We start from the raw sequence: 52125 nt of genomic DNA on the forward strand, positions 1-52125 counted from the left end.
ACCTGACCGGCGACTACCTGTGGCACGACAGCGCCAAGATCGGCGTCGGGAAATTCAGGCCGCTGCGTCCGCTGCCCAAGTCTTAACGTACTTTAAATTCCGTTTTCTGAGACGATCCCAGGCAGAGGCGGCAGAACAACAACACGCCGAACAGCGCAAGCGCACGGCCGAGGAAGTCCACCGCACGGCCGAACGCATGACCAAGGCCGAATCGGAGCGCGACCAAGCCCGCACAGCGGCGGCAGCGGCCCGCGAAGAAGCCGCCGGCCTGCGCGGCCAGCTGGAAGCCACCAAGACCCAAAACGAGGCCATGCTGAACGCCTTGAAGCCGGCCGCAGCACCAGCGGCGCTAGAGGAACCGACCAAGCCGGCACCGCCGCCGAAACGTGGCAAGAACTGACCAGGGCGCGCGCATTGGCGACAGCATAGGCGCCTAGCGCGCGTCGATCGGTCACCAACGTGGCGCCGGCACTGGCGACGGCCACGCCACCTGGCCAGCTGCGGTTTGTCACCAACGACCGACCCGGCCGCATACAGCCGTTGCGCCTGTGGATAACCCTGTGATAAGGAAAAGTTATCCACGCTGAATCTGTCTTGCGCGTAAGCTTTTGATTCTAAATTGAAAATGTTCCTTATCCACAGAATGGCACGCTGAATCTGTCTTGCCGGCCGCGCTGAATCTGTCTTGCGCTCGCGCTGAATCTGTCTTGCCGGTTGATTTTTTATTGCGTGCATGTGCTTGATTCTAACTGGAAATTTGCCATCGCGAAGCCCTGCCCCCTGTAGGTTTTTGCCGTTAGGTTTTTTTCCTTTAACTCTTACCCTAGTAGAAAAGCAACCCCGCGTTGTGGACAACGCAAAGGCACCGCTTGCCAGCGGCCAAGAACAAACCCGCCTACCCTCCGGGCTTCGCCCTCCGCCCCGCCGCTTCGCGCCGGCCTGCGGTGGACGAGCCACCGCAAATACTGGATGCCCTACGGGCATAGGGTTAAACAGCCGACGGAACCACCGTCACCAGCTGCGATAAGGTCACCGGCCTGCCCAGGACAAGAGCAACAGCACAACCATAGTTGGATGCCCTGCGGGCATAACCCCGGAAAACACCGAGGCCACAGCGGCTACCGAGAATGACCCGGCACCAGCTCGAACCCACCCTTCGGCCGGAAGCCGGCCGGCCCTGCCAACATCATACCCAAGCGACAGCACGACGCGACGGTTTCTCAAAAGCGTCTACAGGAAGGTGGTTTGCCCCTGCCCCGTTTCGTTCGCGGAAGCCACGGGAAGGCACCGCCAAGGCGATTGCGTCGATGAGTCGATACCACCGGCACCCTTCGCACCCGGCCGCCTCAAAACGCTTAGATTCGCGTTTGCTGTCTCATTGCTATGGTTTTGCGCTATCGGGTGTAAGGAATCCGCCTAGACGCTGGGCGTGGAAGGATTGTTGCGGCGTGATAATTATAAATTCATTGTTATATTTTGTTTTATTCGTGTTGATTATTTTGTTTTATAGGTGTTATACTTTGTTGTGGTCAGCGTTTTGGCCGCCCACCTCACCTCACAGGAGATACGCCATGCAAAAGAACATCTTTGTCGGAAACCTCGCCAAGTCGGCCACGCTGACCGGCGCCGGCGACCGCGCAGTAGCCAGGTTCACGCTGATCGCAAACGAGTACGCCGGAAAGGATCGCGAGAGCGGCGAGGTCCGCGAGCGCTCCGTCGCAATCCAGTTCACCGCGTTCAGGGCGAAGGCCGAGGCCATCGTCAAGAATGCCATGAAGGGCGATCAGCTGATTGTCGATTATCGGGTCGAGAACAACGACTACGAGAAAGACGGGGAAACGGTCTACGCCCACAACTTCATTGTCGAGGATTTCCAGTTCGGCGCCCCAGGTAAGGCCAAGCGGGAACAATTCTCACATGGGACGGGTAACTGATCTATGAGCCTTCCCGCCCAACGAATGGACGCTGCATTATTTGATTCGGTGGCAGTTAAGTGTAAATGGTCTGAACGTTCTTTGGGAGTCGCAAAATTGTTGATCGTTGAAGGTGTGCCGCTGTCGGAAGCGGCGGCGGCACACCAGATGTCACCGCAACAAGCGAACGTCATTCGCGGCCGATTTCTCGCCAAGGCCGATAAGCATCGTGTCGAGGAATTCATGGCACGCGAAAAACCAAAGCTGTCCAGCACTGCACTTGAACCGTTTTCAGCGGAAATTAAGACCCTACGAGAGAAGGGTTACACCATCGAACAAATCGTTGTTTTCCTCAAGGAAAACGGAATTTCCACCTCACCGACGACCGTGCGCAATTATTTAAGGAACATCACGACATGAAAACTCTAGTTCTCGCGAATCAAAAAGGCGGCGTCGGAAAATCGGCCATTGTAGTCCAGCTGGCCTACTACCTTCACCTGTTGCTCAATCTGCGGGTGCTGGTCATCGACTTGGATCACCAGCGGAACACGACCAATCCAATCCGCAACGGTAAGCTGGCGACCGTCTCGCAAATCCCGTCAAGCAGCATATTGTTGAAGAAAGTTAGCGGCGTGGAAGATGCGGCGTTCGTGCTTTTGGCCGGCGACAATACCGAGCTTTTGAAGATGGAGAAGCAAGCTGCCAACCATAATATTTTTGCCAGCAACCTTCAAGCCTTCTTGAAGTCGGTTGACGGCGATTTCGATGTCTGCCTGATCGACACGAACCCCAACCCGGACATTCGCCAACTGGCGGCGCTGGTCGTAAGCGATTTCGTGCTGTCGCCTATCCAGCTGAATCAAGAGGCCATCGACGGTATCGGCGACCTCTTGAATCATGAAAATATCGGCATCCGGAAAATTCAGGCGACCATCAATCCGACCTTACAGTTTATCGGCATCCTGCCAAACCTTGTCGAGCCGACGCCGTTCCAGCGCGACAATCTTCGGGAGTTGTCGGCGCATTTCGCCAAGCTGCTGATTCCCATGAACCCCGGCTTTGCCGCCATAAAGAAAACTACTGCCGTTCCAGAGTCCCAGGCCGCCGGCGTGCCAATCTGGAAATTGGGCAAAACCAGCGGGCGCGACGCATGGACGCAGATCAAGCCTGTATTCGAGAAAATCGCTACCACTATGGGAGTTATGTAATGGCACTTGACCTATCCGCCCTGGAAGAAAAACCCTCAACACAAGGCGCTGTATCGCCATCTGGCAAGCCGCTTGATCTTTTGATTTCCGATGTCGAGGAAGACCCGGAACAGCCCCGCAAGGAGTTCACCGAGGAAGCAATGCAGGACATGATCGCGAGCATCAAGGCGCGGGGAGTCAAGACGCCTGTGTCTGTGCGGCCGCATCCAACCAAGCCGGGCAAGTGGATGCTGAACTACGGCGCGCGCCGCTATCGCGGTTCAATCGGCGCCGGCAAGGAAACCATCCCGGCGTTCGTTGACGAGGCACACGACGACTACGACCAAGTAATCGAAAACATTCAACGCGACGACTTGAAGCCGATGGAGTTGGCATTGTTCATCAAGCGCAAGTTGGATGCCGGCGACAAGAAAGGCGTCATTGCAAAACGCCTGGGCAAGGATGCCGCCGCGATCACGCGCCACATGGCGCTGATTGACCCGCCCGCGTGCATCGAAGAAATCTACATCACCGGCAAATGCGTCTCGCCGCAAACACTATCCGACCTCCGCAATTTGCACGAAAAATATCCGGAGCAGGTGGAGGCATGGTGCGGCACTTCTGATGACATCACGCGAAACACCGTGTTGGTATTGGGCGATACGTTGAAGGGCAAGAAACCGCCGACGCCCTCCCCCGCTGCCGATGGCGAAAGTTCGGCCGGATTTGTTCATGAACAAATTTCCGGCGCGGCTTCCGGCGGCGACGCTGGCGACGGCGCACCCCCGGCCGGCGGCACCGCCAGCGAGGCAGGCAAGCCACCGAAGGAAAGACCAGCGGCGAGCGGCGCCGACAAAGGCAACGAGGCACCGGGCGAACCCGATCACGGCGAACTGACCAGCTGGCCGAAAGGGCGGGCCGTATCCGACCCGGAGCGCATGAACAAGCCGCTATTGCTGGTCGAGATCGACGGGCGCGCCGCAGCCGTTCTCTTGAATCGTCGGCCAAGCGCTGCCGGCCTGATTCGCGTGCGCTACGAGGATGGCGGCGGCGATGCAGAAGTAGAAGCCGGCCTGTGCAAAATCAACTTGCTTGTCGAGTCGGAGAAATAACATGCGCCGCGCTGTTAGAAACGGGATCGGTGGAATACTTGCCGTTGGTCTTGTACTTGCGTTCGTTGTCGGTAGACGGCGGGCGCAAGCAGCCGCGCCGGCCGAATCATGCACATTGACCTTTTCGGGAAATGCTCAATTGCGCGACGTGCCAGTAGCCCGGACGGAAACCCAACAGAGCAAAGGACTATCCGGCCTGGATGCGGTCGGCGCCGGCATGCTTTTCAGCTGGGACACACCGGCGCCGCGTGTCTTCTGGATGCACAACACCCGCGTTCCGCTGTCGATAGCGTTTCTCTCGTCGGACGGCCAAGTTTTCGCCATCGAGGATATGCAACCCAACACAGACACCTATCACTTGTCGGGCGGGCCGGCCCTGGATGCCCTGGAACTGTCCCAGGGCGAATTTGAACTCCACGGCATCGGAGTCGGGTCGAGATTGATCCGACGCGAATGCAAAGCGATTGCCACCTAGCCCTTGCGCGCGGGGTGACAGCACAAGCGGCCCGAAGGGCAAAATCTTTGCACAGCATCGAAGTCGGTGGTGGATTTTGAAGTAACTCTTCTTCACAGCGATACGGATCGGAGCGGGAGCGACTAGCATGCAAAGTTTTAGCGGGCAGTCCGTGGCCGGCCTTCCTACCGCTGCGCCTCACGTCCACCACAGACCCCACTCATGCAAAACCGCTTTTGATCTTGGCGGGAGCAGGCCGCCGATGCTATGCGTAACCGCTGGCCGCTTTTAAAGTTGGCGGCAGCAAGGCCGCCGAGGTAATTTTGTCACCGCTTGCCGTGCCGGTTTTTCGTCCCGTTCAAATTCACATGCGAAATCGCAAGCGCAGTGCGAATAGTCGCTTCCGAAATCACGTTTCTTGTCCCACGAGCTTTACAACGTTTGTTCATGAACAAAAGTGTGAGGGGGTGAGGACTATTGCAGGATAGGCTAATCGCCGGTATAAAGTGCGCACATAGCGCCCACTTGGTGCCCCCTCACCCCTTTTCATGAGGCTTTGGATTGTCATGGATAAACGCAGTCGTGCTATGAACATCCATCTAGGGGCGGACTTAAAAGACCGCTGGGCGGCCTACTGCTCGAACCTCGGGAAGACACCAGGGGCGGCGATAAAAGAGGCCATCGAACAGCAGCTGGAAAAGGCCGAACGTTTTCCGCCGGTAAAAACGTACCGCCAGACGCGGGAGGTGGCCGACGCCGAACCGAAAGTGCGGTTCGAGATACTACTGACGCAATCCGAAAAAGCGGCTGTACTCGAACGGTCGAATCTGGAACGATGTTCACAACGGCGCTGGATCGTTGACGCGATCCGGGCCGGGCTGACCAACGAGCCACAATTCGGCATGACTGAAATCGACGCCCTGGGGGAGTCGAACTACCAGCTGCTTTCCATCGGCCGCAACTTGAACCAGATTGCGCGCAAGCTTAACGAGGGGCACCGGGAGCCTGTCGCCGTTGAATTGATCGAGGGCTTGCGCACGATTATCGACAAGCACACCGATATCGTCAGCGCCGCGATCCGGGCCAGCCTGGAAAGGTGGAACATCGAATGACCAAGAAAATCATCGACGGTATCCTCAAGGATTGGGGCGAGCGCCTTTACTATTCGCCCGTCAAGGGGCAGAAGGGCAAGAACATACGCAGCGGCGGCGCCAGGAAGCCCGCCACGGCCGCGCCGAAGCCGAGCGCACCGGCGACAAGGGAAAAGGTTGCACGCACGGCCAAGAAGGTGCCCGAGGTCATGGTGAAGATTTCCGGCGGCGGCAAGAACATGCAGCACATCAAAGCCCACATGGATTACATATCGCGCAACGGTGAACTCGAAATCGAAGACGAAAATGGCGATGTCCATCTTGGCAAGGAAGCGGTACGGGACGTGCGCGACGCCTGGGCCAAAGGCAAAATAGGCATCCCCTACGAAGGGGAAAAGCGGAAAGAGGCGTTCAACATCATTCTGTCTATGCCGGCCGGCACGGACAGGCAGGCGGTCAAGGATGCCGCGCGCGCCTTCGCCATCGGCCAGTTCAGCAATCACCAATATCTTTTCGCGTCCCACGAGGACGAGAAGCATTCGCATGTTCATCTTGTGGTCAAGGCGGTCGATCACGACGGGATTCGCCTCAATCCACGCAAAGGGGATTTGCAGTATTGGCGCGAGCAGTTCGCGGAAAATCTACGGGATCACGGCATTGTGGCGAACGCCACGCCGCGCAAGGTCAGGGGGATCGTGCGCAAGCCCGAAAAACAGGCGGTGAAACATATCAATCGCGAATTCGAGGCCGGGAAGCGCAAGGCACCGGCGCGCGTCACCGAGGCTCAGCGGAACGAGGCGGCGCTAGAGGCGGCGACTGGCGTGAAGCGCGCGAACCCGGCCCAAGACAATATCAGCGCGAGTCGCAAGAAGTCGCAGAAGGCTTACGGGCAGATCGCGCGCGCCTTAGTGACTGGCGGCCCGGAAGACAAACAGCTTGCCCTGGACGTAACGCGGTTCGTGCAGCAAATGCCAGCTATCCGAACGCAGCATCAGGAGCTTGTCGAGAGCGAGCGCAAGCGCTTGGAGCGCGAGGCCGCGAAGCAGGTCACCCAGGAGCAGGGCAGGGCGGTTCCCGGCATCGACAAGACGCGCTGACAAGAAAAAAGCGCGGCGAGCCGCGCTTTCATATCGTGCTGGCGCCACTGTCAGCGCTGATTGGTGCCGGCGTTCCTGGCCGCATCCTCGGCCGCGATCCGCGCTTCGTATGCGGTCAACTCCGCGCTGTAGCTATCCGCATCAACCCAGCGCCCGCCGCGTTCCACGCTCCCCAGGTAGACGGGCGGTTTCAAATCGGTGTTGACGTTGCCGGCGTAATTCGAGCAATAGTCGGGCAAACGGTTCGACACGGTATAACCATTGCCATCGTCGGCGCCATCGCGCCACACCATCAAGGCCGAATTGAGCGCGGCCGTATCACAACGGCCGGCGCCGTTCGTGATCGCGTCCACAAGGCCACTCATGTTCTGATCCTGCGTCGCGGCCGGGCACATCTTCAAGAAATTCTTCCTGGCTTTCAGAGTGTCGGATGGTTTGCGCTTCGTGATGTTGAAATATCGCCGGATCGACGGCGCGCATTCGCTCGGCCGGCTGCCGGTGGACAAGCACAAAATCGCCTCGCAAGCGAGCTTGGTATCGCCGCTGTATTCGTTGTCGGCGGCGCCGGCCGACCAGCTGGCGCACGCGGCAATTAGTGCTATGGATGACGCGATAATCTTCTTCATGACAATTCCTTATAGGGGCGACGAGAAAAATTCGATGTCCACACGGCGGTTTTTGGCGCGGCCCCCAGGCGAAATGTTATCGCTGGTGTAGTCGCCCGCCGATACGTAATTCACTGAAATAATCCCTGCTGGGACACCGTGACCAACAAGAAATTCTTTTGCCGCCAAGGCCCGTTTCATGGCGACGAGCGTATCCGCATCGCTCGGCCGCTTGCCGTCCGTGCGTCCGCGAATTTCGATACGTGTCGCGCCGCGACGCAGCGCGAGTAGTTCGGCCGACTGATCGCGGGTGGCATCGAATTTCGTCACGTTGTACGGGAACAGCACGGACACGACACGCGAAACCGGCGCCGCCTGGACGGCCACCGGCACCGGCGCCGGCCGCTCGCGGGCTTTGTCGCGCGCCTCGGCGGCGACGGCTTGGCCGGCGAGGGCCGAGGCCGTCGCCGTCGTGTTTATAGCCTTGCGCTCGTCGCCGTCCACCGTGGGCGGTTTGGGAGGCGACGAGCAGGCGACGAGCGCCGCAAGGCTCGATAGAATGACCAATTTACGAATTTGTAACCTCCGTGATATGAAGTATTGGTAATCCAAGATTATATATCTTGGCTTCTTCCGCACAATCAATTTGGCGCTGAAATTGTCTTGCGATGTCAACGCCCGAACAACAGTCCGCCGGCGCCGCTGGCCGCTGGTGACAGATCGGCGCACCAGGTGCGCCGTATCTGTCACCAGCGGGAAGGGCAGGGCGGCCACGCGGGAAAGTCTCAATGGCGACGACCGGCGCCGGCGCGCGGCGCCTGGCCGTCACCAACACCTTTTTGGTGACACAGATCCGCGCTCGAGGCGGCCGCGGTGTCACCAAAGCTGACGCTGAAAACGAAAATCGCCTTAATAATCAAGGCGATTCTCGCTTTCCAAGACAGATTCAGCGCGACGAGAAAAGGGCGGAACAGCACGTCATTCCGCCCTGATCGGTTCATCGAGTGCGTTCGGCGTTGCGCTCGACCACTGGCCCGGTGCGCTCCGGTTGTGGTGCTTTCGTCGGCGCGTCCTTGTCGTACACGGCCACGGATGGCACCTTACCCACCTTGGCGCGCTCGACCAAGCGCGCATCGACCGCCGCTTTCAACGCCTGCCGTTGCGCCGGGTCTTTGACCTTCGCGTCAATGACTGCCGCCGCCACCGCTTCAACGACTTTGTGCTTGTCCGACTTCGTTACTTCCCAGGCGTTGCGATGCGTGTCGATTTCCTCCTTGCCGATGACCTTGCCCGCCTTGTCGCGCTTGTTCGCTTCCACGGTGACGGGCACATTCCCCTTGAATTCCAGATTCACGGCGTCGCCGAGCTTCGCCTTACTTTCTGCCATCGCACGCTTGAGGTCGATACCCCACACCGTTTTCTCGCCGGCCGGCGTCGCCAGCCTGACGAAGTAGCTCTGTTTTTCTTCCGGGTCGTGGTTGTACTTGGCCGATCCATGTTCAAGAACACGGCCGGCATACGCCCGCAAGGCGCTGTCGGGCGCGTGGGCCTCCGTCTCCTTGCCGGCCGCCCTGGCGGCCGGCTGGGCGCGTTCTGGTGCCTCCTGGCCCTGTTCACGCGGCTTGCGCTGGGCAGTCTCTTTTTTACGGTCAATATCTGCCATTACGTCCATGATGTCGCGGGTGCGAGGGTTGTCCCGATCACGCAAGGGCCGCTCAACAGGGGCGCGCTGCTGTCCCTGTTCGCGTGCATCGACAGTCTTCTCAACTTTGTTTTGCATTCCGCGTTCAAGACGCGCTTCGAGACTCTTCAAATCCTGTTCACTCGGCTTGAACCCCCGCACTTCGAGGCCGCGCAAACTCGCCTCCATCCACACTTCGCGCTGAAAATCTGGATGGCCGGATACCTTGAGCGTTTTCCATCCCTTCGCCTCTGCCATCGTCGCCATTGCTTTCGCAACGCGATCATCATTCGAGGCCGACACCATGCGTTCGCCCTTGTCCTTGAACGCGACCTTGCCGGGCTGATCCTTGAACAGGTATTTCGCGCCCGATACGCGAAATTGGTCATGCACCTGATCCAGCAATTCCATGCGCCGGTTCTTTTCGCGTTCCGTCAATTCGGCGGCGCCGGCCGGCGATGGGCTTGCGCCCAGGTCGTCGCGCGCGGCGGCCTCGCGCCGTTCCGCCGGTTTCTCCAAATCGACTTGCTTCGCTTCGACCGGCTTGCCGGCCCGCTCCGGATCGCGGGCCAGCTGCTCGCGCTCGAACCGCTCGCGGTCGTGCTGGCGGGCGAGCGCCGCGCGGGCCAGGGCATCGGGATCGAGCGACGCAAGCTCTTGTTCCCGCTCCGGTGCCTGCTCGACCACGTTACGTTCCTCGGGTCGATCCGGCTCTAACCGTTCCACTTCCACGGTCTTTTGCGCGTCGCGCATTTGCGCCCGCCGGCTGCTTTCCTCCGGGCTGATGCCGTTCTCGTTCACGAGGTCTTCACCGCGCAACGTTCCCTTGGCCGTGGTCTGTTCCGCGATGGCCTTCGCGTTCTTGCCGCCAACGGCGTCAATGAGCGCGTCAACGTCCAAATCCTTGAACCTCGCCACCGTTTTTACACCCATGTGAAACGACACATCGAAGCTCGCCTTGTCCCCTTCAACGAAACGCTCATAGCGGATCGAGGTCGCCGGCTTGTCGTCAATCTGGATGACGCCGTAGGCCGGGCCGCGCGCCGCCACGTCGATGACGGCCGGCGCTTCGCGCGCCTGATCGCGGTCGAGGAACGCCGGGGCGACGCGATCCTTGCCGGCGTGGTCTTCCCACGCCTTGGCCGCCTTCGCCAGATCGACCCGCGCCAGCGTCTCCAAATCGTCATGAAGACGATTATCGAGCTTGACGGCCCGCGTCGCCGGGTCTAACGCGGCCCGCTCCCAATCGGTGTTCTTGAGGCGTTCGGTCACCGATTTTTCAAGCGCTTGCATATACCCCGCCCGAAAATCCTTGTCCACGTCGTGCGAGTTCGGGAGAACCCTCACGTACCGCGTTTCGCCGTCCGGGTATTTGCCGTGAATTGCGGTGCCGGCCATGCCGCGCGCGAAATTCTGTTCCGAACTATGAACGACGTAGGGCCGCTTCGTGATATCGGCGGCGAAGAACGCCGCGCCGGCCTCCTTCGCGTCCGAGTATTGCTTTGCATCGGCGTCAACAACAATTTCAAAAGTGCTAGCCATGATTTCGCTCCTTATCGTTCGATGCCGTGGTCGGCTTGTTTCGCCTGTACCGGCGCGGGGTTCGATTGCGTCCGAGCGGTTTCCGGTTGCTTGTTGAACGCTTGTTCGGTCACGTTGCCGAGGTGCTTCATGAACGCCTCGCGCTGATTCGCGTTCTTGATGTTTTGCTTGGCGTATTCGGCCGCCTGCGCCAGGAACGCGTCGGGCTTCAATTCTTCCTTGGCCGGCGCCGGCGCCTCTTTCGGCTTGTCGGCGCCTTCGCGGTTCTTGTCCGAGTACGGATAGACCTTGGCCTTGTCGCCGGTATAGTGGATTTGCACATTGGTGTTGTTCAGCTGCCGCTTGCTGTCCAACATGCGCAATGTCGAGCCTTGCAAATCAAGCCCGTCCTTCGGATGAACGACCGCGTACAAACGGTCTTTGCCGACCGCCTGCACGAGGTACTTATCGTTGTTGAGAATGACCGGCCCGTAGTAGCTGCCGTTTTCCTTCGCCACGGACACGGATGCGCTGATTTCACGGCCCTGGCCGTCGCGCAGCCGGTTGCCCTCGGCGTCTTTCGGATTGAGTTTGTTGACGGCGTATTCCCGGATTTCCTTGGGAACGTCTTCGATCTTGCCAAGGAAAGCGCCGACGACCTTGTTACGGGCTGGGCTTTTCTTCACGTCAGCAGCCGGCGTACCGGCGGTGCGGTCATTCATGATAAGGCTCCTATAAACATCAAATATATGCGGCTCTCAACAAAGCCGCCCTTGGGCTACGCCCGCATTAATCGCCGCCGTGGCGCCGATCAAATTCAAAATGCCTTCCCTTGAGTCTTTTCCGGAGCAAGGGGCTTGTCAAGCACGCTTAGATCAAGTATTGGCGTATCTCCAATTGTTTCCGGATAGTCCGCCGGCTGTTCCATCGCATCGAGCGCGGCCAACATATCGGCTTCGTCATACATGCCGACCGCATCGTCGGCCGGCGCCGCCGCGTCCATCATGGCTGTCATTTCCTCGTCCGACAGTTGCGCCGTATTCGGCTCGTCGTCTTGCGGCGCCGGTGGCGTAACCGCCGGCGCCGGCTCGAAATACCCGTCATCGTCGTCGGCCGCGTGCGCGGCGATCACGGCGCGTTCCTCGTCGCTCGGGCCGTCGTCCGCCTCCTGATCCGGCGCGACGGCCGCCACGAGGCCGCCAGGGGCATCCACGTCGATTTTAAGAACGTTTTCAACGGTGATACTCACCGTCATGCGTTCCTCGCCGCCTTGGCCGTCGTCGTCGCCTTCGTCGGCGTCGTCCGCCGCCTCGGCATCGAGCGCCGCCAGTTCCTCATCGCTCGGCCGGTCGCCGGCGCCGTCGTCGTCGGTGTCGTCGTCGCCGGCGCTGCCGGCATCGAGCGCATCGAAAAAGTCGTTCACGAAGTTCTCGATTTGCTCCGGTTCCAAACCGGCGCCGGCCGGCACCTTGATTTTGGACGTATCGAGCGCGAGCGCGCGCAGGTCGATTCCCTTGGCGAGGTCGCCGACCGTCATCGCGCGGCTGCGCTGGTTGACGATGGCCTCGTGAATGTCGAAGTCGATGAACGGCACATAGCTGGAAAGCTCGCCGGCGCCCCATGTGGCCTCGAAGAACTCCTTCGAGGGAATGGCCTTGGCGGCGAAGCCAAGCTTGCGCAGCGCGCGCCGGATCGGCGTTTGATCGAGCGCGGCCAACGTGGGACAGACGGACTTGAACCGATCAATGAAGACGTGATCGGTGAAATACACGATCTTGTCGCACTTGATGGGCTTGGTATTCTCAAGGCTGATGATCTGCTTGCGCTGGCTCATTTCCTTGAGTTCCTGCGGCATCATCAAGGCCCGCTTTTGATCCGATTCCGACTCGCTATGCCCGCCGCCGTTCTTCCCGCCGCGCTGGCGACTCGTGCCCCTGGCCTTGAACGTGTAGGTGCCGAGCATTTCGGAATACTCGTTCGCGTCGCTTTGCTTGCGCGGCGTGTACAGGATTTGCAGCGCGTGATTGGTAATGAGCGTGCCGGCGCCTTCCTTGCCGTAGCCACGGCGCGGTTCGGCCTCGATCTGCGACGGCGACTGAATGATCGTCAACAACCGCATGCCGTAGCCGGCCATGTACGAGTTCGCCTTGTCGATGATGCCGATGCGCCCAGGAGCGGCGAATTCGTCCATCACCATTAAGCACTGGTATTTCAATTCAGGTTTGGCGAACAGCAGTTCGTCGGTGTTCAGTGTCACCAGCTGGGAGAAGAACACGTTCAGCAGCAACTCGGCCTCGGCGAGCTTGTTCGCCGGGATGCCGACGTACACCGTCATGCGCTGCTTGCGCACCTCGCGCAAGTCGAAATCGTTCGCCGATGTCGCGGCATCGACAATCGGGCTTGTCCACAGCGTCAGCGGCGTGTTGAAGGACGCCATGATGCTCGACAGCGTGTTATCCGATGTCATCATGAAGCGGTTCAGCGCATCGACACATTCCATTGTCAGCATCGGCTCGCCGACGCCATCCCATTTTTCCAGCGGAACCAAGCGGCGTTCCACGTCGAACTTGACATGCTTGCCGAGCGCCTTGAGCGATTCTTCGATTTGGTTGAGTTCCGCCTTGGCGGCGTTTTCGACCAACATGCAGGGAAGGTCATCGAGCAGGTTTTCCGCATCCTCTTCGCTGGCGTCGCAGATTTCCATGATGACGTTGAGGGCTTCGTCGCGATCCGCCTTTTCCCCGATTTCGGTCAAGCTGATATCGCCGTATTCGCGATAATTGCGCTCGTTGATGATGCCCTGCAAATAGGTCTTGATCGGCTTGCCCTTGCCCGACGACTGGCGAAGCAACTCGCCCATCGTTCGCGGCAACGCGGGCGTCTCGCACAGGTACAACGCCAGCCCCAGGAACAAGTTCCTGGCCGCGTCGTCAAAGAAAGCGTCCTTGCCGGCGCCAGGATAAAACGCGTAGCCTTGCGCCAGAATTTCCGTGACCCGCAAGCGCGGATTGTCGCTGATGTAGCCGAGGCAGTTGTAACGATGCGTCCGGCCGTCTTCGGCGAACGGGTTCCACAAGAAAACCTTTTGGCCGTGTTCCGACCGAAACAGGGACGTGATTTTGTAGTTTTCCAGTTTCACATCAAGCACGACGGCCGACTCGCGCCAATTCATCAGGTTCGGTATGACGATCCCGACCCCCTTGAAACTGCGAGTAGGGGCCGCCAGCAGGACGAACTGCATGCCGGCGAACAGGATGAAGGTGTTGCCCCACTTTCCGACGATGATGCCGGCCTGTCCGAACAAGCCGGCCTTTTCGACTTCGCCTTTCGTGGCGAAACGCGCGTCGCCGTGTAGCGACACGGTTTCACGCATGGCCCCGATGATCGCCATGAGCACGACGCCGTAGCACACGACGGCCGCCACAATGCCCGACACCTTGAGCCGCTTGGAGATTACGGGATTGTCTTGGTAGAAGTGCCAGAACGTCCACCACGTCGAGAAGTCCGTCTTGCCGAACGGATTCGCCTTGCTGAACAGGAAGAACAGGAACCCGGAGAGCCAGACCACGCCCACCGTGGCGACCGCGACCGCGATGATTCCCAACACCCATTTAAGCCACTTTGGCATTTCCATGACCGTTTCCTTTATCGGTTTGGTGACAACCCGGGCAACCAGGTTGTCGTTATTTGTCGCCAAGCTGCGCCGGATATGGTGACGGCCGCGCCACCTGGCCAGCTGCGGATTGTCGCCAGTGGCCGGCCTTTGGCGACAGCGCCGCGCGATCGATGCGTGCCGGCTGTCGCCAACACAGAAGAAAGGCGGCCACGCCCTACGCCGAACGCGCCCGGACAACAAGCCTGTCCGCCCACGCCCTCCGGGTTGCCTTCGGCAATTCTCTGTCGAGAAATCAGCCTACTTACTCCGTGGGGGCCGGTGCCCGCTTCTTCATCGGGTCGTACCATATTTTCGTGATGTGCCGGCCGGCGTCGCTGTGAATGTCGTTGTGGATATGTACGACGACATCAACGACGAGATACAGGAGGCGACGGATGACGGGGTAGGGCAGCATCCGGCCCTGCCGGTTTTGCAACACCATCAAGGCCAGCCGCTCGAACGTCAGATCGGGCGAACCGGCGTGGCAGCTGGTGATGCTGCCGCCGTGGCCCGAGGCAGCGACGTTGATGAAGTCGAACGTCTCGCCGCCCCGCAGCTCGGCGAGCAGGATGCGCGTCGGCTTCATGCGCAGGCAGCTTTTCAGCAGCGCGGCGGCCGTCACCGATGCGCTGTCTTCTTCCTTCGCCTCGCTCGGATAGAACAGGTGGACGTGATTCGGATGATTCGGCAAGAACAGTTCGGGCACGTCTTCAATCGTGATGATCCGCTGTTCGACCGGGATTTCTTGCATCAGCGCTTTCATGAACGTGGTCTTGCCCGACCCCGTTTCGCCGGCGACGACGATGACCTTTTCGAGTTGCACAGCCCGGCGCAGAAACTCCATGTACTGACCGTCGCTTTTCAGCTGAACGAGTTCTTTCTCGTCGCGGCTAAGATCGCCATCGAGCGGGCGTATGTGCTTGAAAAAGCCGTCGCTTACATAGTCGTCCAGCGTGCGCACCTTGAACGACGGTTTCCGGATCGTTATCGAATAGGTGCCATGCTCACAAGCGGGCGGCTGCACAACCTGCACCCGCTCGCCCCCTGGCAGGATCGCGGACAGGATCGGGCGAATATCCGATACGTCATTGCTGGCGAACTTGGCCGTCGCCACCGCCAGGGACTTGAGGTGCATATAGTCCAATGCCGGCACGTCGTGCCGCTCCCACTTAGTGCCGCGCTCGCACCACACTTCAAAAGGGCGGTTGACGCACACTTCGGTAATGGCCGGGTCTTCCAGCCACTGCTTCGCGAAGGTCAGAAGATGATTGACCGACGTTCCGCGATTGACCTCGCCGGTCAGGTAGTCATTGGGCTGCGACATCGTATACGCTCGAAAAGTCAAGATCGCGGGCGACGAAGATACCGACTTGCTCGCCTTGATTTTTATAAAGGGTTGGCGGAATGTTGATCGTGTTTTTCAGCGCTTCCGCCGCCATGTTTTGCGTTGCCTCGCCAGTGCTTCCGAAATTGACTTGGTTGCCACCCGAGCCACCACCACTGCCGCCGGTCAACCCGCGCGCCACGTCGTCAACGAGGCTTAGCATCAGAGCGCCCCCGAAGCGTTGCCAGAAATGGTTATCGACATAACCGGGAACGCCACCGCCGCCAAGCGGATCGGTGCCGGGCGAATCCAATCTGATCGTGACGCCGTTCGGCGTCTTGATGCGAGTCCACAGGATGAAAATACGGGCCATGCCCTGGCGCAAATTGGCTTGGTATTCGCCCGTTACGACGGAACCGCGCTCAACCAGTAACACCTTGCCATTGTCGCTATAAACATTCCTTGTCACGTCGCAAGCCGTCTTGCCGGGCACGGTCGAGTTCAGCTTGGTGCGCAAAGAACAGTCGATATAGGCGCCTTCGGCGAGCATGAAATTCCTGTTGCCGAGCATGCGCGCCATCCGAACCGGCGTGCTGGTGGACGAGAGCATGGCGCCGATAGTGCCCGGCGCCGGCGCCGCTGGCGCCGCCTCGCCAGGGGCCGCCTCCGCATCGGCGGCCGGCGCGCCATTGCGGCTATTCTTGCCGCCCGCCATCAATGACGAGCCAGCCTTATCAAGCACCTGGGGAGGCTTCACATTGGCCGTGCCGGCGCTGGCCGCGCCGCCCGGCAGCGCCGGCGCCGTGCCGGCCGGCGCGCCGCCCGGTGCCGGCACGACCGGTATCGCCGGCGTCGGCCCTGGCACCGCCGGCGCTTCGCCGGGCGGCGGTTCGGCGAACGTCCGGGCGGGAACAACGCTCGTGATTTGCATGTCCTTTTTCTGGCTGGTTTCCGCAAGCCGCGCTTGGTTCTTTTGGTACTTCCAATACGCGACGCCGCCGACCATCGCCAGGAACAGCAGGAACACCACGGCGATCAAACCGCGCTTGGCCGAGGACGGCCCGCCCTCGTTCACGCTCGGCATGCCGCGTTCGCCGTCCAGTTGATCCACTGTGGCGTTGCCGTTTTTGGTTTCATTGTTCATTTGCCTGCCTCCCCGAGGATGACGCGCTTCACGCCGGGAACCGTCGTGCCCTCGTTGGCCGGTATGCCATCGGGGTCAAAGCTGTCGTTGTAAATGCCGACCACCGCGTTACCGAGGCGCAGCACCGCCGCGCGCGAGACACGATGCAAAACCAGCACATCGGGCACCGCCGGGTCAATATGGCTGTCAACGATGCTCTCGGACTTGTCGGCCGCGACCAAGAACGCTGACGGGAAATCCCGGTTGTTAGGGAATTTCAGGTACGTGAAACGGCCGTCGTCGTAGGCCATCGTCGGCGCGATGCCTTCGGAATGCTCGCCGATCTGCATCGAGTAGTTCCAATTGCGCGGCGCCGGCTTCACATCGAGCTTGGCTTGCGCCGCTTGCTTGCCCGCGACCGCCTTGGCCTTGGCAGCCTCTTCGGCCGGATAGCGGTATTCGACCCGGTAGGCGATACGCTGCTGATTCGCGGCAGAGCGCCCGCTGTTCGAGCCGGGCAGCAATTGCAAGTCCAAGTCGTACATGCGCAAGTTCGTCTTGACCATCAGGTTCGTGTTCCACGTCCCGGCCGTGGGCGCCATCGACGGCTGGCCGCTCTCGCCCTTGATGGACTTCGCCTTAATGTAGAGAATGTTCGCGCTGTCGGAAAACTCCCATCCTTGCGTGAACCCGGACGCGACATCAATGACGACTTCGTTCGGGGCGAACACCACGCGCGTCCCGAGGCCGGCCACGGTGCGCACAACCACGACATCGCCGGCGTTATAATTGACGTACTGGATGCGGTTGTCGAATTTCGACCCTTGGGGTATGTCCGTCGCGTAGGCGGCGATGCCGCCGGCCGACAATGCAATGGCGAGGATTAGGCGTTTCATTGCGCACCTCCCGCCTTTTCCGGCGCCGGCACCATTTCGGGATCGACACGGTAGCTCAGCATTTGGAATCCGAATGGATTTATCAGTCGGGCGCTCTGCGCGATCTTGGACGGATTGCGATATTCATACGCGACCGTGGCAACCCATTTGGTAACCGTGCCCGGCGTGTCCTGATCGACCCGCTTCGTGGTCTTGATGAACCTGATCGTCGCGGTGTTTTTCGGCGTCGGCACCACACTGACGATATCGACCGTCGCCCGTACGGTCTGGCCGTACTGCTTGTCGAGCGCGTCTTTGCCGGTGAACAGCGCGGCATACGCCGCGCCGACGTTCGGCGACGACAGCAGGCCCACGGTGTTGTAATCGCGTTGCAGCGTGTACCAATCGTATGTCTCGCGGGCGCGCACATACTGGGCAAGCCAATACTTGTCCATCACTTCGTCGCTCGTCACCTTCTGATCGTGGAGCGTGGTCACGATATCGGGCACGCCGGTCGTGTTATCCACCCGGATAACATAGGGTATCGTCTCCTTGAGCGGGAGGATTACGACGAGCGCGACCCAGGACAGCAGCGCGACCACCGTAGCGACGATAGCCACCGTCCAGGCGCGCCGCTCTGACTTTTCGATGGACTGGATGCGCGACGCCTCCCAATCCATAGCCGCGCTCATGAGCGTGTCGCTTTTTGTCGCCGGCGTGGACGGCGGCGAATCCTTGGGCTGATTTTTTCCGAACATGGTTACTCCCCTTGAGCTTGATTGATGGATGAAGCAGCCACAGGCGACGCCGGCACTTGCTTGTTGATCGGTATGCGCGGCTTGCCTTCTAACGTCGGCAAGACGGCCTTGTTGCTAGCGCATCCTGCGAGCGCGGCGAACAGAAAAATCATGAGTGCGCGTGTCATATTTTGTGCCCTACAGTAAAGGTGAACGGTGCAATCCAAATTATACAACCGTAGCAACCAAAATACCCTATCTTGGTTTATGAAGGCTGAAAAAATGCCGCCCTGCCCTCGATGGGACAGGACGGCATCGAGAGCTTTATTCCTTGACCGAGCCGCCTTGTGCGCGGCCCCAATTTTTGCCCATGTTCTGCATGACATGCTGGCGGTAGGCGGGATTCCACATAGTGTTACCCGCCAGCATGTGACTGGAACGCCGGGCCGTGGTCATCATTCCCGATTGCATGTCGCGGCGCGTGGACATCGGATTGACCAGATTGCCGACGCCCTTCGCCGCGCTCAAGCCGCCGCTGACCGGCATGAGCAAGTGCCGAATGCCCATCGCTGCCATCGACACGCCGCCGGCCAAGCCCGAGGCCATGCCCCCGACCTGTAGGATTATCCAAATCAGAACGCCGGTAAGCGTGCCGATTTGCAGCGCCGCGAACATCGGATTGCTCGTACCGTCGCCCGAGAAATCGGCACCGTCGATAAACTTGGAATATGCCAGTATCGCGAAGGTCATCACTATCGCCATGATGACGATAGTAAGGATGTAATTCATGACCTGGGAAAACCAGCTGTCGAAGAAGCGCGCAGTCAGGGGGAAAAACAGCGAGAACACGAAGAACGGGCCGATGGCGAACATGACCGCCAGCGAGAACTTAGCCACGATGACGACGGCGCCGCCGATCATCATCACCAGTACCGTACCGGCGCCCACGATCAAACCGGCGATCACCCACCCCAAGGCCGAACCGATGCTCCACCCGGCTTCGTCCGCCTTTTGAAAACAAGTGCCGACGATCTTTAGACCGGCCCCAAGCGCCTTATCCAGCACCTCGTATATCGAGGCGGCCGGCGTGCCGGAAGTATTCATCGCGTCCGCCAAACCTGTCTCAAGCCCGGAAAAAGCGCCCATGACACCAGTGATATAGCCGTCCACGGTCAACGCGAAAGCCGCGATGACCATAATCTTGACGCACTGCTTGATGAACGTCCACATCGGGGATTCGACCGCCCCCGTCGCTATCGCGTAGCCTGTCAAGACGATATAGAGCGTCACCCCGGTCAGCGCGAGCATTTGAAGCTTGAACATGAGCGCCCGCGCCGCCGGCTCTACGAACGCATCCGTCGCGTTCGTGACCGTCGCGCCGATGAACTGAAATACCATTGCGTCATCCATAGCACACCGTCCTATTTTTTATTATTGCGAATATCCGCAGCTGTAACAGGAGCCATTGGTTTGATTCCGCCGGTAGCGCCCCAGGTCGTGGCCGAATCCGCGCGCGTCGCATTGACGCAATTGGGCGTCGCCGCCAACTCGCCGGGATTCGAGTTGCACTTGCTCAGCATGGCGACGCGCTCGACCTTGTTCGCCTTGTACCACTCAACGGTTTGCACCGGCTGCGCCGGCGCGCTCGCATCCTTGTTACACCCGGCCAGCATCGCGAACACGCCCGCCGAAACCAAAATGGCTACTGTTTTCATATCCGACTTCCTTCCTTAATGGTTGATGGCGGGCCGTTGTCCTGGCCCTTTTGGTGACAGAACTCCCGCCTGGCGGCGGCCGCGGTGTCACCATTACACGGCGTTTAACGGGCGAAGGTCAGCGGCGCCACCTTAATGCCCTTGTCCGCCGCCCAGGTGCGCGACTGAATCTCGCGCTGCCGCTGCGCCAGAACCTTGTCTTCGGCCGCCGCCACCATCGCGAACATTTGCAGCTTCGTTTGCTCGTTCTGGATATTGGCCTGTTCGGCGGCGATCCTGGCTTGCAGTTCGGCGATGGCCTTCGGGTCTTGCGTCGCGTTGATCTGCCCCATCAGCTGGTCGATCTGGTTAATGCGCCCCTTGGCCGCCGCATAGGCGTCGATGGCGAAGCCCTTATCCTGCGCCCCTTTCACCGCGCGCGCCTCGCACGCGGTGCGCTGGTCTGCCACAGTGATGTAGGCGCACCCATCGAAGATTTTGTTCGAGTTGTACACGGCCTTGCCGCTGCCGCTCAAGCCGGCGTAGCCGCCCGTCTTCACACTGTCGTAGACGCCTTGCCAATCCCCCGGCAAATAATCGCGCAAGGCAGGGTTGTTCATGATGTTGCCCAGGTTGCGCGTGCCCGTCATGGACTTGCGCTGCTGGTCCAGCTGGTCAATCTGGCTGGTCATCTGGTCGTACTGCCCTTTCCACCTCACCACGTCCTTGGCGAAGCTCGCAATCGTCATGGGCGAATCCGACACTTGGGTAGTGACAGTCACAGGAATTTGCGCGTAAGCCGCAGAGCAGAAAAGCGCGGACAATGCGGCGCCGAGAAGAATCCGTTTCATATTCACCTCACGAGATTGAGTTTTGAAGCCGCCACGCGCGCCTTACGGCGTTCGTGGAAGACGGGGAGCCATACGTCGGGATCATCCCCCACGTCGGCGATGATCTGTTCGACCAGTTCATTGTTATCAGGACTGCCCGACAGCACGGCCAATTCATCATCGAAGTCGGCCAGATCAAGGCGACCGATCATCGACTGATGGCCTTGCTTAATGAGGAACATGCGGCTTTCCTCGCCCATGCTCCTGATGATGTCGAACTCGGCAACGGACACCTTGAATCCTTCGGTGTACTCCGTGAAATCGGCCTTCGGATTCGGCAAATAAATCTCGGTGGCCACCTGCTGCACCAGCGATGCCGCGATCTTCGATTTCAGCAAACTACTCGGCATTTGCGTAGCGAACACGCCGAAGCCGTTTTGCTTCCTGATCGTCAACTGTTTGTTGCCGGCGAACTCGGCGAATGCCTCATCGTCAACCCACTTCCAGGCTTCATCCATCCAGTAGATGAAGCGGCGCCCGTCGATGACCGAATCCATGCGGTGAAGCAGGTACATCGAAATCGGCGTGCGCACGTCCGGGTTGTCGAGAAAATCCGTTCCGTCGAAACCGTAATTGGTGTGCGTGGTGAAGTCGATTTCGTCGTTCGGGCAATCCAGCACCCAGGCGAACGAACCTTGCTTGCCGTGGCCGTCGTCATAGCACCAGCGCGACAGGCGCTTGACGACGCTGTTCTCGCGGTCTTCCTTGTCCGTGCCCTCGGTCATATTCTGAATGACCGTCGAGAGCCGGCGCAGCTGGCGCGGCATGCGCATGACGGTGCGCACGGCGTCGCCGATGCGCAGTTCGTCCGTGATCGTCACGCGCTGATGCTCGCCAGATACCAGGGCGCGCACCAGCCGTTCGAGGAACAAGATATTGTCCTCGTTCGGTTCCATTTGGAAGGGATTAAACCCTGTCGGCCGGCCGTTCTTGATCGACAGGTATTTGCCGCCGATAGCTTTGATGCACAGCTTCGCGCCCTCGTCCTTGTCATAAAAAACGGTCGTGAACCCGAGCGGCGCGTTCGTCTTGAATTTCTGCGACTCGATCAACAAGGCATTGAGCATGACGGTCTTACCCACGCCGGCCTGCCCGATCATGCGGGTATTCCCCAACACTTTCTTGTCGTAGTTATCCTCGTCGCCCTTGGCGTAATGGAAATTGAAGTACAGCGGTTGCCCCGATGGCGTTTTGAACAGCGTGACGGCCTGACCCCAAGGATTGCCGTCACGCTTACCCGCCGTGAAATTATGAAAGCTCGACAGCCCGGCGAAATTCAAGCTCGTCAGGCCCGCTACGCGCGGCCTGTAGGCCCAATTGCAAGGCAGTTGGGCATAGAACGCCGCGTCCGTCGCGGTCGCCACCAGGGCGGCCAGGAAGCCGCGATCCTGAATGATCGTCATTGCCGACGTGGTATTGCGCCGCACCCTTTCGACCGATTCGCCAAAGATCATGAGCGAATAGTGATATTCGCCCATCGCGAACTCGCCTTGAATCAGCGCGTCGATGGCATCGGACATTTGCTGAATTTGCGTCGCGCTGCCGTCTTCGGTGTTGATTAACTGCGCGCGCTGCCGCTCCAAAAATTCTTTGCCCTTACTCTTCTGCATGAAGCTGAACGATTGAGTAATGACGAACTCGTAATCCTCGTACAGCAAGCCGTTCAGGATTCCCGGCTCGGTATGCGCCGTGTAATCCTTGAAGTCGATGCACTGCGCGTAACGGGTCTTCGTTGGCGAACGAATTTCAATGGTTTCGGTGCCGACGAATACCCAGGCGGTGCCCAGGTACTCATCGAGCGACGACATCGGGACGCGAACCTTTTGCCACTCGCCGGAAATGAGGAAATTCAGGAACGACAGGATTTCCGAACAGACGACGCCGTTCTCGTCCTCGAACGTCGCCAGTTCCTCAAGACCGTAGCGACGCATGCTGGACTCGACCTGATGGGCGATTTCGTCAAGCCGGCGGATCGAGGCGCGCTGGTCGTTCATTATCTCGGCGTGCGTGCGCCGACCCGACTTTGCGAACGCCCGCCCGAACCGCGTCGGCTGCGGACGATAAACCACCGTCAGATAAAGCTCGTTCGCCATCATCCGATAGCCGGCGAAGGAATCGAAATACTTCTTGTCAAAGTCGTGGCAAAACTTATTCTCGAACGTCGATTGCAATCTGTCCGTGGTCTGGCGCCGCACGTTGTGCGTCCACAGCGCCACGTTCGCCGAGGCTATCGACCGGAACATCGTATTCAGCTGATCCTTTCGCAACAGGATATCGTCGGAATCAACCGTCTCGAAACTGATGCCGGTCATTTTGTAGATGCGCATGAAATCGCCATCCTTCGTGACGACAGTGTTCGCCGAAACGTGGCTGCTATACGGCAGAAAGGGCGCTACTGCCCTTTCGCGGTTCGTTTGTTGAGCGTACTTGGCTTGAGCGGACATATCGCCTCACTTCCGTTTTTTGAACTGAATAGGGCTGTAGGTGGATGCCTTCCAAAAACGGCCGTTGTGGTTATAGTTGACGAAGCGAAAAAGCAGTTTCAGGCCCAAGAGCCTGAACTGCTGATCGTCGGATTTGGTTATGAGCCGCATCGTCAACACGATGGGCAGGAGGGCGAGGGCCACGAGAACCGTTGTCCATACCGCCAGGAGGATGACTACGAGGCCAACGCACATAAGCGGCACCAGCGGCACGCCGAACATCATCGCGGGCCGGGTGCAGCCCTTGAACAACGGATCGCGCGGATCACTCGGTTCTAAGGGGGATGACATGGCTTACGCCTCCTTTAGGCCAGGAGGTAGCGCGCCAACTCCGACGCGCCACCGATTAACAGCCCGCCACCCAGGATTTTGCCGACTTCGGCGAAATCAGCGCGTTTGAACAGGAATTGATAACCCGCCCACATGATGGCGATGGTAACGACGCCAATCGAAATTCCGCGCAAAACAAGTAGCACGTTGTCTACGAATGTATTTACCTTATCAAGCCCACCAGCGGCTTGCGCAAAAGCAGGCTCGGCAGCGATAAGCATCGCGACGGCCGTCAGAAACATGACGGTGAAATTGCGTGGCGAGACGGCGAGGGGTTTGGTTGTCGCGTGCATTTTAAGAACTCCGATCAGAGAAAAAAGGGAAAAGCGGGACGGCCGGCCCGCCGTGGCGTGATATTCCGTTACTTTGTATCTTTGACGAAACATCATAGAGAGATTATACACCTGTGCATGCCAATATATACCATTCTGGCGCATCTAATTATGCTTTCTTGGTTGGTCTGGCAACTACCCGCGTCGGCACACCGACAGCAACCCTCGTCGGAATTTTCCCGGTGCCAACTTTTGGCTTGCTCCCGCCCTTCGCATCCTTCGGAACAGGTTTGCCGCCCTTGTCGTCCATCACCGTCTTGCACCCATCCTTGAAGCCACTACAGCCCCAAAAATAGCCGAACTCGCCCTTGCGGCGGTACATCAACTTCCCACACTTCGGGCACGGCGCGGTCTTGATCGCGACCGGCTTGCCGCCCTCGTCGTCAAGGAAGGTCTTGCACTCCGTGCCGGTGCAGAACCAGCCGAAGCCGCCCTTCGGCTTGCCCGTTTCCTTGTCCTTCTTCTGATAGCGCCGCAGCGGCGCCGCCTTGCACGTCGGGCACTTGTGCACCGTAGGTTCGACCGGCTTGCCGTTCACGTCGTCCATGAAGTGCTTGCACTCGTCGTTCGAGCAGGCCCACAGATTCCCGGCACCCACCTTGCGCTTGAAACGGCGCATGGTGCCGTTATCGCATACCGTGCATGCGTACACCTTGCGCTCGGCCGGCTTGCCGCCCACGTCGTCCATGAAGTGCTTGCACTCCGCGTTCGTGCAGCACCAGAACGGGGTCTTGCCGCTTGGCGCATAGCGCCGCTGGCCGCTGTCGCACTTCGGACACGGGAAGCGTGGCTTCATCGTGCCGCCGGTGCCGACCGCTGCGATTTCGGCCTGTAGCTGTTCGTAGGCCGGCGCCACGACATCGAGATAGCTACGGCCGCCGCCGGCGATATGATCGAGTTCTTCTTCCATTCCGCGCGTGAACGGCACTTCGATGAATCCGAATTCGCCCTTCACCAACTCGTCGACCAGCTGGCACCCGATGTCAGTCGGTTGCAGGAACCGCTTCACCTCGGACAGATAACCCTTGTCCATGATGTTCTTCATGATCGGCGGGTATGTCCGGGGCCGGCCGATGCCCTCGTTTTCGAGCTTCTTGATAAGACTGGCCTTGGTGTAGCGCGCCGGCGGCTTCGTTTCCTTGCGCAGCAGCTTGCCGCTGTCGGCGCGCTTGCTGCTACCGATTTCGAGCATGGGCACCTTGCCGCCTGCCGGCTCGTCCGCGTCGCCCTCGTCGGCAATGGCATCGAGCGCCGTCAGGGCGCGCCAGCCGGCTTCGACCATCACGCGGCCATTGGCCTTGAACTCGAACGTCTCAGCGCCGTCTACGGCCGCCAGAGACACCGTGTTGACCTTGTAGGTGGCATCGGCCAGCTGCGACGCTATCGACCGTTGCCATATAAGCCGGTACAGCGCGCGCTGTGGATCGTCCTCGCCGGCGTCTTCGTCCTCAAGGTGCGTTGGGCGGATCGCCTCGTGCCCTTCCTGGGCGCTCGCTTTTTCCTTGAACCTGCGCGGTTCGTCGGGCAGCTTCCAGCCCTTCCCTATCGCGAAGGCCCGGATATCGCGCAGACCCTCATCGGAAAAATTGACGCTATCCGTGCCGATGTAGGTAATGGCGCCCTGCTCGAACAGCTTTTGCGCGAGTCTGGCGGTAACCTCCGGATCGAATTTCAGGCTCACGCTGGCCGCTTGCAGCAACAACGACGTCGAGAACGGCGCCGGCGGCGCTTCGCGCGCCGTCGTGTTCTGCGAGTCTGTCACCTTGAACTGGCGGCACTTGGCCGCGCGCGTCGCCAGCGCCTCGTCAAGCACATACGGCGCCTCGGCGGTGACGAAAGGCTTCGTGTTCCACTCCGCTTGCCACGCGTCGCCATCGAACGACACGACGGCGCCGAAATGGCTCGTCTTCTTGAATGCATTGATGCGCCGTTCGTTGTCAACGACCAGCCGCACGGCCGGACTTTGCACCCGGCCGGCCGACAAGGACATGCCCAGCGTCTCCGACAACAGCGGCGACACCAGATAGCCATACATGCGGTCGAGCGCGCGCCGCGCTTCCTGGGCATGCACAAGATCGTAGTCGATCTTGCGCGCCTTCCCCAGGGCGCCCCGGATAACGTCCTTCGTGATCGAGTCGAAAGTGACCCGCATATACTGCGTCTCGTCCAGGCCGAGGGAATCTTTCAGATGCCAGGCGATGGCCTCGCCCTCCCGATCCGGATCGGTCGCGAGATAGACCATTTCGGCGCTGCGCATTTCCCGCCGAATCCGCGCAACGCGTTCTTCGCCGCCCGGAAAGGTACGGCCTTGGAACGTCGATGGCGGGATAAACTCGTAATTCAATACAAAGTCCGCTAAGTCGATGCCGAGGTCATCGCGCGGCAAATCGCGAATGTGCCCGACGCTCGCCATGACCTTCCAGCCATCGCCTAGAATCGCTTCGAGCTTCTTAATCTTGTTCGGGCTTTCCACCACCATGAGCTTCATTGCAAGTCTCCCTAGAAAACAATAACCGACCGATGACCAACGGCTTTTTCCAATGTCGCCGGTGCACCGGATTCCGTCTTATCGTTTTTGGTGACAGGGCCAGCACGATCGACCGTGCCGTCTGTCACCATAGGTTTGACGCGCACAACATTGTCGCCCGGATCGTCAGAAAGGCGCGCACGGAACGTTTCTCTTCGGACAAGAACCGGCGAGTGATCCGCCGGCACCGCCGCGCCGGTCTTGACAGCCTTCGGCGCCGCCACGGCCGCGCCGGCTTTCAGCAGCGGGACGACGGGAATCGCCGCCGCCGGCGCTCCCGCGCTGGCGAGCACCTTTTGCACGTAGCTCGGCTTGCCCGCTTCGTCGGGCCGGAAGCCGCGCGTGAAATTACCGGAGTAGTAACAGGAGATAGCCGCTTGCAGAGCGGCTTGAGAGTCGCGCGGGCCTTTGGCGGCCCGGACGTAGCATTCTTCGAGAATCTTCGAGCCTACGCGCAGGCTCGTACAGGCATCAAAGGCTTGCGCATAGCTGATGTTGTACTTGGGGAGGTTGTGGCGGTTGACTTGCGCCACGCCCATCGAGAAGTTCCACCCGGCGTCCGCCAGGGCGATTGCGGTCGCTACCGCTTCTTCCTTGTTGGCGGGTTGGCGGGCTAGTCGCCCGCCAACCACGCCTATAGCGAATGGCTTGTATCCCGACTCGACATTGACGACGGCTGCCATCGTCTGCGGGGCCACTGTCGGCGCGCATTCTTGCGCCAAGGCCAGAAATTCCAACATGGTTCCGTCTCCAATATATCATTTGGGAGGAACCATAATACTACATCTTGGTAGTCACACATTCCCTTTTCTGGCTTGTGTCTTGGGTAAATCAACCTTCGGTTGCGGCACGTCAATTGTTTTGGGCTGTTTCGCTTTAGGCGGCACGCTCTGGTTTCGGTATAGCTCAAAACTGTCAGTTGGGTAAGCCTCCCGTAAGTGATCGTTGAGCCGTTTCAAATCCTTGAACAGCCGTGGTTTTGTTCGTTCGCGCCGAGTGGTCAGATACCACTCCTTGCCTTCCGCCCACTTTACTTGCGCGATGACGTAGAACCCCTCCGGCGTCTCCATGACCTTGAGCTTTTCCAAGGTCTCTTGTTGCACGGCGAGTTCCAAATCACTTTCCAAGATGCTGTTGGCGGGACTACATGGAGTTCGCTTCATGTGAGTCCTGTCGTCCTGTCATCGGGTGCGGTCATTTCTGTGCCCTATTTTACTACCAAAATGCTATATTTTGGCGCTCGTTATTTATCATCACGGCGAATATCCATGCGTCAATACCGCATTCCACCCCATACCAACAACGGTAACCAAGAGCATGCGCTCCTTGGTGACAAACTGTTCACCCTGGCACGTTATTCAGTCACCAAATTATACTAAAGGGACACGTATATGAAAACATTGCCAACAAATTTGCGTGCCTCGAATAAACAAAAGAGACCAAAAAAGTGCAAGAAAATGTACAAAAATAGGCAATATTAGGCGATTTATCAACTTCTTTGACTGCCGGACGACTTCGCTTTCGGCATGATTCACCAATACTTGAGCCGTGACAATCAAATCAGTATCCGAGGGAACTAAAAACCACAGAATGTAACGGCGCAACGTCAAGGGCAACCCCTGGGGCCATACTCGCGCCCTTCGTGAACCGAGCCGGTGCTGCGCTTGTCTCGGCCTTCGGCTCGGTCATTCCCTCGCTGCGCTCGGCGTGGCCTTCCGCTTCGCTCCAGCGCTTCGCTAGGCAACCCCGACAAGTCAACGGCTTGGCGACATCGCAGCGAACCAGGTCGCGCGATTTGTCGCCACCGTTTGGCGACGGCTTTCGCCGGCGCCGGCGCCGGCCGGCCGCGCCACTGTCGCCAATTTGGTGACACCGCGGCACGATCGAGGGCCGGCCGCCGTCACCACCATCACCACCACCGCCCTACCCCCCAGCGCACGCCGTGCGCAAACGTCAACAGCAACACCACAGGCCGGGCTACGCCCGACCGCGCAGCGTCCCGCCGCTTTCCATGCCGTGTTCACGTCCGTGGCCGCCTACGCGGGTTGTGTGCTTCGCTGAGAACCCTTCGCCTGCACTAAACGTTAGACCTGTCGGCTCGCCTTACAAGGGTTCGGCTGCGCCCAAAATCCTCACCCGTTCAGACTCGCTTCGCTCCCTTAGCGTGCGGCCTCCGGTTTTGCCCTTGCAAGACTCCCCGCCAAGTCTCCCTACGTGCAATACGGCGAAGGGCACTCAGCGAAGCAATGTTCACAACGAAAGGCAGGGTACTGACATGAATCACCATCCAGCAAGTCAAAATCAACCGCAACAGCAACAGCCGGCTCGGGCATCTAGCCAAGCAATGGGGCAAAAGAACCTGGGCAACAGCCAGATCACCAGGGCTGAATACCGCAAGGCACGGCGCTTGATTCGCGAGAACGGCCGTTGCGCCTTCCGGTGGCTTGCCCCCGAGGTCTTCGTCGTGATGGACATCTTGCAAGCGATTCAGGATGGGAAAGATCGCCTTGCCGAACGAGCCGACATCGTTGCCTATTGCAAGCGCCAGGGCATCCGGTGCAATCCTCGCCAGACCGCTTAATCATCGACTGACGGGGGCCGCCATGACTACCTATTCCCTTCGTTGCTGCAATAGCGCCTGTCGTCATCGTCGGGTCGCACATACCCACCCGGACGACTACAAGATCATTCCCGCGTGCGAATCGTGCGGCAAGCGCGCTGGATGGCGGATCGAAGGCCGCGACTACAACAAGCGAAATCTATGTCATTGCAGCGGCCCGCTTGGTCGCGACGCGATGCCTTTCCCCCACCGCACCACGCATCCGATGTGCGATCAGCACCGATTCGGTTTTTACCATCAGGCCAAGCGCGCGGGCATCGCTGACGAGGATATCCCGCAGGACTACCGGCCGACGCCGGCGAACGACGCAAGCGCCTCATTTTGATATTCACTCAAGGAGAAACACCATGACCCGCCACATTCCAGCCAACGCAGAAACGCGTGAATTCCCGAACGCCGCCGTCGTGGCCTATTGCTTCCAAAGCGGGAACGGCCCGGCCTTCCTCGCCTACAAGGGCCGCCAGTCGAAGCCGGCGCAGCGGATGGCGTGCGGCAGCGTCGAGCGCCGCGACGAGCAGCTGGCCGAGTACGTCAAACGCGAAACCGCCAGGGAGAGCGCAAAGCGGGAGCGGCATCAAGCCGCGCACGGCCTGGAAGTGGGCGACATCCTGTTTAGCACCTGGGGATACGAACAAACCAACGTCACTTTTTACCAGCTGACGCGGGTTGTATCGGGCCGATCCGCGACGGTGCGCCAGATCGAGGCCGACACCATCGAGAACAAGCCCGGCAGCATGACCGGCACCACCACGCCAAGGCCGGGCGAGTTCGCCGCCGGCTCGAAGGACGAGACGCGGCGCGCCACCGGCTGGCAGACGCTCGGCGCCGGCAAGTCCTCGCATGGCGGTCTGGACAAATGGGACGGCCGGCCGCGCAACGTCACGTCTTACGGCTGACCAGGGCGGCGCCTTGTTCATGAACAAAGGTGCTGCGTTTTATCAAAAAGAAGTTTGTGTTTTGCTGATTTCATTTACCAAAATGGTATATGATGGTATCAACACTTAGGCATTTTGGTTCACACACAGGAGGGTACGCTATGAAAACACTCGCAGACCGCGACGAGGACATGGGCGACGATATCGGGCGCATCGGCCACCGCCCGACCAACATCGAAACCGTCACCGCGATCATGGAATATTCACGTTTCGGTGCGCTGGCACAGGCGTTCGTGATGGATGCCTTGATGAAGCAGGCCAAGGCCTCCGCAGAGGCACCGCCCGAGGCGTTCGCTTCGATGCGCGATGGCTTTGTCTCCCCCGAGGCGTGGCAGGGCGTGGCGCGCGAAATCGCCGACAAACTGAAAAAGCACTTCGACTAATAGCCCGCGCGAGCTTGGCGACAGATCCGGTCGCCAGGCTGCGCCGGCCAGTCACCAATTTTTTGCCACGAAGGAGATTCAAATGTCCGACAAAATGTGCTTCCCATTCGCCACCAACAGCGAAACCCTTACCGATGGCAGCGTCGTTTGGTATGTCATGCACGCTGACAGCGATGAAAAAATCGCATCGGCATCGACCGAAGTGGCCGTCACTGATTTGGTGCTGACGCTTAACGCAGCATGCACGGATTGGGCCAACGAGTCGCCCGACCACATCGTTATCGAAATTGAGTAATTGCGACGAACCTTGATCGGCGCCGCCGCGCGCCGATACGACCAGGGGCGAGCCGTCAGCCCCACTTTTTGATACTTTACGGGAGCTTTGACATGGCCGCCTTCACTTTGCCCGATCCACAGGACGCCAACGAGACGATAGCCGATTGCCTGACCGCGTTGCAGATCAATGAACTTACCGAGCAACATCGCGAGCAAGTCATGAAGAATTGCGTTAAAACAATCGCCTTGCTGCTTGAAGCTGGGAAGCTCGCCACTGCGGCCGGCCCGGCGGTGGAATCGGTGTTCGTCCACTTCATCCACGATCTGAATGCCCAGGTGGAATTTCAAACCAGGGAAAAACGCTTTGCCGACCTACTACAAAAGTTGTCGGCATCGCGGAAGATGATGTTGCATTAGAAATCGCTCGCCCTCGTTCATCAACAAACCGGAGAACCGACCAATGAACACCTATCAACAGATTCACGAATTCACAGCCGAGGGCGCCGCGCGCTTCGCCGCCTTTCTCGCCAGTTCGGCGCGCCCTGGCGTGGACGCCGACGCCTGCCGCATCGAATGCCTGGGCGTCATCGAGGACAATCTGAACAGCAGCACCGGCGGCCCCCTCGCGTGGCAGCTGGGCGAGCTGGAAAGCGCCGATGGCAACCCCGTCATGTTCACCGCGTCCCAGGACGATCTGATTATCGAAGTGGTCACGCCCGATGAGTAAGCCAATGGCGTCGATGACACTTGAGCAGATGCGCACGATTTTCCACATGGGCGGCCTTGCCGCCGCTCGCATCGTGGCAAACGGGCGCCGGTTCCACGTCGTCGTTAGCCCCAGGGCCGGCGACAGCGTTATGCTCGTCCGCCACTCCGACCGGGCGCCACGTCCGTTTTCAGACCCAGGCACCGCGATTCGGATGCTGCACGACATCGGTTTTAGAACCGTCACCGTGGAAACTGGCGCGTGGAGTCCGGATCAAGCCGAGTTGAAAATGTCAAAAGCGGAATAGCGGTATCGTCCTTCTGTCGAAATCATCGGCTTGCCGAAGGACGGCGCGCTGGCGCAAGCGCCGGCAAAAAAACGACCGCTACCCCGCGCTCAGCCACCGGCATGCGGCCGGCGCAGCTGCCGAAGAAGACGACCTAGCCGCTAACGCTGGCGTCTTGCCCACGTTTCGCTAATGGAATGGCTAGCGCACTGAGCGTCAGCCAGATAGAATGCTTGCGGGGGTGTCGAGGCCAAGTGCGGCACCCGTTTTCCGTGGAAAGTTGACGGGTGCCGTTTTGTCTCGGAAGCTCACTCCTGAAAGGAGCGACTATGATATGAAACTAACAATTAAGCTTGGCAAGAAGTTTGAGTTTAGCTTCAGCATCGAGAAAGCAGTTGTTCTTGCTCTATTGATGATGTTTAGCTAGTAACTCGGAGCCTCGACCGGTTGACGCCGTTCGGGGCTCTTTTTTTATTATATCGCAGTTCTCGAACCAGATGTCAAGCACGGCCGGCCAGGCCCGGCCAGGCCCGGCCAGGCCCGGCCAGCCCCGGCCAGCCAACAGGGCCGGCTTGGCGACAGCCGCACGACCTGGCCAGCTGCGGTTTGTCACCAGCGTGGTAGCGGCACAAGCGGCCCGAAGGGCAAAATCTTTGCACGGTATCGAAGCCGGCGGTGGATTTTGAAGTAACTCTTCTTCACAGCGATACGGATCGGAGCGGGAGCGACTAGCATGCAAAGTTTTAGCGGGCAGTCCGTGGCCGGCCTTCCTGCCGCTGCGCCTCACGTCCACCACAGACCCCACCCATGAAAAACAGCTTTTGACTTCGTTCTGATTGGCGACGCCGGCGCGCACTCGAGGCGCCCCAGCTGTCACCAAACGTATTCGTCGCTATCAGCTACGTGGAGAAGCAAAAGTGACTGGTCTGGCAGTACGCAGGGAGGGATGCTTCGTTTATACTGAAAAGTTTGACTGTCTCCGCACTGGCGGGGGCGCAAAAGGCTGGTTTCGGAAGGGCCGACGTTTCAATGTTGACTTTCCGGCAAGCATTGCTTAGGGCAATGGTGGCTTCTCTAAATTTGCGAATTCGTGAATTTGAAGTCGAAACGAACAGAATTCTTTTCTTACTTCTTAAGTGCATCGTTGATTACTGTATCTCAGTTCAAGTTTGGCATAAAAGTTGGATTTAAAATTTCTTGAAATATAAACGATCAAATAAAACAAAAGAGAAAATAGATGGCAGCAATTCATGACTTAATCGAACAGATTGGCGATCCACGGCTCAGAGCGCGATTAGCAGCCGAATGGGAAACCGCTTCAAAAGAAAAGAAGTTTGGTTTGGTTTTTGAAGATCATTTGCCCGAATTGATGCCTTTATACGGTCGCACTCCTCGTAAAAATGACCTCGTATGTCAGAAGAACGGACCATTAAAGGAAATATGGCAAATTCGTTCCATTCGAGACGGTTCAGCTATTTGTGTCAAGCCGGTACAAGACGCAGCTATTGGTGAGGTTAGGAAGGCCGCCGCCGAACCAGTCAGTTTTGAGCTTGATGATTTGCTGGTTGTGCGTCAGTTTGGTGATCCTATATTTCCCTCGTTAGCTCCGATTGCATCTGTAGAGAATGGCGGGAAAGACGCCCCATGGCACACGCTAATAGAAGCAGATAATTATCATGCATTGCAGTTGTTGGAGTATCTGTACGCCGGGAAGGTAGACTGTATTTATATTGACCCGCCATACAATACAGGCGCAAGAGATTGGAAGTACAACAATGACTACGTTGACTTAAATGATTCATGGCGTCATAGCAAATGGCTTGCTTTTATGGAGCGCAGATTAAAGCTCGCCAAGAACCTTTTGAACCTTGAAACAGGTGTTCTGCTTGTGACAATTGACGATAATGAATTTCATCACTTGCGTTGCTTGTTGGCCGATGTTTTCCCGGGTAAAAATATTTTTACCATTGTTATCGAGCATAATAAGCGCGGTCGCCAAGGCGAGGAATTTGCCAAAACGCACGAATATGCTTTCGTTGTGTGCCCGGACAGACCAGGAGTAATTGGTGAAGAACCTACTGACGCGATTATTGGTGGGGAAACTCGAAATCTGCGCCGAACAGGAAATAATTCTCTTCGTACAGACCGACACAAGCAGTTTTACCCCATCTGGGTTGACCCCGTAACTTTAGAAATAGTTCGAGCAGGTGAATTCGTTCCGCTCGGAGAAAGTCGTAGCAATCTATCCGACGACGGATTGATTCCAATTTGGCCTATCGATAAACAAGGTATTGAGCGAAATTGGTATTATGGCCCTGATAGGCTTATGGCTGAATACAAGGCGGGAAAGGTTTTCGCTCGCAAACAGAGCTATGGTATCCACGTTTATTACACTCTTAAGGAAAAAACGTCGAAGCGCTACAAAACTGTTTGGAGCAAACCTACGTTAGACGCGAGTACCTATGGATCTGAGTTCTTAACTAAGGTCTTTGGTACCTCGCCATTTACGTTCCCGAAGTCGTTATACGCAGTGAGAGATTCTATTGCTACTGCCTGCCTGCACCGCAAGGATGCGTTAATCTTAGATTTTTTTGCGGGTAGCGGTACTACACTTAACGCAGTCAATTTGCTTAACGCCGGCGATGGCGGGAAGCGGCGATGTATTTTGGTGACGAATAATGAAGTATCTGCGGAAGAAGCCGAAAGCTTAAGAGAACAAGGTTTTCAGACGGGGGATGCAGATTGGGAAAAACACGGGATTTGTCGCTCGGTGACTTGGCCCCGCTCGAAGTACACCATATTAGGAAAACGCGATGATGGAGTTGTATTAGAGGGGGATTACCTTACCGGGAAAACTATTGTTATAGAGCGAGCGCGGACTTTTAATCAAATCGGTTTTATTGGGTTAGATTCCATCCAAACTACGGCAAAGCGAAAGCAGCTTCTGGCGTTAATAGATGGGTTGCCTCGAACGTTGGTCAAAGATTTAAGTCCATTCATTGTTTCTGCAAAACATAATATTAGCATTTTATTCGATGTAAATTTTGCGGATGAATGGGTTGAGGCTCTATCAGAACAAACTCACATTACAGAATTCCATGTGGTGGGAGGCAATAAGCGTGAATTTGATTCTTTGAAGGAGCGAGTCAATGATCTGCTTGGTCCTGTTCTGGTAACTGAGGATGAAAAGTCGCCGCTCAGCAATGGTTTTGCGGCGAATCTAGAATATTTCAAGCTCGACTTCCTTGACCGAGATCGAGTCGCGCTAAAACGAGCTTTTAGAGAAATACTGCCGTTGCTTTGGTTGAAGGCCGGTGCCGTCGGTCCACGTCCATCCTTACCAAAAAGTGAACCAGAGCCAGCGATGTTCATGCCGAAAGGAAGCAATTTCGTAGTGCTTTTGGATGAAAGTCGCATTGCGAAGATGTTGAAATCTCTGGCAAAGGGACGGGGGATTGACTATGTCTATATTGTAACTGATGCCGACGAATCGTTTAAAGCTATGGCGGCAGACGCACGCGAAGCCTTGTTTACACTTAACCCGGAAATTCAAATTGTTCAGCTATATCGGGATTATTTGGTTAATTTTATGATCAATCAGTTTCAAGGTAGTGTCGCCCCAGCGGTTCGCGGGGTAGAAGCATGAAGGTAACGCTTTTCGACTTCCAAAAGGATGCGCTGCATCTATTGCGTGACAAATTGATTGCGGCTCGGAAGTTCGCCTCAAGCGACAACCCGCAAGCTATCGCATTTTACGCCCCTACAGGTAGCGGAAAAACGATTGTAATGACAGCGTTGTTTGAAGCAATCTTGGATTTGCCAGACGATCAGCTTGCATGGCCTTTGGATTGGCAGCAACAAAGTGATGCAGTGATTCTTTGGGTCTCCGATATGCCAGAGCTTAATGAGCAGACCAAGCTGAAAATTGAAAGCAAATCAGACCGTATATATCGAGTAAATCAATTAATCTCTATTGACTCAACTTTTGATGCCGAACGCTTGGAAGGCGGAAAGGTTTATTTCGTCAATACGCAGAAATTGGGCAACGACAAATTGTTGACAAAGGAGGGCGATGGGCGTCAGTACTCTATATGGACAACGTTGACAAATACGGCCAAGGCAAATCCGGATCGGTTCTACGTCGTTATTGACGAGGCTCATAGAGGCATGGCAGGTGGCCGTGGTGCTAAAGAAGCGCAGACGCTGATGCAACGGTTCTTGCTTGGCTATACTGAGGTTGGTTTGGTAAAGATGCCTTTGGTCATCGGCGTTTCTGCTACACCGAAACGATTCATGGACCTGCTGGAATATGCTCCGCATACAGTACATAAAGTTTCGATTTCCCCAGAGGACGTTCGCCAATCTGGGCTGTTGAAGGATCGCATATTGATTCATCACCCTGCATCGGCGAGCGCCGCTGAAATGACGTTGTTAGAAGAGGCGGCTCGTAGGTGGGCTGAAATGACTGATGAATGGGCTGTGTATTGTAAGGCTGAAGGTGAACCCGTCGTTTGGCCTATTTTGGTGGTGCAAGTTGAAAATGGGACGGAAAAGGCAATAACAAAAACTAACTTGTCGGATGCGCTCGATGTTATAGAAAATGCGATTGGGCGCCGTTTACGCGAAGGTGAGGCGGTTCATGCTATGCATGACACTGGAGATATGGACGTAGCTGGACGGCGGTTAAGAAAAATCGATGCGTCGAGAATTGATGCGGATAAAGAAGTAGGCGTAGTTTTCTTTAAGACCAATTTATCGACGGGGTGGGATTGTCCGCGTGCAGAAATCATGATGTCTTTCCGGCGGGCGGAAGATCATACCTATATCGCGCAGTTGTTAGGACGGATGGTCAGGACGCCCATGGCGCGTCGTGTTGAACGCGTAGCAGCTCTGAATGACGTACATTTGTTCTTGCCGTATTTTGATACGAAGGCGGTTAACAGTGTAGTTGAGTCGTTGCAAAATGTGGAAGATGTCCCGCCTACAGAAACCGGTTCTGCGGAAGACTTGGTAGTCTTGGATCGCCGGTCAGACTTTGAAGATGTATTTGAAGTACTCAGTGACCTCGTAACTTATAGAGTAAATGCTTCGCGGACTCAAAGCCATCTACGGAGGTTCATTTCGATTGCACGTAGTCTTACGTTGGATGAGATTGACGAAAATGCGTGGGAAGTCGCCAAGAAGAAAATAGTTACTTGGCTATCAGGCCAAGTCGATGCACTAAAGTCAAACGGCAGGTTTACCGGTCTTGAAAATAATATAGTTAAGGTTGGTCTCAAGACCCTTGCAGTGCGAAATGGGTCTAAAGATGTGGCAACGGAGTCTGACTATAGTATTGATGCTTCGAGCGTGGATGTGGATAGGTTGTTTGAAGATGCAGGACGAGCGCTAAGCCATGGTTTACATATGAACTATTGGCAGGAAAATGCCGACCGTGATGCGTTGAATGTAAAAGTGGAAGTCATTGTGCTGACAAAAGACCATGCTTCGATGTCTGCGTTGGAGAGTTCAGCAGAAGTCGCATTCGATGAACTTTATGATTTGCATAAATCTGCAATCGGAAAGCTAAAAGAACTTCGTCGTTCAACGTATGAAAAATTGCGGCTTGCGACAGCTAAACCTACCGAAATTCCTTGGCATTTACCTGACTCCATCGACTTCCGACGTATTCCATCTGCGCCAAATTGGGAAAGACATTTGTTTGTGGAAGCTGACGGCGAGTTCAAGGCGGAATTGGGAACTTGGGAGGCTGGGGTTTTGAATGAGGAATTGGGGAGCAATGCGACTATTGCTTGGCTTCGGAACGTGGACCGGAAGCCTTGGTCCCTCGAAATCCCTTATGAGACTGGTGGGGAGATTCGGCCTATGTTTCCCGACCTCGTAATTATTCGTAACGTGCACGAGACTTATGTAGTCGATATTCTTGAGCCTCATAACCCTAATCTAGCGGATAATTTCGAGAAGGCAGTTGGGCTGGCCCGTTTCGCTGAGAAGCACGGGCACTTGTTCGGGCGTATTCAGCTTATTCGAAAACGACCTTCGCCTGCTGGTGGCGAATATTATGCGAGGTTAGACATTAACAAAACGGCTACGCAAAAGCAGTTGCTGTTGATTACTAGCAACCCTCAATTAGATGCGCTATTTGAGTCGTCAGTAAGCTGAGTTTGGTGAACCTGATCGAGCGCCCTTGCCCGATCAGGTTGCCTAGCTGGTTTGCTTGCGGCTCATCGTTACTCGCTCCCGCCTTGCAGCGCAGCGTATAGGGCCGTCTTGCTCACCTTAAGCCGTGTAGCAGCTTCCCGAACGTTCAAGCCGTTGGCGATGTGTTCTCGCGCCCGCTGTAACTTGTCGGCGGTAACGACCGGCTTGCGCCCGCCCTTTCGCCCACGAGTTGCGGCAGCGGTCAATCCGGCCTTGGTGCGCTCGCGGATCAGGTCGCGCTCGAACTCAGCCAGTGCTGCGAAAATCCCGAAGACCAGCTTACCGGGCGCTGTGGTGGTGTCGATAGCTGCGCCTTGTCCAGTTAATACCTTGAGGCCGACACCGCGTGCTGCCAAGTTTTGCACAGTATTGACAAGGTGAACCATAGAGCGGCCTAAGCGGTCGAGCTTCCACACGACAAGCGCATCGCCTTCGCGCAAATAGGCCAGCGCCGCATCCAAACCTTGCCGCTCTGTTTTCGCGCCGCTGATGATGTCCTCAAATATCCGTTCGCAGCCCGCCTTGCGCAAAGCGTCTTTCTGTAAATCGACGTGCTGATTTTCCGTGGATACACGCACATAACCGATTAACGCCATTGCCGCCCCTTTTTGTCCGTCATTCCGTCCGCCTATCTTAATGTCCGACAACCCATTAATCAAGTAGTTTTCGGACAGATGTCCGGCATGACCGGCTAATGATCGTTTGACGGACAAGGCGTTTGCAATCGACTTTGCGCAGTGGACTTCTGAACAATACCGGCTACTTGTGCCGTCTCGTGCAAAGGACTGCTGACACGGCCCGTTCAGAAGTCGGCTGCACACGTGGCGGCCAGCCTCATAAACTGGTGCGGCCATCTTCTGAAAATGACACCGGGCTTTTCCTCGTCAACGCGTCGTGCTATCAAAAACGACCGTTTTTGATAGTCTCAATCGCGCTTAGCGGAATGTCCATTGTGACTTACGATTTCCGCTGGCCGGCCGGCCCACCGAGCTTGAGCATGAACGCGCCAGTCGAAATCGAGGTGTTCCGTCTCTTCATCGACAACCCTTGAAATCGGATCGGCCGCGCGAGGCGTGCCGAAAATCGTCGCGACGGCATCGACAATGCCCGTCCCGTATTTTTGGAGCAGCAGCGCCGCCAGTTCAGGCGTTTCCGCTCCGCGTTCAACATTGCTATGTCGCCCCCTGGCGTATTCCCGCACCTTTTCCACCAACTCCGAAACGGCTAATTGTTCATTCACGTTCAATATTCCTTATCGCAAATAATAAAATCACTACATGAGAGGCCAAGACTAAGCAAAAGCGGCCACGCCCTACGCCGAACGCGCCCGGACATAAAGCCTGTCCGCCCACGCCCTCCGGGTTGCCTTCGGCAATTCTCTGTCGAGAAACCAGCCTGTCTACCCTCAATCTTCCGGAAGTGCGCCGGTATGATTCAGGGCCACGAGGACGGCATCGCGCTGGGCGTCGTTCAGGCTTGCTTTAGTGACGACGGCATGGCGGTCGTGGATCATGCGGCCGTACACGTCCGCCAGGACGCGCACCCTCGCTGTCAGCCCGTAAGCTTCCTTCGGCGCTTCGCGCTCCCGCCAAAAATTGATGGCGGCCTCTATCTGAATAACGCTGTAGTCATTTTCCATAGTCACCGTCCATATTGTTTAGGTTACGGGTTACGCGGCGCCGGTTGATACACGAACGCTTCCTTCGCCCTGGCGATTTGCGTTATCAAGTGGTGTTCTTTTTCAAACGCGGTGACGGCCGCAATCATCGCGCGCCGCGCTTCGAGGGCGGCGTCCATGTCGGCTTGCTGCGCGTTAGCCACTTCCTCGCCGTACTTTCGCACGCGTGCCGCGCGGCCCTGGAATTCTTCCGGGATATCCTTGTTGAGCGCTTCCCTTGCGGCGTCAACGACCTTGAAAGCTTCGCGATCACGCTCCCTTAATTCCTGTAGCTCGTTCAACAGCCTTGACCGATCCTCCTTGCTATAGAACTCGTCGGCCAGCCGCAGCAGCGCCAGGATCGACAACGGCTCGCTGATTTTCACGAGCGATTCCACCGCTGTCTTTTTCCACACCTCTATCGTTTTTTCGTCCATTACTTTTCCTCCATTCATTGAGATAACCCTAAGCCCTGCCGGCGCCTCCGTAGTGATAAACCACAGAAAACGTCACCGCCGCGCAGAACACCAAGAAGCTTGTATTTTGGTGCCCGCCGGCGATTGCCACGGCGATGCCGGCCGACCAAAACAAAATCGCCGGCAACAGCGATTTGAGACTCAGCACCAATAGCAACAATGCGGATATCGCCGCCAGCGTGCCGAAGAGTTCTTTGCTTCGCAGCCATGCCGGCGTCTGTGCGACGAACCCGAATTCCTGCGAGGTCAGTAGCAGGTACGCCATCCAGAGAATCGCCAGACCCACAAGACCATTTTTCACTTCGTGAAACGCTATCGAATCCCGCGCCACCCGCCACCACTTGCGCCGCGCTGCCCGCTTGATGTCGGCCTGCACCTGGGATTCGATGTCATCCTTGTCATCACTGTTCGCCATCGTTTTTCCTTTCGTTGTCGCACCGAAACACCGTTGAGTCATTATACCCTTCACATACCAAAACATACCATTTTGGCGCACGTAATTATAGTTTCTTGGCCGTGCCCATATCGTTCCACCTTATGCCATGTCAATGCACGCCGGCGCCACAGTGCGCCGGTTTTTGTTGCTGTTCGTTAGGTATCCATTGCATACCTAACGGATACCTCTTAGAATCCGTTCACGTTCACAACAATTCAAAGAGGCAATCATGGGCAAGGACGTTCAAATGTCGATCAAGATGGAACCTGAATTGCGGGCGAAGTTCGTCGCCGCAGCCGCCGGCCGCCATCGCCCTGCCGCGCAGATCATCCGTGACTTGATGCGGCTTTACATCGCTGAAAGCGAATCCCCTACCAGCGTGGCGACATCGAGCGTCAACGACCTTTTCAGCAAACTTGGCAGTTGAAACGTTCGGCGCCGTGGCCCAGCTGGGCCGCGCGGTTCGCGGGCACACCATAGGACAGGCATAGATGACTGAATCGACCAAAGCAGCTGGCAAGACCAGGGCGAAAAAAGCGGCACCATCCTTTGACGAAGCAGCCTATCGTGATGAACTTGTCGCCGCCGGCCTGGACATCGAGACAGCCCGCACCGTCGCGGCCACCACCGGCCGCTTGCGCGCCGACGCTCTCGCGAAATCGGCCCACAAAGCCAACCTCATAAAATCCGGCGTCGCCGCCCCAGCCGCTGCGCGGCTGGCCGACGCCGCGCACCGCTTCAACGCCCTGCCGGCGGATGCGGTGCCAAGCGAAATTTTGGACCACACCGGCCGGCCCTTGGCCGGACCGCGCGTGGACGGCATGCGGTCGTTCTCTGACATCATCGGCGCCGGCGCGCCGGCGACCGGCCAGACTTCGCAGCCTTCGGCTGCTGCATCGGCGCCAGCGCCGGCCACGGCGCCCGATCCGGCGCCCGATCCCGATCCGGCACCTGCCGCCGCGCCGGCCGCGAAGAAGAAAAAGCAGGCCGCCATCACGCCGGTCGATGTCTACGACTACCGCAACGGGACTTTGCCCGACCGCGTGCGCGACCTCATTGAAACGCACCTCGCCATCGAGGCCGAAGACGCCAAGAGTGCCGGCACCCTTGGTTTCATGACTCGCTCGCTCGCCATCGCCACGCTGCCACATCGTAGCGTCAACGACTTCCGCTTCGTCCGGAAAAATGGCGACTTCACGCTCACGATGATGACCGCCCACCCGCAGGGATTGCCCTACGGGACAATCCCCCGGCTGCTGCTGACATGGGTTTGCACGGAAGTCGCGCAGAAGCGCGAGCGCGTCTTGAACTTGGGTCACAACCTGGCCGCCTACTTGGACGAACTCGGGTTGCATAATTCTGGCGGCAAGCGCGGCGACATCACCCGCTTGAAGCACGCCATGACTACGCTTTTCAGTTCCGTGATTTCGTGCCACTACGACGGCAAGGATTCCTTCGCGCTGCAAAATGTTCTACTCGCTGATCGCGTCGATTGGTGGACGCCGCAGAACCCGGAGGAAGCGGGCGAATGGCAATCGAACGTGATGCTGTCCGAGCCTTTCTTTAAAGAGTGTATCGACCACAAATTGCCGTTCGATATGCGCGCCATTCGCTCGCTTCGCACGTCGCCGCTTGCCCTCGACATCTATATTTGGATGACGCACCGCATGAGCTATTTATCGAAGCGCACGACTATTCCGTGGATTTCCCTGGCGGGCCAGTTCGGTTCCAGTTACGCCGATAACGACCAGGGATTGCGGGATTTCCGCCGCGCGTTTTTGCGGGAATTGAAGCACGTTTTGATTATCTATCCGCAGGCCAAAGTGTCCCATAGCGAAAATGGACTTGTCATGTATCCGAGTCCGACGCACATCGCCCCGTCGTCCGTGTACGTGCCGAAGCAGTCATCATTGTCGTTCTGATTTTCACGGCGCCACACCAAGTACAAACGTCAAGGGCAACCCCTGGGGCCATACTCGCGCCCTTCGTGAACCGAGCCGGCGCTGCGCTTGTCTCGGCCTTCGGCTCGGTCATTCCCTCGCTGCGCTCGGCGTGGCCTTCCGCTTCGCTCCAGCGCTTCGCTAGGTGTAGCAGCTCGCGTTTGAAAACGGCCATGCTCGCATTCGACGCGTTTTCCTGCTCGAATTAACCGCAAATGACGGTATGGCCGTGCTCACGCTATCTGCAAACGTGCTTGCAATCGGCCGCGCCAGCTCGCATTTGACGGCCGCATGCTCGCGCTGACTGCAAATGAAACCCACGCGTTAACAGGCTGTTTCCGACCCATAGCGGACGCTGGCAGGACGACTAAGCTATTTAGCTAGAAATGCTTTGATTCGATTTGCACAAGAATGGCAAAAAGCTTTTTTATATCTACCGGTTTTACAAAATGATAGTCGAATCCTGCGGCCAAAGAATTCTTGTGATCATTTTCCTGGCCATATCCCGTTATTGCTATCAAAGTAGCTTTGGCATTCTCAGGTTGAGAACGAAGCCGCCGTGCCAGTTTATTGCCATCCATTTCAGGCAAGCCGATATCAAGTAGGAACACTAGCGGCAGCTCAGCTTTGGCCCGTTCTAACGCCCGACGTGCGCTATGCTCGACTAGTACCTCGTGTCCTGATGCCTCCAGTAGCATGGCCAGCATAACTGCGGCATCGATGTTGTCGTCCACGATCATGATGCGCAGCGCCTTGGTACTTTTCTGCAAAGCTAAGTCGGGGTCTTGTGCTAGCTTTGATCCTTCATCGGCAAGCAGGCGCGGCAGGCAGACGCTAAATGTGCTGCCATTGCCCAATCCTGCGCTCTTGCACGTCACAGTGCCGCCATGCAGCTCCACCAAGCTTTTGACCAACGCCAGTCCCAAGCCCAGCCCACCAGAAGAACGGTCTGAAGTGCGCTCGGCCTGGGCGAACAGATCGAATGCGCGTGCGACCAAGTCAGGGGCCATACCCATGCCGTCGTCACTAATCTCAATGTGTACGTGGGCATCGCGCACCTTGGTTTGGATCAAGAGATGGCCGCCCTCATGGGTGTACTTGGCCGCATTGCTGAGCAGATTCGTAATTACTTGCACCAGCCGCTTTTTGTCGCCCAGGACCAGGGTCGCATCGTCTGTCAGCTGCGTGCCGATGTGGTGCCGTCTTGACTCGATCAAGGGCATGGCCTGCTCGATGGCGTCGGTGATGATGTCGCCGATGTTTAGCGGCGCGGTGTCAAGCTCGACCAAGCCACGCGTGACCCGCGACATATCGAGCAAGTCGTTCACCAAGCCGGTCATATGGTCCACTTGCCGTCCAATGATCTGGCTGGTTTGCCGCACCTGCTCTTCATCCAGCTTCACCGATTGCAGCAGTTCAGCGGCAGCACCGATGGGTGCCAACGGATTGCGCAGTTCATGCGCCAGCATGGCCAGGAAGTCATCCTTGCGTCGGTCGGCATCCGTTAGCTTTTCCTCTGCCACCTTGCGACTAGTGATATCACGGCAAAAGAGAGCAATTCCGTCTTCCATGGACGGATATACTCTAAGTTCCAGGCAGAAGACCGTGCCATCCAAATGTGCATATTGGACCTCCATGGTTTCGGGTAATTGCGTTTGCATCACCCGCCGATAAAGGGTCTCTACCTCGGACCCTACCAGCTCAGACCACATCTCCCAATGGTTGCTGCCGACGACTTGCTGCCCGACCCGATCGCTAAGCCGAAGGCCCTCCGCGTTTATGTACCGTACGGTCCAATCGCGATCGATCATCACAAAACCTTCATTCATCGTATCGAAGATGTACTGGCTGTGATCCCGCTGAGACCGCAGTTCGGTTTGAGCACGGGCGCTTTCCATGGCAGACCAAGTCCGATCAAGCATGTCTTGGGCCAAAGCAATTTCATGTTCGGTCCAGTAATGGGGTCGTGAATCATGCAGGTTCAGAATGGCACGCAGCCGCCCCGCTTTTATTAGCGGGATCGCCACGAAAGAGCACACACCATTGGCGGCATAGGCATCTGCATAGGCGGCGGATCGGTCATCGCTGGTGACATCATCGATGACCAAGGTTTTCCCGGCAAGAATATCTTGACGTACAAAAAGACCAAAATCATCCAAGTGCAAAACCACTCCAGCCATCGACGGTAACTCGCCGTTGGTCCAATCAGCATTCATGCGGACGGTTTTGCCTGAATCATCGGCTTCAGCATAGACCACCCGCGCCACACCAAGGTATGTACCGAGTTGGTGGCTTGCCACGGCAACGACTTCTTCGGGATTTGCCAACGGACGGATGCGGTCAGCGATCTGGACCTGAAACGCCTGTCTGGATTTGGCCGCTTCCAGCTCCTTGATCTCACGCGCAAGCGCAAGCTCAGTCTCCTTCTTGCGAGTGATATCGACTGCAATGCCTGCAAACCGCTCCTTGTCGAAGTACGGCGAGCCGTATATTTTGCCGCGTGCGTTTATCCAGATGTCTTGTCCCGACTTCTGAGGAATACGGTATTCAGCATCGTAGGGCGTTCGGTTCTCGATTGCCCAGGTCACCGCATCCACCACGCGTTGGCGATCCTCGGGATGGATCAAGTTGATTAGCTGCTCCAAGTTCGTGCCACCTTCGGCTGCCATGGCATCGTCCTGAAACAACCTGGCGAACTGCGCATCAAGATAAGTAACGTTGGTTTCCAGCTCCACTGACCAGGTGCCAATGCTGCTCGACGCGTCGAGCAAAATCTGTAGGCGTTGTTCACTCTCGCGGTGCTTGGTAATGGCATTGGCCTTGTCCGTGGTCTCGACGCATACACACTGAATGCCGACAATGTTGCCGTCGCTTCTGCGCAGGGGGCTGTAGAAAAAAGTGACCCAAACTTGCTCAAGTCCACCGCCGCGCAAGATATCGAAGGACATATCTTTGATCAGCAAGGACTCGCCAGCTAACGCCCGCTTCACGTAAGGTTCGATGCTTTCTCGCGCTTCAGCCCAGATTTCGAGGTGTGGCTGCGCCATTGCCTTAGGGTGCTTGGTGCCTAGGAGCCCTATAAAGGCATCATTGTAGACAACCTCAAGTTTTGCTCCCCAAGCGACGAACATTGGAAGCGAACAACTAAATACCTGCTCGACAGCTATCTTGAGCTCAGTCGGCCAGCGTTGCGGCGGACCCAGGTCGGTGACGTTCCAATCCATACGGCGAGTAAGATTTTCCATTTCACTGGTGCCGCATATGAAGGTGGACGGATCGTTGTTTGTCATGAACGGATTTTTAAGAGTAAGAAAATATACGGTAGCTCGTTCCCACTTACCCACCATTCAATTGAATGTCTGCTGTGGCCGAAAGCGAAAGTTGCACGCAGACGATTGTATCTTACAGGTACACCCAAACGGGCCATTTCGGTGAGACGAATATTTTGTCTCAATAGGGTTGTTTTTCCGTTTCCGAGATGCTACCTTTGAAGAGTCTAAAAGCCTAACGAGACAAACCCGACCATGGCACTTTACGGATATGCCCGCGTTTCCAGCAGCGACCAGGATTTCGCGCTGCAAGAGCAGGCGCTGCGCGCGGCCGGCTGTGAAATTATCCGATCCGAGAAGGCGAGCGGCACCAGCCGCGTCGGCCGCACTGAGCTGGAGACGCTACTTAATTTTCTGAGGCGTGGCGATACGCTGGTCGTGACGAGGATTGATCGCCTGGCGCGCAGCATCAAAGACCTTCAAGATATCGTGCACACGTTGAAAGAACGCGGCATTACCTTAAAGGCAACGGAACAGCCCATCGATACTCGTAGCGCGGCGGGAAAGGCTTTCCTGGACATGCTGGGCGTGTTCGCTGAATTCGAAACTAACCTCCGGCGCGAGCGCCAACTCGAAGGCATTGCCGCAGCAAAAACGCGGGGTGCCTACCATGGGCGAAAACCGTCGGTTGACTCCGCCGAGGTCCTGCGCCTACGTGTCGAGGAGAAGCTGGGCGCGACAGAGATTGCACGGCGGCTCGGTGTCGGTCGCGCCTCGGTTTACCGCGCGCTAGCCCGCAATGAGCAACCGACATAAGACAATTCCTGTAGATTCGCTGCTGCAGTTGCGGCAGCGGCTGGACCGTTTGCCGCGAAAGAGTTCAGAGCGTGTCACCCAAATCTCTGCCGTGGCCAGCCTTTACGGCGTCTCCGCGACAACCGTCTATAGAGCACTTCAAGCGTTTCAGAAACCGCACTCTGCGCATCGCGCCGACTATGGCAAGCCGAGGATGTTGCCGCAAGCGGAGTTAGAGCGATATTGCGAGCTGATCGCGGCGCTGAAACTGCGCACCACCAACAAGGCCGGCCGCCACCTTTCCACCGGGCGTGCGATCGAGTTGATGGAAGACCATGGGGTGGAGACAGTGCAGGGCTTGATCAAGGCGCCTAAAGGTCTGCTGCGGCGCCCGACCGTCAATCGTTACCTTTCATTGCTGCGGCTGGACCAGCCCCACTTGTTGCGCGAACCACCGGCCGTGCGCTTCCAGGCAGAGCATAGCAACGACTGCTGGCAATTCGATATGTCGCCGTCCGACCTCAAGCACATCGACAAGCCAGATTGGATTGATCCGTCAAAGGGTGTGCCGACCTTGATGCTGTTCAGCGTGGTGGACGACCGCAGCGGCGTCGGCTACCAGGAGTACCAGTGCGTGTATGGCGAGGATGCGGAGTCCGCGCTGCGCTTCCTGTTGGGGTTTGAGGTGCAGTGGAACGTAAAACCGGGTTAAGGGGGAGCTGAGCCGGAACCCCAGAAAATTCCGCCCATCCTGCCGCAGTTTGAACCCAGCAAGTCCCGACGCTAAGCCATGGCGACCGGAGCCCATCCCCTCGAAAAGGTAAAAGTTTGCCGCGCGCTGAGGGCCGTCTCTGGAACAATGGAACAGCAACTGCTGGTAAGCCCTGTGGTTATATAGAACCCGCTTGTTATACGTTTTTCGCTTATGTGCTATTTCTGGCCGTATCCCGGCTGGCCGGTCTACTCATCGCTCACAGGGTTACGCAACGGCCGCAGTTCGCCTTTTGCCACCGCATCGGGTACGGAGAACGAATACCGCCCCAGCATGTTGATGTGTTCGTGCAGCAACGGCGATAGCCTGGCCACGTCCTCATCCCTCACCTCAAAGCCGTCGGCGCGTAGCTGGTTCAGCGCCGCCTCCATATAGCTGGTGTTCCACAGCACGATCATGTTGAGCACCAGACCGAGCGCGCCGAGCTGGTCTTCCTGGCCCTCCCGGTAATGTTGCCGCAGCTCGCCACGCTTACCGTGAAAGACCGCGCGGGCGACGCTGTGTCGGCCCTCGCCTCGGTTGAGTTGGGTCAGCGTGCCCCGGCGCTTGGCTTCGTCATCGATATATGTCAGCGTGTGCAAGGTCTTGTCGATGCGGCCGAACTCTGCGAGGGCCTGGGCCAGTCTGGTCGGGCGCTCGCCCACCTGGAGCGTGCGCATGATGCCCGCTGCCGGCACCCGGCCAAGCTTGAGCGAGCCGGCCAGGCGCAGCATGTCGTCCCAATGTGGCTCGATTTTCTGCAGGTTGATATTGTGTCCGGATATAGAATTGAGCATGCCGTAGTCGGCCTTCGAGTCGATCCGCCAAAAGCGCGTACCGCCGACATCGGCCAGGCGCGGGCTGAATCGGTAGCCAAGCAGGCGGAACAGCCCGAAAACCACGTCGCTGTACGCGCCTGTGTCCGTCATGATCTGGGTCGGCTGAAGGTCCGTCTGCTGTTCCAGGACTACGGCCAGCAGGACCAAGCTGTCGCGCAGCGTGCCCGGCACCGTGATGCCATTCAGTCCGGAAAACTGGTCCGATATTAGGTTGTACCAGGTAACGCCGCGCCCGACGCCGAAGTATTTCGGGTTCGGCCCGGAATGCACTGACCGCACCGGCACCACGAACCGCATGCCGTCGGCCGACGCGACCTCGCCACCGCCCCACACGCTGGCCAGCGCCGAACGGCCCTGCGCGGCGACCAGCATGGTGTTCGCCGCCGTGATGGTGTCGTCGCGCAGGTAGTTCTGGTCCACCCAGGACAACCTGTCCCGCTTGAGCGCCGGCATGTCGCCGCGAATCAGCGGCTCCGGTCCCGTGTTGCAGGCCTCAGCCATCAGGACCGCGCAGATGCTTACATGCAGATCGGAAGCGCGCGCGGTGCGCTCCGATATATGGGTGAAGGCGTCCGTAAAACGAGTGCGTGCGGCAATTTCCAGAATCAGTTCCGGCAGATCGACGCGCGGCAGCATGCCCATGACCTTGGCGCGCAGCGCGATCAAAGACGCCGGTTCGTCCATTTTGTCCAACGGGCTGAGCACCAGTTCTTGTTTGTCGCCCACCTTCTCAAATCGCACGGCCTGGTTGTCGGGCAACCTGGCGGCGACCGCCTGGTAGGTGCGGTCCAGTTCATCGGCCAGCGCGGTCAAGGTCGGCCCCGGTACCGCTGACAGGCCCAGTGTGCGGCAAATGATCGGGCGCGTGGATTCCCATTCGGCGTTATCTAGCAGGCCGGCGCGCGGATCGGCGTAACGCCAGCTTGGGGCCACGAACACGTCGCGCCGGCGCAGCGCGATACGCAATTCGGACAAAACGCAGAAAGTGTAAGCGTGGAAGTCGATGGCGCCATCCTCGTGCAGCACATGGCGTTGCCACGGCTTGGTGATGATCTCGCGCGGCGCGTCATTGCCGGGCCTCTTCACCGTCATGTTGGCGTGAAGCCAGGCGAATGCGGCGATGAAAGGCTCGCCAGCAGCATTCGCGCCAAACTGAATGTGTTCGGCCAGCGCGGGCAAGAAGCGCCGCACGGTCTTGTATTTGGCATCCAGCTCCTGGTAGTACACGTTGTCGGTCGGCCGAATAAGCTTGTTGACGCCGGCAAGGGCCAACGCGAGCGCGTCCGGAGAAATTCGCGCGAACAAATGCTTGCGCAGCTCCGCATCCGGCACGGCATCGTCCAGCAGCAATTGGCAGGCGCTGACGAGGATGGCCGCCGCTTCGTCAAGGTCCTTGAGCGATCGGAGGCGCGATTTTCTGTCGGCCTTCACGGCGTCACCGAAAAGCTCTCGCAGGATGACTTCGAGCACTTCCAGAGCGTCGTCCTGTGCCGATGCTTCGAGGCAGTGCACGAACGCGACCAGCGTGGCCAGGCGGCGCAGTACCGGCAGGCGCAGGATCGCGCTGGCTTTGGCGGCACCGGCAAACCGGGCCAGCGCCGCGACCCGCGTGGCCGGGATGCGCGTGGCGGCTGGCAATCGGATGCCAAGCTCACGGACGGCTTGCAGTCGCATCAGCGCCAGGCTCATCGACCGGCTGCTGGCCACCACCGGTCCGGTGCGCAGGCGGTCAAGCGGCGAATTCCGCGTGCCGCCAGAAGAGATCAGGAGGCCTTCAAGGCGCGTTTGCTGGTCCAGACTGATCCCATTGCCGAGCGAGCGCCATAAGCGCTCCTCGACACGGCTACGCAGGCGGGCAACGTATCGTTCGAGGGTCGTGCAGCCTGGCAGCAGCACCTTATGAGTCACGAGCCACGTTGTGGCGCGCTCGAACAGCACGCTAGCCCGATCAGTGCCGGTCCAGCAAAGGGCGTACAGCCATCGGGTCAGGCGGAAAGCGATCAGGGTTTGCGTGAATTCGACGTAGCCATAGGTAGCGCGAATTTCCGTTGCGTGCTGCCAGCGCTGCTCGCCTGTGCTGTAGGGGTTTGCCTTGTCCAGCGCCTCGATGCGCAGCTGCTTGGCCAGCGTCCGCAGCACAGGCTGGGGCACGGCCAGCGGGTCTTCCAGAAACGTGCCCAGGTAACGCACCGTCCCGAGCTGGACGGCGAAGCCCAGCCGATTGTGCGCGCCGCGCTTTTGCGCGATCAGCGCATGGTCGGTGTCGTCCAGGTGAAAATACCGCGCAAGGTCGTGGGGCGACGGCGGACCGGTATAGCGACCGTAGTTTTCGCGCTGGTTGTTTGAGAGAAAGCTGACGGGCATGCGGTCTCCTGCTGAGCTGGAACCGGACATTATGCTTGTGTTTGGGGCATAGACGGGCGATTCCGATGCTCCGCCCTTCCATTGATGCTGCGCAGGAGCGTCAAGCGGAAAATGCGTCGCGACAAGAGAACGTTAGCCCGAACGCGACCGTTTGCGGCGGACCTATGGGTGTCTCGAAATTCGGAAAATAAAGCACGTTAAGAAATTCCTTGGGCAAACTGCCATCTATTGGCTTGAAGCATTTGACAAGCGTTTAGGTTTCGGGCGCACCAGTAAGCAACTGCTCAAGCACTTCGATGCGGTGCCGACGCGGCGTCGTGATGGCGTAGAAGCGTTCCAGCAGGGCTGTTGACTGGCCCACGACGACGAGGATTCCGGCACGCAGCTCATCCTGAACCACCACTTCGGGCAACAATGTCAGCCAGCCACTATCGCGCGCAATCAGGCGAAGCATGGCCATGTCATCCACCTCGGCTCGTAGTCTGGGGCTAACACCTGCCGTTGCACATAGTGCGTCGAATTGGGCTCGCAAGGCATGCCGGGGGCCTGGCAACGCAATGTCCAAGCCATTGAGGTCTTCCGGAATGCGCAGACCTTGCGATGCCCAATTGCTCGCAGGACCTACCAGCGAAATCAACTGGCTGCCCAAAAACCGGCAGTGCAATGGGCGATCAGGATCAGTCGGAACGGTCTCATTGGCTAGTACCACATCTAACTGGTGCTCTACCAGCCGCGCCAGCAGGCCCTCCAACAGCCCAGACTCCAGTGTCAACACAACGGCTGGGTTTGTAAGCACAGGTCGAATCCAGTTTTCCTGATAGTTGCGCGACAGAGTGGCCACGCTACCCACACGAAGACGGGCAATCCCTGCTGAGCGGCCTTCCAAGCGTCCCAGCATTTCCTCGCCGAGACCGAAGATGTTGTCGGCATACGCCTGCACAAGTTGACCCGCGTCGGTCAGTATTAGTCGGCGGCCTTCGCGGATAAACAAGTCCTCGCCTATCCGAGCCTCCAACTGGCGAATCTGAGCCGAAACCGCTGATTGCGAGGTGTGTAGCTCCTCAGCAGCCCTGGTCAGGTGTCCGAGCTTGGCAACCCGCCAGAAATAGAATAGGTGATGGAAATTGAGTTGATTAAGTTTCATCGTTCTATTTTACATATGAAATTGTTCTTTTTAATCTATTTTACAGAAGTTTATTTCACGAGCATCATCCTCGCAACCCAATAAAAAAGGTTTCTGCGATGGATATTTCTCAGGTTTTGTATTTAACTTGTGCTTTGGCACCGGTCGTTTTGATGGCTGCGTTGGCGGGGCTGACGCGACTTCACTGGATCTCGACGCCGGGACTGTGGCGCCTATTTCAGGCGGTTTCGATTTGCGCGCTCGCCTTTATAAGTTTGTCGCTTTTGGTGGGTGCAAATGGCGCAGCTTGGCCAAGCGCTGTGATGGCAACATCTTTGAGCCTGATCCTAGCTTTGCTGGTACAGCTGCTTGGCACGGTAATTGGCGCGTTTTCTGCCCGCTATTTGGAGGGGGAAGTCGGCCAGCGCCGCTATGTA

General features: G+C 57.8%; 48 protein-coding genes and 3 pseudogenes. 24 read left to right on the forward strand and 27 right to left on the reverse strand.

Annotation, left to right across the window (positions count from 1 at the left end; genetic code table 11):
- The 8 genes and pseudogenes from ACP7EY_RS21115 to ACP7EY_RS21150 form a co-directional block, all read left to right on the forward strand.
- Positions 1-400 (forward strand): annotated as a pseudogene (locus tag ACP7EY_RS21115) (hypothetical protein); the annotation flags it as partial.
- 1171 nt (positions 401-1571) lie between these two features.
- The gene (locus ACP7EY_RS21120) at positions 1572-1934 is read left to right on the forward strand and encodes a single-stranded DNA-binding protein (RefSeq protein ID WP_426197126.1); all 363 of its coding nucleotides are present in this window, start codon (positions 1572-1574) and stop codon (positions 1932-1934) included.
- A gap of 3 nt (positions 1935-1937) precedes the next feature.
- The gene (locus ACP7EY_RS21125) at positions 1938-2333 is read left to right on the forward strand and encodes a hypothetical protein (protein ID WP_426197127.1); all 396 of its coding nucleotides are present in this window, start codon (positions 1938-1940) and stop codon (positions 2331-2333) included.
- The gene (locus tag ACP7EY_RS21130; protein WP_426197129.1) at positions 2330-3121 is read left to right on the forward strand and encodes a ParA family protein; all 792 of its coding nucleotides are present in this window, start codon (positions 2330-2332) and stop codon (positions 3119-3121) included. Before ACP7EY_RS21125 ends, ACP7EY_RS21130 begins: the two co-directional genes overlap by 4 nt.
- Positions 3121-4212 carry a ParB/RepB/Spo0J family partition protein gene (locus tag ACP7EY_RS21135; RefSeq protein WP_426197131.1) on the forward strand — a complete coding sequence of 364 codons (1092 nt, stop codon included), beginning with the start codon at positions 3121-3123 and terminating at the stop codon, positions 4210-4212. Before ACP7EY_RS21130 ends, ACP7EY_RS21135 begins: the two co-directional genes overlap by 1 nt.
- Position 4213: 1 nt before the next feature.
- Positions 4214-4687, forward strand: coding sequence for a DUF192 domain-containing protein (locus ACP7EY_RS21140; protein ID WP_426197133.1), 474 nt, complete (start codon positions 4214-4216; stop codon positions 4685-4687).
- A 566-nt stretch (positions 4688-5253) separates the two neighbouring features.
- Positions 5254-5778 carry a plasmid mobilization relaxosome protein MobC gene (gene mobC, locus ACP7EY_RS21145; RefSeq protein ID WP_426197135.1) on the forward strand — a complete coding sequence of 175 codons (525 nt, stop codon included), beginning with the start codon at positions 5254-5256 and terminating at the stop codon, positions 5776-5778.
- The gene (locus ACP7EY_RS21150; RefSeq protein WP_426197137.1) at positions 5775-6854 is read left to right on the forward strand and encodes a relaxase/mobilization nuclease domain-containing protein; all 1080 of its coding nucleotides are present in this window, start codon (positions 5775-5777) and stop codon (positions 6852-6854) included. The genes mobC and ACP7EY_RS21150 overlap by 4 nt, the downstream gene beginning before the upstream one ends.
- 50 nt (positions 6855-6904) lie before the next feature.
- On the opposite strand, the gene ACP7EY_RS21155 is transcribed toward ACP7EY_RS21150, so the two are convergent.
- Positions 6905-7480, reverse strand: coding sequence for a TrbM/KikA/MpfK family conjugal transfer protein (locus ACP7EY_RS21155; protein ID WP_426197139.1), 576 nt, complete (start codon positions 7478-7480; stop codon positions 6905-6907).
- Positions 7481-7489: 9 nt separating this feature from the next.
- A complete protein-coding gene (locus tag ACP7EY_RS21160; RefSeq protein ID WP_426197141.1) occupies positions 7490-8233 on the reverse strand; it encodes an OmpA family protein in 744 nt (247 codons plus the stop codon).
- A gap of 14 nt (positions 8234-8247) precedes the next feature.
- Here ACP7EY_RS21160 and ACP7EY_RS21165 point away from each other — a divergent pair, with 14 nt between their 5' ends.
- The gene (locus ACP7EY_RS21165; RefSeq protein WP_426197143.1) at positions 8248-8451 is read left to right on the forward strand and encodes a hypothetical protein; all 204 of its coding nucleotides are present in this window, start codon (positions 8248-8250) and stop codon (positions 8449-8451) included.
- Between the two features lie 5 nt (positions 8452-8456).
- Here ACP7EY_RS21165 and ACP7EY_RS21170 read toward each other — a convergent pair whose 3' ends face one another.
- From ACP7EY_RS21170 to ACP7EY_RS21250, 17 genes are all read right to left on the reverse strand, one after another.
- Positions 8457-10682, reverse strand: coding sequence for an LPD7 domain-containing protein (locus ACP7EY_RS21170; protein WP_426197145.1), 2226 nt, complete (start codon positions 10680-10682; stop codon positions 8457-8459).
- Positions 10683-10693: 11 nt separating this feature from the next.
- The gene (locus ACP7EY_RS21175) at positions 10694-11383 is read right to left on the reverse strand and encodes a KfrB domain-containing protein (RefSeq protein WP_426197147.1); all 690 of its coding nucleotides are present in this window, start codon (positions 11381-11383) and stop codon (positions 10694-10696) included.
- Positions 11384-11478: 95 nt separating this feature from the next.
- Positions 11479-14295 (reverse strand): type IV secretory system conjugative DNA transfer family protein, encoded by a 2817-nt coding sequence (locus ACP7EY_RS21180; protein ID WP_426197149.1) that lies wholly within the window; start codon positions 14293-14295, stop codon positions 11479-11481.
- Positions 14296-14578: 283 nt separating this feature from the next.
- Complete coding sequence (virB11, locus tag ACP7EY_RS21185) at positions 14579-15640, reverse strand: P-type DNA transfer ATPase VirB11 (protein WP_426197151.1); 1062 nt, start codon at positions 15638-15640, stop codon at positions 14579-14581.
- Entirely contained in the window at positions 15624-16784 is a 1161-nt protein-coding gene (gene virB10, locus ACP7EY_RS21190) for a type IV secretion system protein VirB10 (RefSeq protein WP_426197152.1), read from the reverse strand. The genes virB11 and virB10 overlap by 17 nt, the downstream gene beginning before the upstream one ends.
- Complete coding sequence (virB9, locus tag ACP7EY_RS21195) at positions 16781-17659, reverse strand: P-type conjugative transfer protein VirB9 (protein ID WP_426197154.1); 879 nt, start codon at positions 17657-17659, stop codon at positions 16781-16783. Before virB9 ends, virB10 begins: the two co-directional genes overlap by 4 nt.
- Positions 17656-18396 (reverse strand): virB8 family protein, encoded by a 741-nt coding sequence (locus tag ACP7EY_RS21200; RefSeq protein WP_426197156.1) that lies wholly within the window; start codon positions 18394-18396, stop codon positions 17656-17658. Before ACP7EY_RS21200 ends, virB9 begins: the two co-directional genes overlap by 4 nt.
- A gap of 2 nt (positions 18397-18398) precedes the next feature.
- Complete coding sequence (locus ACP7EY_RS21205; protein ID WP_426197158.1) at positions 18399-18548, reverse strand: hypothetical protein; 150 nt, start codon at positions 18546-18548, stop codon at positions 18399-18401.
- 151 nt (positions 18549-18699) lie between these two features.
- Positions 18700-19773 carry a type IV secretion system protein gene (locus ACP7EY_RS21210; RefSeq protein WP_426197159.1) on the reverse strand — a complete coding sequence of 358 codons (1074 nt, stop codon included), beginning with the start codon at positions 19771-19773 and terminating at the stop codon, positions 18700-18702.
- Between the two features lie 23 nt (positions 19774-19796).
- The gene (locus ACP7EY_RS21215; RefSeq protein ID WP_426197160.1) at positions 19797-20090 is read right to left on the reverse strand and encodes an EexN family lipoprotein; all 294 of its coding nucleotides are present in this window, start codon (positions 20088-20090) and stop codon (positions 19797-19799) included.
- 104 nt (positions 20091-20194) lie between these two features.
- Positions 20195-20920, reverse strand: a complete 726-nt coding sequence (gene virB5 / locus ACP7EY_RS21220) for a P-type DNA transfer protein VirB5 (protein WP_426197162.1) — start codon at positions 20918-20920, stop codon at positions 20195-20197.
- Between the two features lie 2 nt (positions 20921-20922).
- Entirely contained in the window at positions 20923-23403 is a 2481-nt protein-coding gene (locus ACP7EY_RS21225; protein ID WP_426197164.1) for a VirB4 family type IV secretion/conjugal transfer ATPase, read from the reverse strand.
- 6 nt (positions 23404-23409) lie between these two features.
- Complete coding sequence (locus tag ACP7EY_RS21230; protein WP_426197166.1) at positions 23410-23733, reverse strand: type IV secretion system protein VirB3; 324 nt, start codon at positions 23731-23733, stop codon at positions 23410-23412.
- Between the two features lie 14 nt (positions 23734-23747).
- Positions 23748-24161 carry a TrbC/VirB2 family protein gene (locus ACP7EY_RS21235; protein ID WP_426197167.1) on the reverse strand — a complete coding sequence of 138 codons (414 nt, stop codon included), beginning with the start codon at positions 24159-24161 and terminating at the stop codon, positions 23748-23750.
- 52 nt (positions 24162-24213) lie between these two features.
- On the reverse strand, positions 24214-26592 hold the full coding sequence (gene topA / locus ACP7EY_RS21240) for a type I DNA topoisomerase (protein ID WP_426197169.1): 2379 nt from the start codon (positions 26590-26592) through the stop codon (positions 24214-24216).
- Positions 26593-26603: 11 nt separating this feature from the next.
- A complete protein-coding gene (locus tag ACP7EY_RS21245; RefSeq protein ID WP_426197171.1) occupies positions 26604-27371 on the reverse strand; it encodes a lytic transglycosylase domain-containing protein in 768 nt (255 codons plus the stop codon).
- Positions 27372-27425: 54 nt separating this feature from the next.
- Complete coding sequence (locus ACP7EY_RS21250) at positions 27426-27794, reverse strand: hypothetical protein (protein WP_426197173.1); 369 nt, start codon at positions 27792-27794, stop codon at positions 27426-27428.
- Between the two features lie 1112 nt (positions 27795-28906).
- Here ACP7EY_RS21250 and ACP7EY_RS21255 point away from each other — a divergent pair.
- From ACP7EY_RS21255 to ACP7EY_RS21300, 10 genes are all read left to right on the forward strand, one after another.
- On the forward strand, positions 28907-29212 hold the full coding sequence (locus ACP7EY_RS21255) for a hypothetical protein (RefSeq protein WP_426197175.1): 306 nt from the start codon (positions 28907-28909) through the stop codon (positions 29210-29212).
- 22 nt (positions 29213-29234) lie between these two features.
- Entirely contained in the window at positions 29235-29576 is a 342-nt protein-coding gene (locus ACP7EY_RS21260; protein ID WP_426197177.1) for a hypothetical protein, read from the forward strand.
- Positions 29577-29598: 22 nt separating this feature from the next.
- Positions 29599-30147, forward strand: a complete 549-nt coding sequence (locus tag ACP7EY_RS21265; RefSeq protein ID WP_426197178.1) for a hypothetical protein — start codon at positions 29599-29601, stop codon at positions 30145-30147.
- A 140-nt stretch (positions 30148-30287) separates the two neighbouring features.
- On the forward strand, positions 30288-30569 hold the full coding sequence (locus ACP7EY_RS21270; RefSeq protein WP_426197179.1) for a hypothetical protein: 282 nt from the start codon (positions 30288-30290) through the stop codon (positions 30567-30569).
- Positions 30570-30651: 82 nt separating this feature from the next.
- Entirely contained in the window at positions 30652-30864 is a 213-nt protein-coding gene (locus ACP7EY_RS21275; protein WP_426197181.1) for a hypothetical protein, read from the forward strand.
- 92 nt (positions 30865-30956) lie between these two features.
- A complete protein-coding gene (locus tag ACP7EY_RS21280; RefSeq protein WP_426197183.1) occupies positions 30957-31262 on the forward strand; it encodes a hypothetical protein in 306 nt (101 codons plus the stop codon).
- Between the two features lie 43 nt (positions 31263-31305).
- Positions 31306-31572: a hypothetical protein gene (locus ACP7EY_RS21285; RefSeq protein ID WP_426197184.1), complete on the forward strand. Its 267-nt coding sequence runs from the start codon at positions 31306-31308 to the stop codon at positions 31570-31572.
- 4 nt (positions 31573-31576) lie between these two features.
- Positions 31577-31858, forward strand: a complete 282-nt coding sequence (locus tag ACP7EY_RS21290) for a hypothetical protein (RefSeq protein WP_426197186.1) — start codon at positions 31577-31579, stop codon at positions 31856-31858.
- Between the two features lie 1216 nt (positions 31859-33074).
- Complete coding sequence (locus ACP7EY_RS21295) at positions 33075-35483, forward strand: site-specific DNA-methyltransferase (RefSeq protein ID WP_426197187.1); 2409 nt, start codon at positions 33075-33077, stop codon at positions 35481-35483.
- Positions 35480-37999: a DEAD/DEAH box helicase gene (locus ACP7EY_RS21300; protein ID WP_426197189.1), complete on the forward strand. Its 2520-nt coding sequence runs from the start codon at positions 35480-35482 to the stop codon at positions 37997-37999. The genes ACP7EY_RS21295 and ACP7EY_RS21300 overlap by 4 nt, the downstream gene beginning before the upstream one ends.
- A gap of 68 nt (positions 38000-38067) precedes the next feature.
- Here ACP7EY_RS21300 and ACP7EY_RS21305 read toward each other — a convergent pair whose 3' ends face one another.
- The 5 genes from ACP7EY_RS21305 to ACP7EY_RS21325 all read right to left on the reverse strand — a co-directional run bounded on the left by ACP7EY_RS21305 (position 38068) and on the right by ACP7EY_RS21325 (position 40586).
- A complete protein-coding gene (locus ACP7EY_RS21305) occupies positions 38068-38751 on the reverse strand; it encodes a recombinase family protein (protein ID WP_426197191.1) in 684 nt (227 codons plus the stop codon).
- Between the two features lie 212 nt (positions 38752-38963).
- Positions 38964-39278 (reverse strand): hypothetical protein, encoded by a 315-nt coding sequence (locus ACP7EY_RS21310; protein ID WP_426197193.1) that lies wholly within the window; start codon positions 39276-39278, stop codon positions 38964-38966.
- 165 nt (positions 39279-39443) lie between these two features.
- Positions 39444-39677 (reverse strand): DUF3717 domain-containing protein, encoded by a 234-nt coding sequence (locus ACP7EY_RS21315; protein WP_426197195.1) that lies wholly within the window; start codon positions 39675-39677, stop codon positions 39444-39446.
- 23 nt (positions 39678-39700) lie between these two features.
- A complete protein-coding gene (locus ACP7EY_RS21320) occupies positions 39701-40132 on the reverse strand; it encodes a hypothetical protein (RefSeq protein ID WP_426197197.1) in 432 nt (143 codons plus the stop codon).
- 28 nt (positions 40133-40160) lie between these two features.
- Entirely contained in the window at positions 40161-40586 is a 426-nt protein-coding gene (locus ACP7EY_RS21325; RefSeq protein WP_426197199.1) for a hypothetical protein, read from the reverse strand.
- A gap of 250 nt (positions 40587-40836) precedes the next feature.
- On the opposite strand from ACP7EY_RS21325, the gene ACP7EY_RS21330 reads away from it, so the two are divergent.
- Together ACP7EY_RS21330 and ACP7EY_RS21335 are read left to right on the forward strand one after the other, a co-directional pair.
- Positions 40837-41034 carry a hypothetical protein gene (locus ACP7EY_RS21330; protein ID WP_426197201.1) on the forward strand — a complete coding sequence of 66 codons (198 nt, stop codon included), beginning with the start codon at positions 40837-40839 and terminating at the stop codon, positions 41032-41034.
- 64 nt (positions 41035-41098) lie between these two features.
- Positions 41099-42529, forward strand: coding sequence for a replication protein RepA (locus ACP7EY_RS21335; protein WP_426197202.1), 1431 nt, complete (start codon positions 41099-41101; stop codon positions 42527-42529).
- 398 nt (positions 42530-42927) lie between these two features.
- On the opposite strand, the gene ACP7EY_RS21340 is transcribed toward ACP7EY_RS21335, so the two are convergent.
- The gene (locus ACP7EY_RS21340) at positions 42928-45837 is read right to left on the reverse strand and encodes an ATP-binding protein (RefSeq protein WP_426197204.1); all 2910 of its coding nucleotides are present in this window, start codon (positions 45835-45837) and stop codon (positions 42928-42930) included.
- Positions 45838-46071: 234 nt separating this feature from the next.
- Here ACP7EY_RS21340 and ACP7EY_RS21345 point away from each other — a divergent pair, with 234 nt between their 5' ends.
- Together ACP7EY_RS21345 and ACP7EY_RS21350 are read left to right on the forward strand one after the other, a co-directional pair.
- Positions 46072-46632 carry a recombinase family protein gene (locus tag ACP7EY_RS21345; protein ID WP_426177384.1) on the forward strand — a complete coding sequence of 187 codons (561 nt, stop codon included), beginning with the start codon at positions 46072-46074 and terminating at the stop codon, positions 46630-46632.
- A gap of 4 nt (positions 46633-46636) precedes the next feature.
- Positions 46637-47284: pseudogene (locus ACP7EY_RS21350) on the forward strand (IS481 family transposase); the annotation flags it as partial.
- A 287-nt stretch (positions 47285-47571) separates the two neighbouring features.
- Here ACP7EY_RS21350 and ACP7EY_RS21355 read toward each other — a convergent pair.
- The gene (locus ACP7EY_RS21355; protein WP_426197206.1) at positions 47572-50565 is read right to left on the reverse strand and encodes a Tn3 family transposase; all 2994 of its coding nucleotides are present in this window, start codon (positions 50563-50565) and stop codon (positions 47572-47574) included.
- A gap of 253 nt (positions 50566-50818) precedes the next feature.
- Complete coding sequence (locus ACP7EY_RS21360) at positions 50819-51709, reverse strand: LysR family transcriptional regulator (RefSeq protein WP_426197208.1); 891 nt, start codon at positions 51707-51709, stop codon at positions 50819-50821.
- Positions 51710-51807: 98 nt separating this feature from the next.
- Here ACP7EY_RS21360 and ACP7EY_RS21365 point away from each other — a divergent pair.
- Positions 51808-52125: pseudogene (locus ACP7EY_RS21365) on the forward strand (NADH-quinone oxidoreductase subunit L); the annotation flags it as partial.

Origin of the sequence: Massilia sp. DWR3-1-1 (assembly GCF_049898325.1) — a bacterium.
Lineage (GTDB): Bacteria > Pseudomonadota > Gammaproteobacteria > Burkholderiales > Burkholderiaceae_D > JAFCUW01.

Coding starts and splice junctions, on each gene's coding strand:
- ACP7EY_RS21120 (WP_426197126.1), top strand. CDS start 1,572: ATGCAAAAGAACATCTTTGTCGGAAACCTCGCCAAGTCGGCCACGCTG.
- ACP7EY_RS21125 (WP_426197127.1), top strand. CDS start 1,938: ATGAGCCTTCCCGCCCAACGAATGGACGCTGCATTATTTGATTCGGTG.
- ACP7EY_RS21130 (WP_426197129.1), top strand. CDS start 2,330: ATGAAAACTCTAGTTCTCGCGAATCAAAAAGGCGGCGTCGGAAAATCG.
- ACP7EY_RS21135 (WP_426197131.1), top strand. CDS start 3,121: ATGGCACTTGACCTATCCGCCCTGGAAGAAAAACCCTCAACACAAGGC.
- ACP7EY_RS21140 (WP_426197133.1), top strand. CDS start 4,214: ATGCGCCGCGCTGTTAGAAACGGGATCGGTGGAATACTTGCCGTTGGT.
- mobC (WP_426197135.1), top strand. CDS start 5,254: ATGAACATCCATCTAGGGGCGGACTTAAAAGACCGCTGGGCGGCCTAC.
- ACP7EY_RS21150 (WP_426197137.1), top strand. CDS start 5,775: ATGACCAAGAAAATCATCGACGGTATCCTCAAGGATTGGGGCGAGCGC.
- ACP7EY_RS21155 (WP_426197139.1), bottom strand. CDS start 7,480: ATGAAGAAGATTATCGCGTCATCCATAGCACTAATTGCCGCGTGCGCC.
- ACP7EY_RS21165 (WP_426197143.1), top strand. CDS start 8,248: ATGGCGACGACCGGCGCCGGCGCGCGGCGCCTGGCCGTCACCAACACC.
- ACP7EY_RS21170 (WP_426197145.1), bottom strand. CDS start 10,682: ATGGCTAGCACTTTTGAAATTGTTGTTGACGCCGATGCAAAGCAATAC.
- ACP7EY_RS21175 (WP_426197147.1), bottom strand. CDS start 11,383: ATGAATGACCGCACCGCCGGTACGCCGGCTGCTGACGTGAAGAAAAGC.
- ACP7EY_RS21180 (WP_426197149.1), bottom strand. CDS start 14,295: ATGGAAATGCCAAAGTGGCTTAAATGGGTGTTGGGAATCATCGCGGTC.
- virB11 (WP_426197151.1), bottom strand. CDS start 15,640: ATGTCGCAGCCCAATGACTACCTGACCGGCGAGGTCAATCGCGGAACG.
- virB10 (WP_426197152.1), bottom strand. CDS start 16,784: ATGAACAATGAAACCAAAAACGGCAACGCCACAGTGGATCAACTGGAC.
- virB9 (WP_426197154.1), bottom strand. CDS start 17,659: ATGAAACGCCTAATCCTCGCCATTGCATTGTCGGCCGGCGGCATCGCC.
- ACP7EY_RS21200 (WP_426197156.1), bottom strand. CDS start 18,396: ATGTTCGGAAAAAATCAGCCCAAGGATTCGCCGCCGTCCACGCCGGCG.
- ACP7EY_RS21205 (WP_426197158.1), bottom strand. CDS start 18,548: ATGATTTTTCTGTTCGCCGCGCTCGCAGGATGCGCTAGCAACAAGGCC.
- ACP7EY_RS21210 (WP_426197159.1), bottom strand. CDS start 19,773: ATGGTATTTCAGTTCATCGGCGCGACGGTCACGAACGCGACGGATGCG.
- ACP7EY_RS21215 (WP_426197160.1), bottom strand. CDS start 20,090: ATGAAAACAGTAGCCATTTTGGTTTCGGCGGGCGTGTTCGCGATGCTG.
- virB5 (WP_426197162.1), bottom strand. CDS start 20,920: ATGAAACGGATTCTTCTCGGCGCCGCATTGTCCGCGCTTTTCTGCTCT.
- ACP7EY_RS21225 (WP_426197164.1), bottom strand. CDS start 23,403: ATGTCCGCTCAAGCCAAGTACGCTCAACAAACGAACCGCGAAAGGGCA.
- ACP7EY_RS21230 (WP_426197166.1), bottom strand. CDS start 23,733: ATGTCATCCCCCTTAGAACCGAGTGATCCGCGCGATCCGTTGTTCAAG.
- ACP7EY_RS21235 (WP_426197167.1), bottom strand. CDS start 24,161: ATGATGTTTCGTCAAAGATACAAAGTAACGGAATATCACGCCACGGCG.
- topA (WP_426197169.1), bottom strand. CDS start 26,592: ATGAAGCTCATGGTGGTGGAAAGCCCGAACAAGATTAAGAAGCTCGAA.
- ACP7EY_RS21245 (WP_426197171.1), bottom strand. CDS start 27,371: ATGTTGGAATTTCTGGCCTTGGCGCAAGAATGCGCGCCGACAGTGGCC.
- ACP7EY_RS21250 (WP_426197173.1), bottom strand. CDS start 27,794: ATGAAGCGAACTCCATGTAGTCCCGCCAACAGCATCTTGGAAAGTGAT.
- ACP7EY_RS21255 (WP_426197175.1), top strand. CDS start 28,907: ATGAATCACCATCCAGCAAGTCAAAATCAACCGCAACAGCAACAGCCG.
- ACP7EY_RS21260 (WP_426197177.1), top strand. CDS start 29,235: ATGACTACCTATTCCCTTCGTTGCTGCAATAGCGCCTGTCGTCATCGT.
- ACP7EY_RS21265 (WP_426197178.1), top strand. CDS start 29,599: ATGACCCGCCACATTCCAGCCAACGCAGAAACGCGTGAATTCCCGAAC.
- ACP7EY_RS21270 (WP_426197179.1), top strand. CDS start 30,288: ATGAAAACACTCGCAGACCGCGACGAGGACATGGGCGACGATATCGGG.
- ACP7EY_RS21275 (WP_426197181.1), top strand. CDS start 30,652: ATGTCCGACAAAATGTGCTTCCCATTCGCCACCAACAGCGAAACCCTT.
- ACP7EY_RS21280 (WP_426197183.1), top strand. CDS start 30,957: ATGGCCGCCTTCACTTTGCCCGATCCACAGGACGCCAACGAGACGATA.
- ACP7EY_RS21285 (WP_426197184.1), top strand. CDS start 31,306: ATGAACACCTATCAACAGATTCACGAATTCACAGCCGAGGGCGCCGCG.
- ACP7EY_RS21290 (WP_426197186.1), top strand. CDS start 31,577: ATGGCGTCGATGACACTTGAGCAGATGCGCACGATTTTCCACATGGGC.
- ACP7EY_RS21295 (WP_426197187.1), top strand. CDS start 33,075: ATGGCAGCAATTCATGACTTAATCGAACAGATTGGCGATCCACGGCTC.
- ACP7EY_RS21300 (WP_426197189.1), top strand. CDS start 35,480: ATGAAGGTAACGCTTTTCGACTTCCAAAAGGATGCGCTGCATCTATTG.
- ACP7EY_RS21315 (WP_426197195.1), bottom strand. CDS start 39,677: ATGGAAAATGACTACAGCGTTATTCAGATAGAGGCCGCCATCAATTTT.
- ACP7EY_RS21320 (WP_426197197.1), bottom strand. CDS start 40,132: ATGGACGAAAAAACGATAGAGGTGTGGAAAAAGACAGCGGTGGAATCG.
- ACP7EY_RS21325 (WP_426197199.1), bottom strand. CDS start 40,586: ATGGCGAACAGTGATGACAAGGATGACATCGAATCCCAGGTGCAGGCC.
- ACP7EY_RS21330 (WP_426197201.1), top strand. CDS start 40,837: ATGGGCAAGGACGTTCAAATGTCGATCAAGATGGAACCTGAATTGCGG.
- ACP7EY_RS21335 (WP_426197202.1), top strand. CDS start 41,099: ATGACTGAATCGACCAAAGCAGCTGGCAAGACCAGGGCGAAAAAAGCG.
- ACP7EY_RS21340 (WP_426197204.1), bottom strand. CDS start 45,837: ATGACAAACAACGATCCGTCCACCTTCATATGCGGCACCAGTGAAATG.
- ACP7EY_RS21345 (WP_426177384.1), top strand. CDS start 46,072: ATGGCACTTTACGGATATGCCCGCGTTTCCAGCAGCGACCAGGATTTC.
- ACP7EY_RS21355 (WP_426197206.1), bottom strand. CDS start 50,565: ATGCCCGTCAGCTTTCTCTCAAACAACCAGCGCGAAAACTACGGTCGC.
- ACP7EY_RS21360 (WP_426197208.1), bottom strand. CDS start 51,709: ATGAAACTTAATCAACTCAATTTCCATCACCTATTCTATTTCTGGCGG.